General features: G+C 70.8%; 56 protein-coding genes (1 of these 56 cut by a window edge). 24 read left to right on the forward strand and 32 right to left on the reverse strand.

All coding sequences use genetic code 11. The annotated features are described in order from the left end of the window. Window positions 1-1,090, forward strand: partial view of an MFS transporter gene (locus Psi02_RS32505; RefSeq protein ID WP_203979663.1) — the 3' portion only. It extends 389 nt beyond the left edge of the window; only the last 1,090 of its 1,479 coding nucleotides appear in the window; the start codon falls outside the window, past its left edge; it ends in the stop codon at window positions 1,088-1,090. 60 nt (window positions 1,091-1,150) lie between these two features. Continuing rightward, entirely contained in the window at window positions 1,151-1,591 is a 441-nt protein-coding gene (locus Psi02_RS32510) for an ester cyclase (protein ID WP_203979664.1), read from the forward strand. A gap of 71 nt (window positions 1,592-1,662) precedes the next feature. On the opposite strand, the gene Psi02_RS32515 is transcribed toward Psi02_RS32510, so the two are convergent. The 6 genes from Psi02_RS32515 to Psi02_RS32540 form a co-directional block, all read right to left on the reverse strand. Beyond that, a complete protein-coding gene (locus Psi02_RS32515) occupies window positions 1,663-2,823 on the reverse strand; it encodes a cation:proton antiporter (RefSeq protein WP_203979665.1) in 1,161 nt (386 codons plus the stop codon). A gap of 8 nt (window positions 2,824-2,831) precedes the next feature. Further along, window positions 2,832-3,314 (reverse strand): cation:proton antiporter regulatory subunit, encoded by a 483-nt coding sequence (locus Psi02_RS32520; RefSeq protein WP_203979666.1) that lies wholly within the window; start codon window positions 3,312-3,314, stop codon window positions 2,832-2,834. Window positions 3,315-3,394: 80 nt separating this feature from the next. Then, entirely contained in the window at window positions 3,395-6,637 is a 3,243-nt protein-coding gene (locus Psi02_RS40375) for an ATP-binding protein (protein WP_239095358.1), read from the reverse strand. Continuing rightward, window positions 6,634-7,263 (reverse strand): hypothetical protein, encoded by a 630-nt coding sequence (locus Psi02_RS32530; protein ID WP_203979667.1) that lies wholly within the window; start codon window positions 7,261-7,263, stop codon window positions 6,634-6,636. The genes Psi02_RS40375 and Psi02_RS32530 overlap by 4 nt, the downstream gene beginning before the upstream one ends. Further along, window positions 7,256-8,413 carry a DUF559 domain-containing protein gene (locus Psi02_RS32535; RefSeq protein WP_203979668.1) on the reverse strand — a complete coding sequence of 386 codons (1,158 nt, stop codon included), beginning with the start codon at window positions 8,411-8,413 and terminating at the stop codon, window positions 7,256-7,258. The genes Psi02_RS32530 and Psi02_RS32535 overlap by 8 nt, the downstream gene beginning before the upstream one ends. Before the next feature lie 206 nt (window positions 8,414-8,619). Continuing rightward, on the reverse strand, window positions 8,620-9,033 hold the full coding sequence (locus tag Psi02_RS32540; protein WP_203979669.1) for a universal stress protein: 414 nt from the start codon (window positions 9,031-9,033) through the stop codon (window positions 8,620-8,622). Window positions 9,034-9,317: 284 nt separating this feature from the next. Here Psi02_RS32540 and Psi02_RS32545 point away from each other — a divergent pair, with 284 nt between their 5' ends. Both Psi02_RS32545 and Psi02_RS32550 read left to right on the forward strand, forming a co-directional pair. After that, entirely contained in the window at window positions 9,318-9,662 is a 345-nt protein-coding gene (locus Psi02_RS32545; RefSeq protein WP_203952057.1) for an STAS domain-containing protein, read from the forward strand. A gap of 104 nt (window positions 9,663-9,766) precedes the next feature. Beyond that, window positions 9,767-10,369, forward strand: a complete 603-nt coding sequence (locus Psi02_RS32550) for a TetR/AcrR family transcriptional regulator (protein ID WP_203979670.1) — start codon at window positions 9,767-9,769, stop codon at window positions 10,367-10,369. Window positions 10,370-10,408: 39 nt separating this feature from the next. Here Psi02_RS32550 and Psi02_RS32555 read toward each other — a convergent pair whose 3' ends face one another. Next, window positions 10,409-11,152 carry a DUF429 domain-containing protein gene (locus Psi02_RS32555; RefSeq protein ID WP_203979671.1) on the reverse strand — a complete coding sequence of 248 codons (744 nt, stop codon included), beginning with the start codon at window positions 11,150-11,152 and terminating at the stop codon, window positions 10,409-10,411. A 220-nt stretch (window positions 11,153-11,372) separates the two neighbouring features. Here Psi02_RS32555 and Psi02_RS40880 point away from each other — a divergent pair, with 220 nt between their 5' ends. From Psi02_RS40880 to Psi02_RS32580, 5 genes are all read left to right on the forward strand, one after another. Then, the gene (locus Psi02_RS40880; protein ID WP_203979672.1) at window positions 11,373-11,963 is read left to right on the forward strand and encodes an ArsR/SmtB family transcription factor; all 591 of its coding nucleotides are present in this window, start codon (window positions 11,373-11,375) and stop codon (window positions 11,961-11,963) included. Between the two features lie 270 nt (window positions 11,964-12,233). Continuing rightward, window positions 12,234-12,992 (forward strand): SDR family oxidoreductase, encoded by a 759-nt coding sequence (locus tag Psi02_RS32565; RefSeq protein ID WP_203979673.1) that lies wholly within the window; start codon window positions 12,234-12,236, stop codon window positions 12,990-12,992. A gap of 30 nt (window positions 12,993-13,022) precedes the next feature. Further along, complete coding sequence (locus tag Psi02_RS32570; RefSeq protein WP_203979674.1) at window positions 13,023-13,925, forward strand: SDR family NAD(P)-dependent oxidoreductase; 903 nt, start codon at window positions 13,023-13,025, stop codon at window positions 13,923-13,925. Between the two features lie 456 nt (window positions 13,926-14,381). Further along, window positions 14,382-15,506 (forward strand): Dyp-type peroxidase, encoded by a 1,125-nt coding sequence (locus tag Psi02_RS32575; RefSeq protein ID WP_239095359.1) that lies wholly within the window; start codon window positions 14,382-14,384, stop codon window positions 15,504-15,506. Then, entirely contained in the window at window positions 15,503-16,297 is a 795-nt protein-coding gene (locus tag Psi02_RS32580; RefSeq protein ID WP_203979675.1) for a family 1 encapsulin nanocompartment shell protein, read from the forward strand. Before Psi02_RS32575 ends, Psi02_RS32580 begins: the two co-directional genes overlap by 4 nt. Window positions 16,298-16,384: 87 nt before the next feature. On the opposite strand, the gene Psi02_RS32585 is transcribed toward Psi02_RS32580, so the two are convergent. After that, window positions 16,385-17,029: a TetR/AcrR family transcriptional regulator gene (locus Psi02_RS32585; protein ID WP_203979676.1), complete on the reverse strand. Its 645-nt coding sequence runs from the start codon at window positions 17,027-17,029 to the stop codon at window positions 16,385-16,387. A 131-nt stretch (window positions 17,030-17,160) separates the two neighbouring features. Between Psi02_RS32585 and Psi02_RS32590 the strand changes: the two genes are divergently transcribed. Continuing rightward, complete coding sequence (locus tag Psi02_RS32590) at window positions 17,161-18,522, forward strand: FAD-binding oxidoreductase (protein ID WP_203979677.1); 1,362 nt, start codon at window positions 17,161-17,163, stop codon at window positions 18,520-18,522. 67 nt (window positions 18,523-18,589) lie between these two features. Here the strand turns inward: Psi02_RS32590 and ptsP are convergent, their stop codons facing one another. The 8 genes from ptsP to Psi02_RS32630 form a co-directional block, all read right to left on the reverse strand. Further along, complete coding sequence (gene ptsP / locus Psi02_RS32595; protein WP_203979678.1) at window positions 18,590-20,254, reverse strand: phosphoenolpyruvate--protein phosphotransferase; 1,665 nt, start codon at window positions 20,252-20,254, stop codon at window positions 18,590-18,592. Further along, window positions 20,247-20,531 carry an HPr family phosphocarrier protein gene (locus Psi02_RS32600; protein WP_203979679.1) on the reverse strand — a complete coding sequence of 95 codons (285 nt, stop codon included), beginning with the start codon at window positions 20,529-20,531 and terminating at the stop codon, window positions 20,247-20,249. Before Psi02_RS32600 ends, ptsP begins: the two co-directional genes overlap by 8 nt. Window positions 20,532-20,546: 15 nt before the next feature. Then, window positions 20,547-21,587 carry a zinc-dependent dehydrogenase gene (locus Psi02_RS32605; RefSeq protein WP_203952069.1) on the reverse strand — a complete coding sequence of 347 codons (1,041 nt, stop codon included), beginning with the start codon at window positions 21,585-21,587 and terminating at the stop codon, window positions 20,547-20,549. Continuing rightward, the gene (locus tag Psi02_RS32610; protein ID WP_203979680.1) at window positions 21,584-22,042 is read right to left on the reverse strand and encodes a PTS mannitol transporter subunit IIA; all 459 of its coding nucleotides are present in this window, start codon (window positions 22,040-22,042) and stop codon (window positions 21,584-21,586) included. Before Psi02_RS32610 ends, Psi02_RS32605 begins: the two co-directional genes overlap by 4 nt. Beyond that, window positions 22,035-22,343, reverse strand: a complete 309-nt coding sequence (locus tag Psi02_RS32615; protein WP_203952071.1) for a PTS sugar transporter subunit IIBC family protein — start codon at window positions 22,341-22,343, stop codon at window positions 22,035-22,037. Before Psi02_RS32615 ends, Psi02_RS32610 begins: the two co-directional genes overlap by 8 nt. 2 nt (window positions 22,344-22,345) lie before the next feature. Next, window positions 22,346-23,515 carry a mannitol-specific PTS transporter subunit IIC gene (gene mtlA / locus Psi02_RS32620; protein WP_203979681.1) on the reverse strand — a complete coding sequence of 390 codons (1,170 nt, stop codon included), beginning with the start codon at window positions 23,513-23,515 and terminating at the stop codon, window positions 22,346-22,348. A gap of 73 nt (window positions 23,516-23,588) precedes the next feature. Continuing rightward, entirely contained in the window at window positions 23,589-24,530 is a 942-nt protein-coding gene (gene pfkB / locus Psi02_RS32625) for a 1-phosphofructokinase (RefSeq protein WP_203979682.1), read from the reverse strand. Continuing rightward, window positions 24,527-25,288: a DeoR/GlpR family DNA-binding transcription regulator gene (locus Psi02_RS32630; RefSeq protein ID WP_203979683.1), complete on the reverse strand. Its 762-nt coding sequence runs from the start codon at window positions 25,286-25,288 to the stop codon at window positions 24,527-24,529. Before Psi02_RS32630 ends, pfkB begins: the two co-directional genes overlap by 4 nt. A 303-nt stretch (window positions 25,289-25,591) precedes the next feature. Here Psi02_RS32630 and Psi02_RS32635 point away from each other — a divergent pair, with 303 nt between their 5' ends. Beyond that, the gene (locus Psi02_RS32635; RefSeq protein WP_203979684.1) at window positions 25,592-27,328 is read left to right on the forward strand and encodes a VanW family protein; all 1,737 of its coding nucleotides are present in this window, start codon (window positions 25,592-25,594) and stop codon (window positions 27,326-27,328) included. 9 nt (window positions 27,329-27,337) lie between these two features. On the opposite strand, the gene Psi02_RS32640 is transcribed toward Psi02_RS32635, so the two are convergent. Further along, entirely contained in the window at window positions 27,338-28,813 is a 1,476-nt protein-coding gene (locus Psi02_RS32640; protein ID WP_203979685.1) for an amidohydrolase family protein, read from the reverse strand. Window positions 28,814-29,064: 251 nt separating this feature from the next. Here Psi02_RS32640 and Psi02_RS32645 point away from each other — a divergent pair, with 251 nt between their 5' ends. From Psi02_RS32645 to Psi02_RS32685, 9 genes are all read left to right on the forward strand, one after another. Further along, a complete protein-coding gene (locus Psi02_RS32645; protein WP_203979686.1) occupies window positions 29,065-29,865 on the forward strand; it encodes an IclR family transcriptional regulator domain-containing protein in 801 nt (266 codons plus the stop codon). A gap of 233 nt (window positions 29,866-30,098) precedes the next feature. Beyond that, window positions 30,099-31,283: a CaiB/BaiF CoA transferase family protein gene (locus Psi02_RS32650; protein WP_203979687.1), complete on the forward strand. Its 1,185-nt coding sequence runs from the start codon at window positions 30,099-30,101 to the stop codon at window positions 31,281-31,283. Window positions 31,284-31,365: 82 nt separating this feature from the next. After that, on the forward strand, window positions 31,366-32,157 hold the full coding sequence (locus tag Psi02_RS32655) for a citryl-CoA lyase (RefSeq protein WP_203979688.1): 792 nt from the start codon (window positions 31,366-31,368) through the stop codon (window positions 32,155-32,157). Between the two features lie 30 nt (window positions 32,158-32,187). Continuing rightward, window positions 32,188-33,051, forward strand: a complete 864-nt coding sequence (locus Psi02_RS32660) for a DODA-type extradiol aromatic ring-opening family dioxygenase (protein ID WP_203979689.1) — start codon at window positions 32,188-32,190, stop codon at window positions 33,049-33,051. Next, on the forward strand, window positions 33,048-33,410 hold the full coding sequence (locus Psi02_RS32665; RefSeq protein ID WP_203979690.1) for a hypothetical protein: 363 nt from the start codon (window positions 33,048-33,050) through the stop codon (window positions 33,408-33,410). The genes Psi02_RS32660 and Psi02_RS32665 overlap by 4 nt, the downstream gene beginning before the upstream one ends. Continuing rightward, complete coding sequence (locus Psi02_RS32670; protein WP_239095360.1) at window positions 33,407-34,480, forward strand: quinone oxidoreductase family protein; 1,074 nt, start codon at window positions 33,407-33,409, stop codon at window positions 34,478-34,480. The genes Psi02_RS32665 and Psi02_RS32670 overlap by 4 nt, the downstream gene beginning before the upstream one ends. Window positions 34,481-34,771: 291 nt before the next feature. Beyond that, the gene (locus Psi02_RS32675) at window positions 34,772-35,143 is read left to right on the forward strand and encodes a DoxX family protein (RefSeq protein WP_203979691.1); all 372 of its coding nucleotides are present in this window, start codon (window positions 34,772-34,774) and stop codon (window positions 35,141-35,143) included. 259 nt (window positions 35,144-35,402) lie between these two features. After that, a complete protein-coding gene (locus Psi02_RS32680) occupies window positions 35,403-35,783 on the forward strand; it encodes a winged helix-turn-helix transcriptional regulator (RefSeq protein ID WP_239095361.1) in 381 nt (126 codons plus the stop codon). A gap of 264 nt (window positions 35,784-36,047) precedes the next feature. Beyond that, window positions 36,048-38,741 carry a glycosyltransferase family 4 protein gene (locus tag Psi02_RS32685; protein ID WP_203979692.1) on the forward strand — a complete coding sequence of 898 codons (2,694 nt, stop codon included), beginning with the start codon at window positions 36,048-36,050 and terminating at the stop codon, window positions 38,739-38,741. A 79-nt stretch (window positions 38,742-38,820) separates the two neighbouring features. Here the strand turns inward: Psi02_RS32685 and rpmF are convergent, their stop codons facing one another. From rpmF to rpmG, 5 genes are read right to left on the reverse strand one after another with little or no spacing between them, the layout of a single operon-like run. Then, a complete protein-coding gene (gene rpmF / locus Psi02_RS32690) occupies window positions 38,821-38,991 on the reverse strand; it encodes a 50S ribosomal protein L32 (RefSeq protein WP_203979693.1) in 171 nt (56 codons plus the stop codon). A 7-nt stretch (window positions 38,992-38,998) separates the two neighbouring features. Then, window positions 38,999-39,298 carry a 30S ribosomal protein S14 gene (rpsN, locus tag Psi02_RS32695; protein WP_203979694.1) on the reverse strand — a complete coding sequence of 100 codons (300 nt, stop codon included), beginning with the start codon at window positions 39,296-39,298 and terminating at the stop codon, window positions 38,999-39,001. Next, window positions 39,298-39,534: a 50S ribosomal protein L28 gene (gene rpmB, locus Psi02_RS32700; protein WP_203979695.1), complete on the reverse strand. Its 237-nt coding sequence runs from the start codon at window positions 39,532-39,534 to the stop codon at window positions 39,298-39,300. The genes rpsN and rpmB overlap by 1 nt, the downstream gene beginning before the upstream one ends. Next, window positions 39,534-39,779 (reverse strand): type B 50S ribosomal protein L31, encoded by a 246-nt coding sequence (locus Psi02_RS32705; RefSeq protein ID WP_203952088.1) that lies wholly within the window; start codon window positions 39,777-39,779, stop codon window positions 39,534-39,536. Before Psi02_RS32705 ends, rpmB begins: the two co-directional genes overlap by 1 nt. A 2-nt stretch (window positions 39,780-39,781) precedes the next feature. Then, window positions 39,782-39,946 (reverse strand): 50S ribosomal protein L33, encoded by a 165-nt coding sequence (gene rpmG, locus Psi02_RS32710; RefSeq protein ID WP_203952089.1) that lies wholly within the window; start codon window positions 39,944-39,946, stop codon window positions 39,782-39,784. A 62-nt stretch (window positions 39,947-40,008) separates the two neighbouring features. Between rpmG and Psi02_RS32715 the strand changes: the two genes are divergently transcribed. Next, window positions 40,009-41,160 (forward strand): CobW family GTP-binding protein, encoded by a 1,152-nt coding sequence (locus Psi02_RS32715; RefSeq protein ID WP_239095362.1) that lies wholly within the window; start codon window positions 40,009-40,011, stop codon window positions 41,158-41,160. After that, a complete protein-coding gene (gene rpsR / locus Psi02_RS32720; protein WP_203952091.1) occupies window positions 41,157-41,381 on the forward strand; it encodes a 30S ribosomal protein S18 in 225 nt (74 codons plus the stop codon). Before Psi02_RS32715 ends, rpsR begins: the two co-directional genes overlap by 4 nt. A 98-nt stretch (window positions 41,382-41,479) precedes the next feature. Here rpsR and Psi02_RS32725 read toward each other — a convergent pair whose 3' ends face one another. Beyond that, window positions 41,480-42,292 (reverse strand): N-acyl homoserine lactonase family protein, encoded by an 813-nt coding sequence (locus Psi02_RS32725; RefSeq protein WP_203979696.1) that lies wholly within the window; start codon window positions 42,290-42,292, stop codon window positions 41,480-41,482. Window positions 42,293-42,529: 237 nt separating this feature from the next. Here Psi02_RS32725 and Psi02_RS32730 point away from each other — a divergent pair, with 237 nt between their 5' ends. After that, complete coding sequence (locus tag Psi02_RS32730) at window positions 42,530-43,165, forward strand: DUF4396 domain-containing protein (protein ID WP_203979697.1); 636 nt, start codon at window positions 42,530-42,532, stop codon at window positions 43,163-43,165. Between the two features lie 3 nt (window positions 43,166-43,168). Here Psi02_RS32730 and Psi02_RS32735 read toward each other — a convergent pair whose 3' ends face one another. The 5 genes from Psi02_RS32735 to Psi02_RS32755 form a co-directional block, all read right to left on the reverse strand. After that, window positions 43,169-44,209, reverse strand: coding sequence for a hydroxyacid dehydrogenase (locus tag Psi02_RS32735; protein WP_239095363.1), 1,041 nt, complete (start codon window positions 44,207-44,209; stop codon window positions 43,169-43,171). Beyond that, window positions 44,206-44,871, reverse strand: a complete 666-nt coding sequence (locus tag Psi02_RS32740) for a ThuA domain-containing protein (RefSeq protein ID WP_203979698.1) — start codon at window positions 44,869-44,871, stop codon at window positions 44,206-44,208. Before Psi02_RS32740 ends, Psi02_RS32735 begins: the two co-directional genes overlap by 4 nt. Beyond that, window positions 44,868-46,301, reverse strand: a complete 1,434-nt coding sequence (locus Psi02_RS32745; RefSeq protein WP_203979699.1) for an aldehyde dehydrogenase family protein — start codon at window positions 46,299-46,301, stop codon at window positions 44,868-44,870. The genes Psi02_RS32740 and Psi02_RS32745 overlap by 4 nt, the downstream gene beginning before the upstream one ends. A 66-nt stretch (window positions 46,302-46,367) precedes the next feature. Beyond that, entirely contained in the window at window positions 46,368-47,276 is a 909-nt protein-coding gene (locus Psi02_RS32750) for an alpha/beta fold hydrolase (RefSeq protein WP_203979700.1), read from the reverse strand. A 51-nt stretch (window positions 47,277-47,327) separates the two neighbouring features. Beyond that, window positions 47,328-48,548 carry an ROK family transcriptional regulator gene (locus tag Psi02_RS32755; protein ID WP_203979701.1) on the reverse strand — a complete coding sequence of 407 codons (1,221 nt, stop codon included), beginning with the start codon at window positions 48,546-48,548 and terminating at the stop codon, window positions 47,328-47,330. Between the two features lie 213 nt (window positions 48,549-48,761). Between Psi02_RS32755 and Psi02_RS32760 the strand changes: the two genes are divergently transcribed. Beyond that, complete coding sequence (locus Psi02_RS32760; RefSeq protein WP_203979702.1) at window positions 48,762-49,001, forward strand: SAV_915 family protein; 240 nt, start codon at window positions 48,762-48,764, stop codon at window positions 48,999-49,001. Between the two features lie 151 nt (window positions 49,002-49,152). Here the strand turns inward: Psi02_RS32760 and Psi02_RS32765 are convergent, their stop codons facing one another. The 4 genes from Psi02_RS32765 to Psi02_RS32780 form a co-directional block, all read right to left on the reverse strand. Next, entirely contained in the window at window positions 49,153-49,716 is a 564-nt protein-coding gene (locus Psi02_RS32765) for a hypothetical protein (protein WP_203979703.1), read from the reverse strand. Further along, window positions 49,713-51,569, reverse strand: coding sequence for an APC family permease (locus Psi02_RS32770; RefSeq protein WP_203979704.1), 1,857 nt, complete (start codon window positions 51,567-51,569; stop codon window positions 49,713-49,715). The genes Psi02_RS32765 and Psi02_RS32770 overlap by 4 nt, the downstream gene beginning before the upstream one ends. A gap of 9 nt (window positions 51,570-51,578) precedes the next feature. Beyond that, window positions 51,579-52,247: a response regulator gene (locus Psi02_RS32775; RefSeq protein ID WP_203952103.1), complete on the reverse strand. Its 669-nt coding sequence runs from the start codon at window positions 52,245-52,247 to the stop codon at window positions 51,579-51,581. A 160-nt stretch (window positions 52,248-52,407) separates the two neighbouring features. Further along, complete coding sequence (locus Psi02_RS32780; protein ID WP_203979705.1) at window positions 52,408-53,295, reverse strand: potassium-transporting ATPase subunit C; 888 nt, start codon at window positions 53,293-53,295, stop codon at window positions 52,408-52,410. Window positions 53,296-53,328: the final 33 nt, after the last annotated feature.

Here is a 53,328-nt window from a genome sequence, read left to right on the forward strand (position 1 = left end):
CTTCACGGAGCCGCGGGCGATCGCGAAGGCGCTCAGCTGGACGGGGGCCATCGCCGCCGCGGGCGGCACCATCGGGGGCGTCGCCGGCGGTGTGATCACTCAGACCGCCGGCTGGCGCTGGGTCTTCTTCGTCAACGTGCCGATCGGCCTGGTGGTCGCCGTGCTGGCCGTCCGGCTGCTCGCGTCCGACCGCGGAATCGGGCTCCGCGCGGGGGCGGACGGCGCCGGGGCCCTGCTCATCACGGCCGGGCTGATGCTGGGCGTCTACACGATCGTCACCGTGGACGAGCACGGCTGGCGCTCCGCGCACACGGCGGTGCCTGGCGCGGTGGCCGTGGTCCTGCTGGCCGGATTCGCCGTACGCCAGGCGACGGCGGCCCGCCCGCTTCTGCCCCCGCGCGTCCTGCGATCGCGGGACGTCGCCGGGGCGAACCTCGTCCAGGTCCTCATGGTGGCCGCCATCACGGGATTCGGCTTCCTCAGCGTCCTCTACCTGCGACTGGTGCTGGGTTACGACGCCATGGCGACCAGCCTGGCCTCGCTTCCCCTGCCGGTGACGCTCGCGGCGGTCTCGCTCGGCGTCTCCGCCCGGCTCAACACGCGCGTCGGTCCGCGTGCCGTGCTGGCAGCGGGTCTCGTCCTCATCGTGGCGGGCCTCTGCCTGGCCGCCCGCGCTCCCGCCGCCGGGGCGTACGTCATGGCCGTGCTGCCCATGATGACCCTCGTCGGCGCCGGCGTCGGGCTGGCGATGCCCGCGGTGATGACGCTCGCCATGTCGACGGTGACGCCGGCCGACGCGGGGGTCACGTCCGGCCTGACCGCGACATCGGCGCAGGCGGGCGGCGCGCTCGGCCTCGCCGTTCTGGCCGCGCTGGCCACGGCCCGCACGGAGAGCCTGCCGGCCGGCGGCCGCACCGCCGCGGCCGCGCTCAACGAGGGATACCACCTGGCGTTCGGCACCGGCGCCCTCCTGGCCGCCGCGGCCCTCGTCATGTCCCTCATCCTCCTCGTCCCCGGGAGCAGGCCCCGGCGGCCGGCGGCGATCACGTCACCGGACGACGAGCCGAGCGGAGTCCGCAGTCGATCTTGAACAGTCCTTTGCATACGCCTGGATATCTTGGGGCTCTGCATGGCTTCGAGGGGAGCGAGCATGTCCGATGCTCGGCAACTGCCGGACCTTCTGTACGAGCTATACGAATCGATCAACAGGCACGACCTGGACGACCTGTTACGCCATTTCCGGCCGAACGCCGTCCTCGTCTCACCCGCGGGCGTCGCGGAGGGCCACGAGGAGATCGCGTGGCACTACGAACAGATATTCACCGCGTTCCCCGACCTCGCCTTCACGCCGTGGGAATCGGCCGAGCCCGGCGATCCCGCCCTGACCGAGTGGACTGTGAACGGCACGCACACGGGGCCCTTCCTGATGCCCAACGGACATGCGCTGGAAGCCACCGGCCGGCGCGTCACCGTCCGCGGGTGCTCCGCGTGCGAGATGGAAGACGACTTGATCGTCACCCACCGCGTGTACTTCGACCAGCTCGAGCTTTACTCCCAGCTCGGGTGCGACCTCACCCCCACCGCCTCCTGAACGAACCGGATCGGCGCGATCCGCCACGCAGAGGCCGCTGCCCCCGGAGCACGCTCCCGATCTCCCGGCGGTCAGGCGCGTTTGGCGATGGCGGTGATGAACGGCTGGACCAGCCGCGCCGCCAGCGGGCCGAACGCCGCGAGGATGAGCACGTACGCGGCGGCCACCGGCCCGAGGTCCGGATGGGCCCCGGACGCGACCGCCAGACCGGCGATCACGATGTTGAACTCGCCCCGGGGGATCAGCGCGATGCCGGCGCGGGCCCAGCCCGCTCGCGCGATGCCCGCCCGGCGGGCGGCGTACGCCCCGGAGAGCAACTTGGTGATCATGCTGACCACCGCGAGCAGGGCGGCGAGTCCGGCGACCGGGCCGATCTTCGCCGGGTCGGTCTGCAGACCGAAGAAGACGAAGAACACCGCCGCGAACAGGTCCCGCAGCGGCGCGAGCAACGCCTGGGCGTCCTCGGCCAGCTTTCCCGACAGGGCGATGCCGACCAGGAAAGCCCCCACCGCCGCGGACACCTGTAACTGCTGTGCGATGCCGGCGACGAGCAGGGCGAGGCCGACCACCTTCAGAAGGAGCACCTCGGAGTTCGGGCTGGCGACGAATGCCTGGATGAGCCTGCCGAAGCGCAGCGCGACCACCAGCACGACGCTGACCGTCGCCAGCGCGATCGCCACGGTGATCGCGCCGCCGACCAGGCTCAGCCCGGCCAGCACGGCCGTCAGGACCGGCAGGTAGATGGCCATGGTCAGGTCTTCGAAGACCAGCAGCGACAACACCACCGGCGTCTCGCGGTTGCCGATCCAGCCGAGGTCGGACAGGACCTTCGCCGTGATGCCGGACGACGTGGCATAGGTGACGCCGGCCATCGCCAGGGCGGCGACCGGGCCCCAGCCGAGCAGGAGCGCGAACGCCGCCCCCGGCAGGGCGTTGAGCACCACGTCCACGACTCCCGCGCGGGCGTTGCCCTTCAGGCTGGTCACGAGTTCGTCGGCGTTGTACTCCAGGCCGAGGGTGAGCAGCAGGAGGATGACGCCGAGTTCGGCGCCGACGGAGATGAACTCCTCGCTGGTCGCGAGCGGCAGGATGCCGCCCGTGCCGAACGCCAGCCCGGCGATCAGGTAGAGGGGAATGGGTGAGATGCCGACGCGCAGGGCCAACGCCCCGAGGATGCCGAGCCCGAGCACGACCGCGCCGAACTCCAGGAACAGTATTGCCGTTTCGTGCACAATCCGGCCTAACCGTTGGACAGGATGTCGGCGACGGCGGCGGTGCTCTCCGGGCTGCCCACCACGACGACCACGTCACCGTCGGCCAGCGGGAAGTCGGGTCCGGGGCTGGCGGCCACCTGCCCCGAGTGGACGATCGCCACGATGGAGGCGCCGGTCCGGGTGCGCACGCGGGCGTCCCCCATCGCGCGGCCGGCGTACGGCGAGCCGGGCAGGATCGGCAGTTGCAGGCTGACCAGCCCCTCGACCTCGCGGTGCAGGTCGTTGAGGCGCTGCACGATGCGAGGAGCGCCGAGCAGTTCGGCCAGCGCGTCGGCCTCCTCGTCGTTCAGCTTCACGGTCTCGCAGGCGCGGTCGGGATCGTCGGGGTCGTAGATCACCAGGTCACGGCGGCCGGTCCGGTGGGAGACCACGCCGATCCGGCGTCCGGACCGTGTCGTGAACTCGTGCCGCAGCCCGATCCCCGGCAGCGCCGTCTGCTCGACCTCCACCTGTACCTACCGCCTCACTTGATCTCGGACCTTTCGGACCACCGTACCTATACGGGCAAGTCAGCGGCGCACCCGCGCGTCTACGGTTTCCTGGCCCTCTGGATGACCTCCTCCGTCGTCAGCGGGCTTCTCGGATGGTGGCTCAGGCACATGGGGGCCTGGATCCTGGCGAACGCCGTCCCCTCAACGCCCGCGTAGAACTCACCGGGGCCGAGGCGCCCGACGTCCCCGATGGTGCTGTTCTTGGACCTCGCCACCTCCTTCGCCGCCTCGATCTGGGCGGGGCTGTTGAGCAGCCCGAAGAACTGGGTGGCGGAGTTGCCGGGGATCCGGTTGTGGAGCCCCCTCGGGGCCTGCGTCGCGAAGACGAGGCCGAGGCCGTACTTGCGGGCCTGGGACGCGAGCGCCAGCGTGCTGTGCGTGCACGCGGTCATCGCCCCGGACGGCGCGAACGTCTGCGCCTCGTCCATGACGAACAGGCCGCCCAGCGGCCGGTCGCCGGCCGGGTGTCTCCTGATCCAGGAGAACAGCGCGAGCTGCAGCAGGTTGACGAAGCTCTGCCGCTGCTCGTCGGACGGCAGCCCGACGAAGCTGATCACCGATATGCGGGCCCGTTTGCCGGGCGGCGGGGTCAGCAGCACGCCGGGGTCGGCCGCCGCGCCTTCGCCGCCGAACAGCGGGTCGCTGACCATCGTCGCGGTCAGGTTCTGCGCGATCTCTCCCGCGATCTTGTCGGCGTTGGCGAGCGTGCTCACCCCTTCCGGAAGCTCGGACAGCAGCGCGATCAGGCCGTGCAGGCCGGCGGTGCCGTGCCGCCCGTAGTACTCGACCGCCTCCTTCAGGACCGCCCGGCTCCGGTGGGCCTTCTGTGTGTTGCCCTCGAGCTTCGCCCGGGGCACCAGGGAGGAGACGGCCGCGCCGACGGCCTCCCTGAACTCGTCGGCGTCGTCCATCACCCCGCTGAAATCCGGGAGCGGCTGGAAGGCCAGCGGGCGTCCTGCGACCCTGCCCGGCGTCCAGACCGTGACGTCGGTGTCCGCGAGGTATCGCTCCGCCCTGTCCGCGTCGCCGTCCCGCCATCCGGCGGGCGGCTCCGGCCAGCCGTCGCCCAGGCGCGCGAGGTCGTTGTTGGGGTCGAGCACGATGGCCGACACCCCCTTGAGCGCGCACTCCTCGATCAGCCGGCGGATCAGCACGGTCTTCCCCGAGCCCGAGCCGGCGAAGATCGAGGTGTGCTTGCGCAGCGCCTCCAGGTCCACTCGCGCGGGAACCTGGCCGACGGTCGTCCCGATCACGATCGACGGGGCGTCCGCGCTCCCGTCCGAGACGGCCGACGCCCGTTTCACCCCCGGCACGGCCGGGGTCTCCGGCGCGAGATCCCCGGCTGGGACGTCCGCCCTTCCTCTTCCTGAATCACCGCTCATGGCGGCCACCGGGTCCGGCGTCGCGGTGTCCCCTCCGGCGCCGGGCATGCCGGACGGAACGGTCCACACGTCGCCGAGCGCCTCATCGAGCAGCTTGATCTCACTCGTCGGCCGCCGGGCCGCGAGCCACGCCTGGAGGTCGGGCGGATTGTCCTTCAGCAGAGCGCGAAGAGCCGCGAGGATCTTCAGGTCCTCTACCTCGACCCGCAGGGTCCTGCCGCCCGCCCGCTCGAAGGCCGCGACGGCCTCGCGCGTCTTGGCGCCGCCCGACCACTCCGTGTTGCGCAGGAGGAACAATCTGCGCTTGCGGACGTCGGGGTTCAGCCCCGCCGCGACGGAGGCGCCGCGTATCCGGGTGAGTGCGGCTATGGCGTTCGTCGCGGCTATGGCGCGGAAACTCCAGTGCTCCTCATCCTCGGTGGCCTCGTCGAGACTTCGCCGCAGTCTGGCGTGCAGCGGTGGTTTCGCACTGGGCGGCGCGTCCTGGCTGTACAGGGTCCCGGCCTTGCCCTGCTCGGCTACCCAGGCGGCCAGCCCGGCCGCCAGAAGCGCCGGCATCATCGTGTCCTCGGCCGCCGGATCGAGCGCCGCCGCGGCGTCCGCCGACACCTGTGCCGTGCCCCGCAGTTCGGCGAATCTCACGTCGAGCCTGCCGAGATCGGCCTCGGGGACGACGAAGCGCGGTTCGGGGCTCGACTCGGAGGTGCTCACATCCCCGCCGTCGAAGCTCCCCAACTCGGTGATCTCACCACTGGCCCGGCAGGATCTGATGTGGGCGTCGATCCTGATCAGAAGTTGCCGGGGAGTCAGGCCGGGAGTGGAGTCGAAGGCGGTCGGCTTGACCGGCCACGTCGGATGCGGTGGCCTGAAGCCGATCGCGCGGTACTGCGCCCCGAGCCGTCGCTCGATCAAGGTACGGCCTGTCTCGACATCAGGGATGGCCTTGAGCCGGATGGTTTCGCGGAACCGATCCTGAACCGTGTCAGTGGCGTTCTTCTTGATGTAGACCCAGGTCGGCGTAATGCATGAGACCACCGTAAGCGTCCGGCGGGTGATCTCCTTAAGAGTCATGAGGCCACCCGCGATCTGCTCGATGACCAGGGCGTCACGCTGATCATGACGGCCGCGATGATCGCTGACGGCCGTGGCGGCGGCCACCAGAGTGTCGATCTGATCGATCGCGATGACGGATGGTCCCGTTAGGGCAAGCAGACGTGACAGGCTCCTGACGACTTCCTGCGGCGACCGCTGTCCTCGTCGCATCCCCCATCTCGCGCGCTCGCCCTGCTCCTCCTCCGGTTGAGAGATGAGCCAGGCGTCGCCGACGTCACGCGCGTGCCGGTCCATCGATGCACGAAGCACGAGCGCCCTGGCGGCTTCCTTGCTTTCCCGGCCTACATGCCCGTCGAAACGCTCCAACGCCTCCATGAAGCCGTCGAGCACCTCCACGGTGAGAGGGGCGTCACCGATCACCGCGCGCCGCATCATCCGCGGCACTCCCACCTGTGAGGAGAGACGGCGCAGGAACGCCTTGAGCTGGCTCTCGCCGTCCAGCTCGCGCGACAGGCCGTCGAGCACCGATCCCACGACGTTCTCCCAGAACATCCCGGCATCAAGGAGTTCGACGAGAAAGAAGTAGCCGCCTTCTTCCTGGACCTTCTCCCGGATCCATCCCAGCAGGTGCGTCTTGCCGGCACCCCGCTGCCCCTGAACCACCAGCCCGATCGGGCTCGTGTCGGTGCTCCGCGTCGCCTCGCCGACCCCGTCGAGGACGGCCTGCACGGTCTGCAGGTTCAACGCCTCGACATGGAATGGCGAGGGATGCCAGACATCCTCGAACCCACTGACCCAGTTGAACGTGAGAGCGCTCAGGGCACCATGCTCGTCGACCGCCATCATGCTCCGATCGCAAGAAGGTGTTTGTCCTGGTCGCCGATGACCAGCGCCGCCTCTCGGTCCCGCCGGGTGAGGGCCTTCTGGTTCGACTCGGGGACGACGTCGACATCGGGCATGGCGGCCATCCGCCGAAGTGTCTCGTCGACCTTCGTCCTCGCCACGTCACGCAGGAGCACACGAAGCTCCGTGAGGCTCACCCAGCCTCCCGGCTCCATGACGAGCTCGGCGTAGGCCTCCCGGATGAGAGCCTCGACATTGGACACAGGACCGAAGACGTCTGACAGCCTGCGATCGGTCCGCTCCATGAACCCCTGGACACCGCCGATCAGCGCCCGGATGATCGGCCCAGGCGAACCCTTCAGCTGGCCGCCCGCCGCCCTTGCGCTGATCGCCTCGGCACGAAACTCCTCGGCCACGCGGGCCCAGCCGGCGTCGGTCAGCACGTGGACGTACGCGCGCCCCTGCTTCCAGCTGTCGACCAGTTTCAGCTCGTTCAGGCGCAGGCGCCTCTTCCCGTCGAGCGTGAGGCCGTAGCGCTCCGCGAGGTCCGGATTGGCGATCTCACCGGCCTCCACCATGAGTACGACGAGGGCGGCGACTTCGGGCAGGGACAGATTCGTGTCAGACATCGCGTGATCCTTCGAACGTTCCAGGGCGGCGGCTCACGACGAACCGCTCCAACTGGCGGACGACCGTTTCCAAATCGGAGGCGATCTGGGCGTTGGTGAAGCGCAGGACGGCGTAGCCGTCGAGTTGCAGTTGCACGTCGCGGCGCCGGTCGGCCTCGAACCTGACCGCCTCGCGGTGTTCGGGACCATCGATCTCGACCACACATCGCTCCTGCCGCCAGAGGAGATCCAGCCGGATCGACAGGGCGAGCGGATGCGACTGGTGGGTCTGGTTCCACGCTCGCCCGGCGGCCCAGTCGCAGGCGGCCAGTGCCCGCTCCAGGGCGTGCTCGGCGGCACTCGCCGGGTGCGGACGCCCGGCGACGGCCGGATATCGCACCGCCGGTTCCCTCAGACCCGGTTCCCGCATGCCGGACGGCGGCAGGAAGGCACCCCGGTACGCCGGCGCCGGAGCGGATCCGGCCCGCACGGGTCCTTCGGACGTGTGAGCGGTCACGGCCGGCCGTACGGGCGCGTCCGGGACGTCTCGGGCGATGGCGGCGACCTCGGGCGGCAGCCGCACCATCGCGGTCTCCAGGCGATCGACGGAGGCAAGGCGAGCGCCGGTGAGCCACATGCCCATGCCGGCACGATGGGCCAGCCATTCGCATCCCGCGAGCAGCACGTCCTCGTCCCGGGCGGAAAGGCCTTCGGGCACGTCGATCAGCAACGCCGCCCGTGGGCGGCCGAACGCCGCGGCGAGGACACGGGCGAGGCCGGCCGCCCGCACCTCAGGGGGAAACCGAGTGGGTCCCGGCGCCTCACCTCTGAGGGACGTCTGCGCGAGGTCGGCCACGAAGGGGCCGAAATGATGCGTTCCGGAGGCCATCTCCAAGGCGAGCACACGAACCGCGCCGACGCCCGCTCCCCCGGGCGCGATGCCCTCGGCGTCCGGCAGCCAGGCCGGATAGAGGGCGACGGCGGCCGTCTCGAGCTCGGACAACACCGACTCGACCATGGCGGACGCGGTGGGTGCGACGGTCGCGGCGTAGGTGAGGACGGCGGGGGCCCCGTCGGGCAGCGGTTCCAGCGACAGAGCGAGCGCCTCGCGACTCGCTCCCGTCAGCCGTATGACGCGGTTGGTCGGCAACTCCGTCCACGAACGCGCCACGCCGCTTCACCTGATTTCTGGTGATCCCCGGGTAACTCGACCTGCCGACGCTATAGGGGATCACTCACCCGCGCAGGGACTTTCCCGAAGAGCCAGACATTTTGTTATTTCGCAGGGAGTCCCCGAGCGTCCGGCCCGGGACTCCGGTCAGGTGACCGTCGGGCGTCTCATCTAGCAAGTCGCCCGACGACGCACCTGACCAGGCATCAGACGGCCAACAGCACCGACGTGGGCGTGTGCAGCGCGACCTTCTCGCTCACGCTCTCGCCGATCAGCACGCCGATCTGGGTGTGATGGGCGGGGCCGAGCACGATCAGGTCAGTGCCGAACTCCTGCGCCCGGTCGACGATGATGTCGGAGATGTCGCCGCGAAGTCCCGTCAGCAGTTCGCCCCGGGCCGCGACACCCGCCTCCTTCAGCCGGGCCAAGGCGTTGTCGATGACCGCCTGGGCCTCCTGCTCGTCCTCGACCTGGACCACCGTGTCGTACACCACCTGAGACGCGCCGACGTGAACCACGTCGACGGCCGCACCGGTGAGCTTGGCAAGGTTCTCGACCGTTTCCAGGACCCGGTCCGAGCGCGGGGAGTTGTCGACCGCCGCGAGGATGCGCTTGTACATGGCTGTTCCTGTCCTCGACGCCTTTTCAGGCGAGAGCTTCATTTAACGGATTAGAGTCTCCTCCACCACCAGAGACCGACTCATATCGGGCGGCCGCTAAGGCCGTCCTGAGGATCATCCGACCCGGCGGCCCGCCTCTTTACCCAGTTGACCGGTAGGTTCCCGGCACCTTGAGGTAGGCGCCTTCCACGGCTCGAACCGAGGGCGGACGTTACTTACCGTAGACACGCGAACGGATAGCGTCATTTCGGACAGCACGCCCCGATCCAACCGAAGGCGCGCATATGACTGCTCAGCTCGACATCACCATCAATGATCATCCGGCCGTCACCGTGGTCGCCGTAGCGGGCGAACTCGACATCGCGACCGGCGGACAGTTGCGCGGCACGCTCAGGCAACTCGTGTCCGAGGGACGCGTCAGGCTCGTGGTGGACACCTCAGGCCTGCGGTTCTGCGACTCGACCGGGCTGGAGGTCCTCCTCGATGGTCTCGACGACAGCGTGAGAGCGGGCGGGACGCTCCACCTCACCGGCGTGCACGGCACACTGGGCGTGGTCCTCGACGCCACCCGGCTCCGTGACGCCTTCCGGATCGAGGACGCACCGATCGAGTCCCTCGCCCGACGCTGAACCCGCACGCCGCTGAACCCGCTTGCCGCCGGTTGACCGGCCTGATCCCCCCGAAGATCCCTCATCGGACTGGACTGCTGAGTCCAGGCTTGTATCCTCCTGGCATGACCCGTGCTCTCACCGCCAAAGGCGCCGCGACACGGCAACGGATCGTCGCAGGAGCGGCGGAACTGGTCCGCACCAGGGGCGCCGACCAGGTCGGCCTCGACGACATCCGCGCGGCGACGGCCACCAGCAAGAGCCAGTTGTTCCATTACTTCCCCGACGGGCGCGCCGAACTGCTCCGGGCGGTCGCCGCACACGAGGCCGGTGAGGTGCTGAACGACCAGCAGCCCTTTCTCGACGAACTCGGCCCCGCTGGAACCTGGCAGGCGTGGCGCGACGTGGTCGTCCAGAAATACCAGGAGCAGGGCATCCACTGCCCGCTGAGCGCGCTGACCACTCAGCTCGGGCCGGCCGATCCGGGCATCCGCATGATCGTGGCGGACCTACTCGAGACGTGGCACACCCGGATCGCCGACGGAATTCGCCGCGCACAGGGAGAGGGGCTCGCCGAGCCGTCCCTCGAGGCGGAGAAGACCGCGTCCTCGATCCTGGCGGCGATCCAGGGCGGTGTGGTCATGATGCAGGCCACCGGGAACATCGAGTTCCTGAAGGTGCCGCTCGACGCGGCCATCGCCGATGTCGAGCCCGTGGCCGGCGTCTGATCCCCGCGTCACCTGCCGTGTCCCCGGGCGGGCGGCGTCCTAGCGCAGCGCGTCCAGAGGAGTCGTGGGGATCGCGATCCAGCCTTCCGTGACGGCATTCGCCACCTGCGCCGGCCCGGGCACGGTGACGAGTCCGCACGCGGCGGCCCGGGCCGTGAGAGCGGCGATGACCGCGTCGGCGGCGTCGTCCGATCTCCGGCAGGCGCTCTCGTGATCACCCAGGCTCAGCCACGGCGCGGCGGCCAGCAGGGCGTCGATCATCCTGCCCCGCGCCTCGGCGTTCTCCGTCCGCTTGTATCCGCGGTACGGCAGGCCCCATTCCTTGAGCGACGCGGCCGGATAGACCTCGACGACGGGGCCGCCGCCGTCGCGGGCCACCGCCGTACCCGTCTCCACCGCGAGCCTGGCCAGCAGCGCCGCGCACCGCATCGCGGGATGGGCGATGCGGTCGGCCGAGACGCTCAACGGCCGGAGGCCGGTCCGCTCGTGGACGGCCCGATCGGTCACCCGGAGCGCCAGATCCCTGCGCCAGTCACGGCCGAGGCCGCCGGGCACGACGACGTCGCCCGCGCGATGCGCGGAGACGAACGACACGAAAAGCTCCGGCCAGCCCAGCGGACAGTCGATCCCCGCCTTGCCGGCTCCTTTGATCGCCTCGATGATCAGGTCGTCGTCCGCGCCCACGGCGACGTCCTTGACGAAGGCCCGTCCCGCCGACCATTCCACCCAGGCCACGGCCGTCCGTACCGCCTCCGCCGCGAGATCCACCCCGACCGTCAGCACCCCCTCACCGTACGGCCGGGCGGACATCGGCGCCCACGGCTTGGCCGTACAGGCGGGGGATCGATGACCCGGCTTCGCCGTACGGCCGGGGGGGGATCGATGCCCACGGCTCGGTTCCTGGCCACGCTTGATCGGGCGTACGGTACGACCCGGATCGTGCGACTTACCGACAACTTCTTATGCGTTGACACTAATACTTGTCGGTGGAATGGTGGGGGGCATGTTCGAGGTGGCGGTGATCGAGGATGCGGCGGCGGCTGAGGTGTCGCTGGATCCGGTGCGGGCGCGGTTGCTGGCGGAGTTGGCGGTGGCGGGGTCGGCGACGATGCTGGCGGCGAAGGTGGGGTTGCCGCGGCAGAAGGTGAATTATCACCTGAGGGCGTTGGAGCGGCATGGTCTGGTGGAGTTGGTGGAGGAGCGCCGTAAGGGCAATATGACCGAGCGGGTGATGCGGGCGACGGCGGCGTCGTATGTGATCTCGCCGGCGGCGTTGGCGGCGGTGCAGCCGGATCCGTCGCGTTCGCCGGATCGGTTGTCGGCGCGGTGGTTGCTGGCGGTGGCGGCGCGGTTGGTGCGGGACGTGGGTGTGCTGATCACGGGCGCGGCGGCGGCGCGCAGGCGGGTGGCCACGTTCGCTCTGGACGGGGAGGTCCGCTTCGCGTCGGCGGCCGACCGGGCGGCGTTCGCGGAGGAGTTGGCGGGTGCGGTGGCGGCGCTGGTCGGCAAGTACCACGACGAGACCGCCGAGGGCGGGCGTGATCACCGGGTGATCGTCGCCGTCCACCCCAGCGTCACAGCGCACAGCGCCTGAAACCGGCCCGAGACCCGATGCCGATGCCGATGCCGATGAAGCCGAGACCACGAAGGCCCGGCGACTCCGACTGACACGCGCCTCTTCCTGAACCTTCAGACCCTCCATCTGCCCGATGAGCACCGCTCATCGGGCAGACATGTTTATGCCGGCACTCGGGCCAGGGACCGTTAACGGCGATACGAAGGTCAAGTAGCAACAGTTCCCAGCCTCTGGTATCGTCGATAACGCAAACGCGAAAGCGATGTTACGAATTTTTGGGAGACTTCGATGTCCATCACCACGGACAACGAATCCGGCCAGGCACGCGTCGCCGTCATCACCGGAGGATCGCGCGGCATCGGCAACCAGGTGGCCAGGAAGCTCGCGGCGGAAGGCCTCGCCGTCGTCGTGGTCTACGGGGGCAACAAGGCCGCGGCGGACGACACGGTGAAGGAGATCCGCGAGGCGGGCGGGCAGGCGATCACCGCCCAAGCCGACGTCGCCGATGAGAACGACATGGCCGCGGTGTTCGACCTGGCCGAGCAGACGTTCGGCGGAATCGACGTCGTCGTGAACGCCGCCGGCCGAATGGTCCTGTCCACCCTCGCCGAACTCGACCTCAAGGTGCTCGACGAGATGCACCGCACCAACATCCGCGGCACGTTCGTCGTCTCCCAGCAGGCCGTCAGGCGCCTGCGGCCCGGCGGCGCCCTCATCAACTTCTCGTCGTCGGTCGTCGGGCTGGCCTTCCCGCGTTACAGCGGATACGCCGCCAGCAAGGGAGCCGTCGAGGCCATGACGCTCATCCTCGCCCGGGAGATGCGCGGCCGCGACATCACCGTCAACGTCGTGGCCCCCGGCCCGACCGCCACCGACCTGCTGTACGACAACAACACCGAGGAGAACCTCACCCGACTGGCCGCCGCGCCTCCGCTGGAGCGCCTCGGCACGGCGGAGGACATCACCGCGGTCGTCGCCTTCCTCGCCAGCCACGAGGGCCACTGGGTGAACGGCCAGGTCATCCGTGCCAACGGCGGAGCCATCTGACGCGCGACCGAGTACCAGAGGAGAACCCCGGTGAACTCTAACAAGATCATCATTGTTACCGGCGCTTCCAGCGGCTTCGGCGCGCTGACCGCGCGTGCCCTCGCCCGTGCGGGTCACACCGTGTACGCGGGGATCAGGGAGACCGAGGGCCGCAACGCGCCCGCGGTCGCCGATCTCGTGCAGTACGCCCAGGACAACGGCGCCGACCTGCGGCCCATCGAACTCGACGTGGCCTCGCAGACGTCGGCGGACCACGCCCTCGCCGAGATCGCACAGACCCACGGGCGTCTCGACGTCGTCGTGCACAACGCCGGGCACATGGTGCTCGGGCCGGCCGAGGCGTTCACCCCCGAACAGATCGGCCAGGTCTACGACACGAACGTGCTGGGCACCCAGCGCGTCAACCGTGCGGCTCTGCCGTACATGCGGAGGCAGAACGAGGGTCTGCTCGTGTGGGTCGGCAGTTCCAGCACGCGGGGCGGCTGCCCTCCGTTCCTTGGCCCGTACTTCGCGGCGAAGGCCGCGATGGACGCCCTCGCCGTCAGCTACGCCGGCGAACTGATCCGGTTCGGCATCGAGACGGCGATCGTCGTCCCGGGGGCGTACACCAAGGGGACCAATCACTTCCTCCACGCCGGGCGGCCCGACGACGCCGACCGCGCGGCGGCGTACGACGAGAACTACGCGAGCCTGATGGACGACGTCAACGCCCGCCTGGCCAGGCTGCTCCCCCCGACGGCCGAGGTCGACGAGGTGGCGGAGACCATCGCGCGGGTCGTGGACATGCCCGCCGGGACCCGGCCGCTGCACACCCACATCGACCCGAGCCGTGACGGCAGCGAAGTGGTCTCCGCGGTCGCCGACCGTGTACGCGCGGACTTCTTCCGCCGCATCGGCCTGGACGACCTCCTCACCCCCGCCAGCAGCCTCTAACCCCCCCCCACCCCCCACATTCTTGGGCGTGATCATGCACACCTTCGGAGAATGCCCGGCTGAGCTGCGACAACCCGCTTCGTGATCATGCACGGATTCGGAAATACCTGCGGTGAGCTGCGACGATTCATGGCGTGATCATGCACACGATCGGGAAGCGCATGATCACGCCCGGCAGACGGCCAGGTCAGCGGCGCCCCATCCGAAGGTGTGCATGATCACGCTCGACGTATGGGCAGGCCGGCCAGGCTCCACCCGAATGTGTGCATGATCACGGCTAGTGAAAGGGCAGGTCGTCGATGACACGGCCGAACCTGTGCATGATCACGGGCAATGAAAGGGCAGGTCGCTGCGGGTACGGCCGAGCCTGTGCATGATCACGCGGATTCTGGTTCGGGGGGTGTGGGCCTTACCCCACCGCCACATGGGCGGACCTCGCTGACATATCCTCCCTGAGTGGTCCCCCACCAGACGGAGCAGCACCGACCGGAGAAGGGCGAGGCACAGGACGTGACGGATCGACCACCCGTACCGCAGGCGGTGCTTTCCCCGCTCACCAGCTCCGCGATCTTCCTGGTGGTGACGGTCGACCCCGGCGGCGAGCCGGTCGTCCGCGAGTTGCTGGCCGACGTGGCAGGGCTGGTGCGATCGGTGGGGTTCCGCATCCCCTCGGGCGCGCTGACCTGCGTCACCGGCATCGGATCGGCCGTGTGGGACCGGCTGTTCGCGGGCCCCCGGCCGGCCGAGTTGCATCCCTTCCGCGAGGTGACCGGTGCGCGGCACACTGCCGTCGCGACGCCGGGCGACCTGCTCTTCCACATCAGGGCCGGCCAGATGGACCTGTGCTTCGAGCTCGCCTCACAGATCATGGAACGCCTGCGCGGGGCCGTGACGGTCTGCGAGGAGGTCCAGGGGTTCAAGTACTTCGACGAGCGCGACCTGCTCGGCTTCGTCGACGGCACGGAGAACCCCGAGGGAGTCGACGCGTACGCCGCCGTGAGCGTCGGCGCCGACGATCCGGACCAGGACCCGGACTTCACGGGCGGCAGCTACGTCATCGTCCAGAAGTACCTCCACGACCTCGCCGCCTGGAACGCCCTGCCGGTCGAGGCGCAGGAGCGGGTCATCGGCAGGACCAAGCTGTCCGACATCGAGCTTCCCGACGACGTCAAGCCGAGCGACTCCCATGTGGCGCTCACCACCATCACCGACCCCGACGGCACGGAACGCCAGATCGTACGGGACAACATGCCGTTCGGCGCTCCCGGCCGCGGCGAGTTCGGCACGTACTTCATCGGCTACTCCAGCACGCCCGCGGTGACCGAGCTGATGCTGGAGCGGATGTTCGTCGGCGATCCGCCGGGCAACCACGACCGGATCCTCGACTTCTCGACCGCGGTCACCGGCGGCCTCTTCTTCGCGCCGTCGGCCGACTTCCTGGACGACCCGCCTCCGCCTCCCGGGCCCCGGCGCGAAGCCGCGCGGGTGACCGACGAGCCTCCGGCCGAGACCACGCACGCGTCCGACGGTTCCCTGGCGATCGGCGACCTCAAGAACCTGAAGAGGAGCACACCGCGATGAACAACCTCCACCGCGAACTCGCGCCCATCTCGGAAGCGGCCTGGGCCGACCTGGAGAGCGAGGTCCGCCGGACCTTCATCCGGCATCTCGCGGGACGCCGGCTGGTCGACGTGCCCGAGCCGGGCGGTGTCACCCTCTCCTCGGTCTCCACCGGCCATCTGTCACCGGTCGAGTCGCCCGCACCGGGGGTCGCGGCCCGCCTGCGCGACTCCCAGGCGCTCGTCGAGCTGCGTGTGCCGTTCACCGTGGACCGCCAGGCCGTCGACGACGTGGAGCGCGGGGCTAAGGATTCGGACTGGGACCCGGTCAAGGAGGCCGCGCGGCAGATGGCCTACGCCGAGGACCGTGCGATCTTCGAGGGGTACGCCGCCGCGGGCATCGAGGGCATCCGGCGCGGTTCGACCAATCCCGCGCTCTCGTTCCCGGCCGAGGCGCGCGACTACCCCAACACGATCAGCCAGGCGATCACCACCCTGCGCCTGGCCGGAGTCGACGGCCCCTACTCGCTCGCGCTCAGCGCGGACGCCTACACCGCGGTCAACGAGACGTCCGACCACGGCTACCCCATCCACGAGCACCTCGCACGGCTCATCGACGGGGAGATCATCTGGGCTCCCGCCATCAGCGGCGCGTTCCTGCTGACCACCCGTGGCGGTGACTACGAGCTGCGCATCGGCCAGGACCTGTCGGTCGGATACGACTCGCACGACGCGACCACCATCCGGCTGTACCTCCAGGAGAGCCTGACCTTTCTCGCCTACACCGGCGAGGCCGCCGTCGCCCTCACCTGAGCCTGCGTACGGCGCAGGCCGCCGGGGGCCGGTCCGCGGACCGCGCGGCGAGGGGCACACGCCGGAAGAAGGCGGCGCCGCCGCGCGTCATGTCAGGGCGCCGGCATCCCCGAAGAGCGAGTGACTCGCGGCCTCGAGCAGCCACCGCTCCGCCTTCTCGTACGACCATCCGTTGTCGTCCACGAGTGCGAAGAACCCGGCGTAGCCGAAGTAGAGCCACAGGATGTCGTCGGCGTCCCGGGCGTCGAGTCCCGGACGCAGCGCGCCCAGATCGGCCATGCGCCGCGCGGCGAACCCGTTCCCCGCGCGATAGCGCGCGGTGGCCGTCGCCAGGCTTTCCGCGACCCCCGGGTCGTGCGGCGCAGTGGCGATCATGACGCGCATGATGTCGCCGAACTCCTGCCGCATCTCCCGGGTGACCGTGGCGACCGTGCGCAGGATCGCGTGCGCGTCCTCGAGCCTCCCGATGCGCTCGATGTTGTCGGCCACGATCGGTGCCGTGGTCCAGACGTCCATCAGCGTCCTGAGCAGCCCCTGCTTCCCGCCGCCGACCGCGTAAACGGTGGCCGGGGCCACCCGGGCGGCGGCCGCGATGTCGTCCACCTTGGTGGCGAAGAACCCCTTCTCGCCGAAGAGTGTGCGGGCCGCGTCGATGATCGCCTGTCGCGTCGCCTCGGCATACTCGGCCCGCCGGCTGACCGGCCTCCGACCTGCGGCCATTTTGTCACTCATATGACCACCCTAGGACTATTTTCATCAGAGTCACACTCTGGTAAGTATGGCCGGGATGTTCTCAACAGAGCACAGATCCACCTCGACTGCGGCGGCCCTTCGATCGGGCCCGCCACGTGAAGGGAGTGATCGTGGGCACACATGACAGGGCCCGCGCCGCCGCGCGCGACCTGGAGACGAGACTCGGGCCCGGGCGTGTCTCGACGTCCGGCCCCGCCTACGACCAGGCCATCCGCATCTGGAACGGTGCGGTGGCTCATCGCCCCGCGGTGATCGTGCGCTGCGCGACGCCGTCCGACGTCCAAGCCGCCGTCGGCGCGGCCCGCGCGCACGGCCTGCCGCTGTCCGTCCGCGCGGGCGGGCATGACTGGGCGGGCCGGGCGTTGCGGCACGACGGGCTGGTCATCGACCTGACCGGAATGACCGCCGTCGCCGTCGACCCGGATTCCTCCGTCGCCACCGTCAACGGCGGCGCCACTGTGGCCCACGTCATCGCGGCCGCCGCACCGCACGGCCTCGTCGCGGTGACCGGCACCGTGGGGCACGTCGGAATGGCGGGCCTCACTCTCGGCGGCGGATACGGGCCGCTCGGCGGGCGATTCGGCCTGGCGCTCGACAACCTGCTCGCCGCCGAGGTGGTCCTCGCGGACGGGCGTCTCGTGGTCGCGGACGAAACCCACGAAAGCGAGCTCTTGTGGGCTCTGCGCGGCGGAGGAGGCAATTTCGGCGTCGTCACGTCGATGCGGCTCCGGCTGCACGAGATCCCTGGGCTGATCGCCGGGCTCATCGTCTACCCGTGGTCTCAGTCGGGCTCCGTGCTGCGCGGCTTCGCCGACCTGATCGCCTCCGCGCCGGACGAGCTGACCGTCCAGACCGGCGTCCTGTCGGGGCCGGACGGCTCCCCCACGCTCTTCCTGTCTCCGGCGTGGAGCGGCCCGCCGTCGGAGGGCGCCAAGCACATCGACGAGCTCACCCGGCTCGGCACGCCGCTGCTCTCCCAGGTCGCGCCGATGAGCTACGGAGACATGCTCGGCTTGTTCGATGCGCACATCGCCACAGGCAGGCACTACTCGATCCGCACCCGGTCGCTCCCGGCCTACACCCCTGAAGCGATCACCGCGATGGTGTTCGCCGGCGACACACGGACGTCCCCGCTGTCCGGCATCGCCGTCCACCACTTCCACGGCGCGGCCGCCGCGGTGCCTCCCGGCGACACGGCGTTCGGCGAACGGCGCGACCACTTCGCAGCCGAGATCGTCGCGGCCTGGGAGCCGGACGGCGACGGCAGCGCGCACCGGGCGTGGGCGGGCGCCGTCTCCTCCGCGCTCGAACCCTGTGCGCTCCCCGGCGGATACCCGAACCTGCTCGGCCCGGACGACCGGGACCAGGCCGAGCTGGCGTACGGCGACAACGCGGGGCGCCTGCGCGCGGCGAAGAGGCGGTACGACCCCGACGCCGTATTCTCCGCCATCCCCCTCCCCCACGCCGACTGAGATCGCCGAGCCGGCCGGGTTCCCCGACCGGCCGAGCCCCGGCACCCGCGGATCCGGACGCCGCCTCTCAGGCGGCCGCGGCCTCGCGCACGGCGGTCCGCGCGCCGTCCGGATCGGCGGCCGCCAGTGCGAGCCGGGCGTGCTCCCGGCACTGGTCGAGCGTGTGCCGGGCGAGGGAGTCCCGTACGGCCGGCACGCTCCTGGCCGACATCGACAGGCTCGTGACGCCGAGCCCGACCAGCACGGTGGCCAGCAACGGATCGGCCGCGGCCTCTCCGCAGACCCCGACGGGCTTGCCGGCGGCTCGCCCCGCCTCCGCGCACTGCGCGATCAACTGGAGGAGCGCCGGCTGCCACGGGTCGAGAAGATCGGCCAGCTCGCCGTGCTGCCGGTCGGACGCGAAGGTGTACTGGCTGAGGTCGTTGGTGCCGATGCTGAGGAAGTCCACCTCGTCCAGGAGCCGGTGGGCGTGCAGGGCGGCGGCGGGAACCTCCACCATGACACCCACGTCGGCGAGCCCCCGTGCGCGAGCCCGCCTGGCGAAGTCGGCCGCCTCCCCCGGCGTCGTGACCATCGGCGCCATCACCCACGGCGAGGTGCCGCTCACCCGGGCCGCCTCAGCCAGAGCGTCGAGTTGGGCGTCGAGCACCTCGGGTGACCGGCGCGACACCCGCAGCCCGCGCACGCCGAGCGCGGGGTTGAGCTCCTCGGGCAGGCCGAGGAAGGGCAGCGGTTTGTCGGTGCCGGCGTCCAGGGTGCGAACGACGACCGTGGCCTCGGGGAAGGCCCGCAGGACGGCCTCGTACGCGCCGGTCTGCTCCTGGTGGGTGGGGGCGGTCCTGCGGTCGAGGAAGAGGAACTCGCTGCGGAAGAGCCCGACACCCTCCCCCGGTGAGCCGGCCGGGATGTCCGCCACGGATCCGATGTTGAGCAGCAGCTTCACCGGGTGCCCGTCCGCGGTGCGTCCGGGGCCGGTCGCCGTGGCGAGGCGGTCGCGGTCGGCGCGGGCGGAGCGCTCGACCTCCGCCGCCGTCCGCTCGTCGATGCCGGCGTGGACCTCGCCGGTGCCGCCGTCGACGGACGACCAGGTCCCCTCGGCGATGGACAGCGCCCCGGGGCAGGCCACCACCGCGGGGATTCCGAGGGCCCGCGCGAGGATGGCGGTGTGGCTGGTCGGCCCGCCCTTCTCCGTGACGAGCGCGAGCACCACGCCCGGGTCGAGGTTCACGGTGTCGGCGGGGGCGAGGTCGTCCGCCGCCAGGACGAACGGATGGCCCGGCGACGGGAGGCCCGGCATGGGCAGGCCGAGCACGGCCGCGACGGCGCGGTTCTTGATGTCGTCGAGGTCACTCGCGCGTTCCGCGAAGTAGCCGCCCGCGGCCAGCAGCGCCTCCCTGTGCTCGGCGCACGCGGCGTCGATGGCGTGGGCGGCGTCCGACCCTGCCGCGACCCGCTGCTCGACCGACTCACGCAGCAGGGGATCGGCCGCGATCATGGCCTGCGCCTCGAGGATCTCCCGGGCCGCGGGATCGGCCACGCCCTCCGCCCGTGCGGTCAGTTCCCCGGCCGCCGACTCAAGGCCGCGCACCGCCAGAGCGGTCTCCGCGCCCGTGTCCGCGACCGGCGCGGGCGCGGGCAGCAGGGGCGGGCCCGCCATCTTGTACAGCCGGCCGGCGGCGCGGCCCGGGCTGATGCCCAGACCGCGCAGGACGTCGAGCGCCGGCTCAGGCACCGGGGACCTCTTCGGCGTCGAGGTCGCGGGAGAGCAGGTCGGCGAGCGAGTCCAGGACCTCTTCGGCACCCGGCCCGTCCGCGTCGAGCGTGACCTCGGTGCCGTGCCCGGCCCCGAGCGACAACACGGCCAGCATGCTGTTGGCGGGGACCGGCTTGCCGTCCCCGACACGGATGCGGACCGCCGTGCCCTGCCTGGCCACCGCCTGGACGAAGATCTTGGCGGGCCGCGCGTGCAGACCGGACCGTGAGGCGACGGTCACTGTCCTTTCCGGCATCAGGACTCCTCCTTCTCAGGGTTCGATCGTTACCTTGATCGCGGCACCGCGGCTCACGATGTCGATGGCGTCGAGGACCTCGGCCAGCGGGAGCCGGTGGGTGATGAGATCGGCCACCGGCACCGATCCGTCGGCGATGAGCCGCAGCGCCCGCTTGTTGTGGGCCGGGCTCGATCCGTTGGCGCCGACGATCGTGAGCTCGCGGTAGTGCACGAGGTTGGAGTCGAGGCGGATGATCGGATCGTCCTTGGGCAGGCCGCCGAAGAAGCTGATGCGTCCCTGCCTCGCCGTCATCTGCAGCGCCTGCTCCTGAGCGGCCCCCGAGGCGGCGGCGGTGATGACGACGTCGGCTCCCCTCCCCCCGGTGAGCTTCAGCACCGCGTCCACGACGTCCGTGTCGGCGCCGCAGATCGCCGCGTCCGGCCGTACGAGGTCGGCCGCCATGGCCAGCCGCTCGGCGTTGAGGTCGACGAGGAACACGCGGGACGCGCCACGCGAGCGGGCCAGCCGTACGTGGAGGCAGCCGATGGGGCCCGATCCCACGACGACCACGTCGTCGCCCTCGCCGACGCGGGCCAGTTCCTGGCCGTTGAGGACGCAGGCGAGCGGCTCGGCCACCGACGCCTCGGCGAAGCCGAGCCCGTCGGGGATCCGGTTGAGTCCGTCCACGGCCAGGATCTTGGCCGGGACGATCATGTACTGCGCGAAACCGCCGTCGTAGTGGTAGCCCATCGACTCCTGGTTCGGGCACACCGTCATGTGGCCCCGGCGGCACTCCTCGCACTCACCGCAGGGGATCGCGGCGATCACCTGGACGCGGTCCCCCGGCGTCCAGCCGGTCACGCCCTCCCCTACGTCGACGACCTCACCGGCGATCTCGTGCCCCATGACCCTCGGCGGCCTGATGTGGTGGTGGCCGAACTTGAAGATCTTGACATCGGTGCCGCAGGTCGAACAGTTGCGGACACGGATCTTGACGTCGCCGGGGCCCGCGACGGGCTCCGGCACATCCTCGATGCGGATGTCGCCGGGAGCGTGGAAACGGGCGACCTTCACTCGGATGGTTCCTCTCTGGACGGTTGCAGCAGGCGGATGACGTCGGAGACCTCGGTCGCCTCCCGCAGGGCCTGTGCCTGCTCCGGATCGAGCAGGATCTGGGCGAGTTCCGACAGCAGCCTGATGTGGCCGTCGCCGCGCGCGGCGATGCCGACGCAGACGGCGACCTGCTCGCCGTCCCAGTCGACGCCGCCGGGAAAGCGCAGCACACAGATCGCGTCGTGGTGGACGGCGTCCTTGGCCACCAGGGTGCCATGCGGGATGGCGACGCCCTCGCCGACGTAGGTGGAGATCGAGCGCTCGCGTTCGAGCATCGCGTCGATGTAGCTCGCCTCGACGGCGCCCAACTCGACGAGGACCTCACCGCAGCGGCGGATCGCCTCGTCGCGGCCGTCCGCCTCCTCGTTGAGGCGGACGGCGCGGGGGTCGAGCGGCAGCGGGGCCGTCTCAGCCATTGATGGTGCCGCCGCTCTTGATGGTGCTGACCAGCTTGGTGACCGCCGGGTCCCCGATGAAGACCTGGAAGGGGATCAGCACCACGTCGGGAGCCGTGGCCCGGGCGCGGGCGGCCAGCCCCACGTGGCAGACCACGACGTCGGCGTCGGCCGGGATCGAGTTGACCGGGGTGTGCTCCACCTGGACCTGCGCGCTCTTCAACTGCTTGCGGAGCTGGCTGGCGAGCATGACGCTGCTGCCCATGCCCGCGTCGCAGGCCACGACGATCTTGTGGACGTCCTTGCTCTCGATGCTGGACATGGTCACGTCTCCTTGGTGGCGGGCACGGACTCGCTGCCGATCGCGCCGTCGGTCTGGGTGGCTGTTCCGGTACCGGTCTCGTCCTCGGGCAGGGCGCCGGGCTCGGCCTCCGCCCGTTCGTCGCCGTTCTTCCTTCCAAAGCCCAGCAGTGCCGACGCGACCGCGAACGAGACCGCGGCGGCCACGACGATTCCGGCGATGACCCCGAAGTAGCCGCCCTTCGGAGTGACCGCGAAGTAGGCGAAGATGCTGCCCGGCGACGGCGAGGCGATGAGCCCGGCACCCGTGACCAGGAAGGTGAGGATGCCCGCTGCGCCGCCGGCGATCGTGGCGAGGATGAGACGGGGCTTCATGAGAACGTACGGGAAGTAGATCTCGTGAATGCCGCCGAGGAACTGGATGACTATCGCCGCCGGCGCGCTGGCCCGCAGCGCCCGAGGCCCGAACAGCATATACGCCAGGAGGAGGCCCAGGCCGGGGCCGGGGTTGGACTCCAGCATGAACAGGATCGACTTGCCGACGCCGGCCGACTCCGCCACGCCGAGCGGGGTGAGCACGCCGTGGTTGATCGCGTTGTTGAGGAACAGGACCTTGGCCGGCTCGATCAGGACCGACGCCAGCGGCAGCAGATCATGGTGGACCAGCCACTCCACGACGTCGCCCGCGGCGTTGGTGATCGTGCTGACGACCGGCCCGATGGCCCAGACGCCCAGGATGGCCATGATTCCGCCGACGATGCCCGCGGAGAAGTTGTCGACGAGCATCTCGAAGCCCGCCTTGATGCGGTCCGCGAACAGCCTGTCGACCTGCTTGATCACGAACGCCCCGAGGGGACCCATGATCATGGCGCCGAGGAACATCGGGATGTCCGCGCCGACCACGACGCCCATGGTCGCGACGGCGCCGACGACGGCGCCGCGCTGTCCGTGCACCATGCGGCCACCGGTGTATCCGATCAGCACGGGAAGCAGGACGGTGATGATGGGGCCGACCAGTTCGGCCAGGGTCGCGTTGGGCACCCAGCCTGTCGGGATGAACAACGCGGTGATCAGGCCCCACGCGATGAACGCGCCGATGTTGGGCATGATCATGCCGGCGAGGTGACCGCCGAATCGCTGGACGGTCGCCCGGATCCCGGTCCCCTGGACCGGCGGTGTATAGGGAGTGGCCAACTGAATGTGCTCCTTCCGGGGAGCCGGCCTGGCAGGCCGGCTGGGGTGGTGCCGGGTGGTTACGTGCCGCTTCTCATCCCCCGGACATAAGCGGCTGGGCCGGATCAGGAGTGCTGATCCGGACGGCTGAGCGATCGATGTCGGACGGGGCGGGCATCCGGCTTCCCGGCAGGCCCACGGCGGCGCTCGCCCAGGCGAGCCCTTCCGCCAGGGCCGACTCGCCGGTCGCGCCTGCGGCCAGGAAGCCGGCGAGCATGGCGTCGCCCGCCCCCACACTGCTGCGCGGCTCCTCGACGGGGCACCTGCCGTACCAGACCCGGTCGTCCTCCATGAGGAGCGCGCCGTCCGCACCGAGGCTGGTGAGCACGGAGCGCGCGCCCATCGCCCGCAGCTTCTCGGCGGCGTCGATGACGTCGCCGAGGCAGGCGATCGGCGTCCCGGTCGCCTCCGCGAGCTCCTCGCGGTTGGGCTTGACCAGGGTGGGGCCGGCGGCGACGGCCGCGACGAGGGCGGGCCCGCTCGTGTCGATCGCCGTCTCGATGCCCGCGGCGGCGAACCTGCGGCACAGCCCCGCGTACACGTCGACGGGCACCCCGGGCGGCAGGCTGCCCGAGGCGACGACCCAGTCGGCCGACTGCGCCGCGTCGAGCACCGCGCTCGCCAGGGTGTCGAGTTCGGCCGGCGTGAGCGCCGTGCCCGGCTCGTTGATCTTGGTGACCGTTCCGTCGGGCTCGGCGAGCGTGACGTTGGACCGGGTCGCTCCGCCCACAGGAACGGGGATCATGTCGATGCCCTCGGCGGACAGCAGGCCGACGAGCTGCCGCCCCTCGTCGCCCCCGAACGGGATGACCGCGCACGAACGCACCTGGTTGGCCAGCAGCGCGCGCGAGACGTTGACGCCCTTGCCGCCGGGGTCGAGATGGGCGGCGGCCGCCCGGATGACCGCTCCCCTGATGAGCGAGCCGACCTCTATCGCACGGTCCAGGCTCGGGTTCAGCGTCAGTGTGAGGATCATGCGCGGACGACCTCCGGTCCGGCGGCGGCGAGGTCCGCCGCCAGCTCGAGATCGAGGCCGGCGTCGCTGACGATCACGTCGATGTCCGACAAGGTCGCGAACCGGGCCAGGTAGTTGCTGGAGAACTTCGTGTGGTCGGCCAGGAGCACGGAACGCTGCGCCGAGGCGACCATGGCCCGCTTGATCGCGGCCTCGGACGGGTCGGGCGTCGTCAGCCCCCGGGTGACCGAGCAGCCGTTCGTCGCCATGAAGGCCACGTCGACGTGCAGCTGCGAGAGCTGCTGGAGCGCCCAGTCCTCGACGGTCGCCAGCGTCCTGCCGCGAACCCTGCCGCCCAGCAGGAACACCGTCAGGTTGGGGCGGGTCGCCAGCACGGTCGCCAGGGGCGGCGAGTTGACGATGACGGTGAGCTCACGGTCAGGGGGAAGCGCCTGGACCAGGCGGCCCGTGGTGGTGCCCGCGTCGATGACGATGGCCCCGTCCTGGGGCAGCTCGGCGAGGGCGGCCTTGGCGATGCGCTCCTTCTCCGCGGTCATGACCTCGTCACGCGTCGCCACGGCCGGCTCGAAGCCGAGCCGTTCGACGGGGATCGCGCCACCGTGCACACGTCGCAGCACGCCCGCGCGTTCGAGGACGGTCAGGTCCCTGCGGATCGTCTCGGTCGTGACGCCGAACTGCTCCGCCAGGGTCACCACGTCGACACGTCCGGCGGCACGGGCCTCACGGAGGATTTCCTGCTGCCGTTCCTCGGCGTACATCCTGTTGGTTCACCGCCGTTTCATGTTGTTTCGCCTTTGTTTATACCCGTCTCTGTTGGGCCGTCAAGAGGTCGACACATGGTGTTTGCAGGGTCGTAATACAGGGGCGTAAGTAGGAGCCCCGAACGTCTCCGCACTCGACCGGTGGGCCGCCCGCCGGGCCCGTACGATGGGCGAGCCCGTTGAGGGCGCGTCCACTTCGGCTTATGCGCCGCCCGCACGTGCCGTCGCCTCGGCGCCCCGCGGAGCGGAGGATCAGGTGAGGAGATCACATGGCGGGCCCGCGGGTGGGCGGCTGAGCCCATGGCCTCTTCGCATCTCATCGAGACCGTTCCCGAGGCGACTCCCCCGCGCCGGTGGTTACGTCGGACCCTGCTCGGCCTCTGCGTGACCGCCGCGGCGGGGACGGTCGGTTACTGCGCGGCCGCAGGCGCGCTGGCGGGCGAGGTCCTGCCGGGCACCCGTGTCGCGGGCGTCGACATCGGCGGCCTGTCCCCCGCGTCCGCGGAAGCGGTGCTGCGGCAGGGGATCGCGAAATCGGCCGACCGGCCGCTGATCGCCCACCTCGGGGCCGCCGGCTCGGAAACCGTCGACGGACGCGAGGTCCTCCCGCCGGGCGAGATCGGGCTGTCGGTGGACGTCCCGGGAACCGTGGCGGACGCCGGAGCGGGGTGGCCGACCCCGGTCGCGGTGGCCCGCGTGCTGCTCGGCGGGCGGGAGGTCTCCCCGCGCGTGGCCGTCGACGGCGCGCGTCTCACCGCGGGCGTCGCCGAACTGGCCGCGGCGATCGACGTCCCGGTGCGGGAGGGCCACGTCGGCTACCGGGACCTCGAACCCCGCGTCACGCTTCCGAAGGACGGGCGCGCGCTCGACCAGGCGGAGGCGGCGCGGGCGCTCCGCTCGGCCTACCTGCGCTCGCAGGAGCCGGTCCGGCTGCCCGTCGGCGTCGTCAGCCCCCAGGTCTCCGCCGCGGTGATGCGCCGTGTCGCGCAGACCACCGCGCGTACGGCCGTCGCGGCTCCCTTCACGCTGAGGAACGGTTCACGTGAGACTGTGCTGAGCCGGCAGGATCTCGCGGCCGGCCTGCGCTTCGTCGCGGCGGGCAGGGACGTGATGCGCCCGTCGTTCGACGCGGACGAGGCCGCCGCGGACTTGAGGTCCAGGCTCATCGGCGACGACCGCGCCCCCAGGGACGCCACCTTCGAGATCGTCGCGGCCAGGCCGCGCGTGGTCCCGTCCCGTACCGGGCAGGCGATCGACGCCGACGGCCTCGGCCGCATCGTCTCCGGCGTTCTCGCGGACGGCGGGAGCCGGACCGTCGACGTCCCGGTCACGAAGGACGCACCACGGCTGACCACCGCCCAGGCGCGCAAGCTCGGAGTCACCGAGCAGGTGAGCTCATTCACCACCGAATATCCGTGTTGCCCCCCGAGAGTCACCAACATCCACCGCATCGCCGAGATCGTGAACGGCCACCTGGTCAGGCCCGGGGAGACGTTCTCCCTCAACGGACTGGTGGGCAGGCGCGACCTGGCGCGAGGGTTCGTCGAGGCTCCGATGATCCTCGACGGCAGGTACGTGAACGACGTCGGCGGCGGCGTCTCCCAGTTCACCACCACGCTGTTCAACGCGGTCTTCTTCGGCGGTTTCCAGGACGTCCAGCACACGCCGCACTCGTTCTACATCTCCCGGTATCCGGCGGGGCGGGAGTCGACGGTCTCCTTCCCGCAACCCGACTTCCGGTGGCGCAACGACTCTCCGTACGGAGTGTTCATCACGACGTCGTACACGAGCACGTCCGTCACGGTGCGGTTCTGGAGCACCAAGCGGTTCGACGTCGAGGCGGAGAGTTCCGCGCGCTACGACGTGAAGGGCTTCCCCACGCTGGCCGACGACGGGCCCGAGTGCATCCCGATGACCGGCGTCGACGGATTCACGATCGACGTGTGGCGGATCTTCAAGAAGGACGACGAGGTGGTCCGCAGGCAGAGGTTCCGGACGACCTACACGCCGGAACCTCAGCTCACCTGCCGCCCGTGACCGGAGCGCTCAGCCCTTCCACTGGGCGCCGCGGGCGTCCCAGTCGGTGTAGGTGTAGGGGTTGTCGAACACCTTCGTCTCGGGGACGTCGGGGTTCATGCCCTTCGCCCACGCCTCCTCGCCGAGCGCGCCGACGAGGTGCTCGACGGTGCTCTCGACGCTTCGCCTCGCGGCGGCGAGGTCGATTCCGACCAGCCGGTGGTCGAGCTTGACGATCCGCCCGTTGACCACGACGGTGTGCACGTCGCCGCGCTGCGCCTGGAAGGCGACGTGCCCGTACGGGTTGAACAGCGGGAACATCACCGGCGAGTGGTCGTTCTTGATGAGGACGATGTCGGCCTTCTTGCCCACCTCCAGGCTGCCGACCGCTCCGTCGAGGCCCAGCGCCCTGCTTCCGCCGCGCGTGGCCCAGTCGACGACGTGCTCGGCGCGGAGATGGGCGTGAGTGATCGTCTCCTGCTTGCCGTGCGCCTCGAAGTGCTCCCTCGACCGGTCCGCGCCGAGCGTGGTGCGCATCGCGGAGAACAGGTCGCCGCTCCACCACACGCTGGTGTCCATCGACAGGGACACGGGGATGTCGTGCCGGCGCAACCGCCAGGTGGGCGGGTAACCCTGGCCCGCGCTCTGCTCGCTCTCCGTGGACACCGAGACCGAGCCGCCGGTGGCGGCGATCCGGTGATAGGAGTCGGGGCTGAGCGTCGCGGCGTGGACGTAGACGGTCTCCGGCGTCATGAAGCCGTTCTCGTGCATCAGGCGGATGCCGTCGTCGTTGGTCGCGCCCCAGACGCCCGCGTGGGTGGTGACGGGGATGCCGAGTTCACGGGCGACCTCGAAGGCGGCCCGCTCGGGGAACTCCGGGTCGCCGGTGACGTCGAAGGCCATCTGGAACCCGAGCATGTCCCCGCGCCCGTGGATCCGGCGGCCGACGAAGTCACGGAACTCGGGCGTGGTGGACCACGCCCACGGGCCCTGCTGGATGTTGCCGTAGGCGAGGACGAAACGGCCGGGAACCGCCTCGAGCGCGTCGACCGCGGCGTCCGCGTGGTCGACGGTCTGCAGGCCGTGGGACCAGTCGACGGTGGTGGTCACGCCCGCGTCCAGGGCCTCGATGGCCGCCAGCAGGTTCCCCGCGTGGACGTCCTCGGGGCGGAAGACCTTGCCCCACTCGAGGTAGTACCAGACGAAATACTGGGTGAGCGTCCAGTCGGCGCCGTAGCCGCGCATCGCCGTCTGCCACATGTGGCGGTGCGTGTCGATCATGCCGGGCATGACGATCCCGCCGGCGGCGTCGATCTCGAGGGTCCCCTCGGGGACCTCCAGGCCGTGCCCGACGGCCGCGATGCGCTCGCCCACCACCAGCACGTCGGCGTCGCGCAGAATGTCGTGCCGGTCGCCCATCGTCAGGACGGTGCCCTTCCGGAACACCACCGGCCGTCCCGGTCCGAGGTCACCGCGGCTCGTGTCGTGGGTGGTCGTCGTGCTCATCGTGCCCCACTTCTTCCCTGGGCCTTCATCCGCCGCCGCGGGGGATCGCGGCACACGGGCATCCACGGACGAATGTCCGTAGAGCGGTCAACGCAATGTGGATGTAACAATAGGTGAGCCACCGCCTCTGTCAAGGGTGCCGGGGGTCCGCAATCGCGGACCCGTCCCGTCCCTCCGATCCGACATACGGACATCACGCCGCACCACGATTAGAGTCGGATGGCCGGCGAACCGACACGAAAGAAGCCCACATGGCGCGCAAGGACACCGGACCGGACTTCATCGAGGCGCTCGCGCGCGGCCTCGATGTGATCAAGGCGTTCCAGCCGGGGCGGCCCGTCATGTCCCTCACCGAGGTGGCGACCGCCGCGGAACTGGCCCGCCCGACGGCGCGCCGGATCCTCCTGACTCTCGAAGAGCTCGGTTACGCCAGGAGTGAGCAGGGCGGCTTCGCCCTCACGCCGCGCGTCCTGGAGCTCGGAGTCTCCTACGTGCACTCCACCGGACTGTGGGAGATCGCCCGCCCGCACATGGAACAACTCGTGACGAGGACGCGGGAGTCGTCGTCCATAGCCCAGCTGGACGGCTCCGACATCGTCTATGTCGCACGCGTGGCCGTCCCGAAGATCGTCACCTTGTCGGTGAGCGTCGGGACACGCTTCCCCGCCCTGCAGACGTCGCTCGGGAAGGTCCTTCTGGCGGGCCTCACCCCCGCCGAGGTCGACAAGGTGCTCGCCGAGCCCGGCCGGTCGGGGATCACCGCGCGCCGTCAGCCCTCGCCCGCCGAGCGGGAGGCCGAGCTCCGGGACGTGCGGGCCAAGGGCTGGGCGCTGACCGACCAGGAACTGGCGCTGGGCATCCGGTCCGTGGCCGTGCCCCTGCGCGACGGGGCCGGCCGGGTCGTCGCGGCGCTCAACGTCAACGCCAACGCCGCCGAGACGCCGGTCGAGAAGCTCACCGAGGAGCACCTGCCGCTCCTGCTCAGGACGGCCGGCGCGATCAGCGCCGACTGGGCCCTCTACGAGTCGATCCCGCAGGTGACCGCGTCCTGACAGCGCGCGGTCCCGACACCGTGCTCCGGCCACCGGCGGAGGGGACGCTGCGCGGTCCGGCGCGGGCGGAGCGCGGCCGTGCCTCATCTGCGAAGTGCCAGCAAACGGGCCTTCCGGCAGCTTGACAGGACGGATGGCGGCGCACAGACTTCCACGACGGACAGTCGTCCGCTCAACGGACGAGCGAGCCGATCGGCCAACGATCAATCGTTCAGAGGGGAACCCGCTTCTTCATGACCGCCTCCAGCGCCGCGATCCCGCCCGCCGCGTCCGGACCGTTGTCGGGCCTGCTCGTGGCCGACTTCTCGCGCGTCCTCGCGGGGCCGTACGCCACGATGCTGCTGGCCGACCTCGGAGCGGAGGTCGTCAAGGTGGAGAGCCCCGCGGGAGACGACACGCGCACGTGGATGCCCCCGGTCCGTGACGACGTGTCCACGTACTACCTGGGCGTGAACCGCAACAAACGTTCGATCGCGCTCGACCTGAAGGACCCCGGAGATCTCGCGGCGGCCCGGGAGCTCGCCCGGCGGGCCGACATCATGGTCGAGAACTTCAAGCCCGGCGGCCTGCGCAGGTTCGGGCTGGACTACGAGTCCGTGAGCGGGTCCAACCCCGGCGTCGTCTACGCCTCGATCAGCGGGTTCGGCTCGGGCGGCGGCGCGGCCCTGCCCGGCTACGACCTCATCGTGCAGGCCATGTCCGGGCTCATGAGCCTCACGGGCGACCCGGACGGGTCGCCGTTCCGGGCCGGGATCTCCGTCTTCGACGTGATGGCCGGCCTGCACGCGAGCATCGGCATCCTCGCGGCGCTGCACCACAGGGCGGCCACCGGCGAGGGCCAGCACGTCGAGGTCAATCTGCTGAGCACCGCGCTGTCCGGGATGGTCAACCACTCCAGCGCGTACGTCGCCGCCGGTGTCGTGCCGCTGCGCATGGGCAACGCCCACCCCAGCCTGTTCCCGTACGAGCCGCTGCCCGCGGCCGACGGCGAACTCATCATCGCGGCGGGCAACGACGGCCAGTTCCGGAAGCTCTGCGAGGTCCTCGGAGTCCCCGAACTTCCCGACGACCCGCGGTTCGCGCGGACCCGGGACCGCACGGCCAACCGGGAGACTCTGCGCCCGCTCCTGTTGGAGCGGCTCGGCCGCCGGTCGAAGATGGAGTGGTTCCACGAGCTCACGGCGGCCGGCGTGCCCTGCGGCCCGATCAACACGATCGACGAGGGCGTCGCCTTCGCCGAAGGGCTGGGCCTCGATCCGGTCGTGACACCCGGCGACGGCGACCAGGCCGTCCCCTCGGTGCGCAACCCCATCACCTTCTCCCTGACCGAGCCCTCCTACCGCCTGCCCCCTCCGGCGCTCGACGAGCACGGCGCCGAGATCCGCAAGTGGCTGGGCGAGCCGGAACATGCTCCCTGACGTGCCCCGCGACACGTACGGCAGGTGCGGTACGGCGGCAGCGGTGACAACGACGATGACGGCGACAGCGAGGAACACACATATGGACGGCGCGACGTTTCCCACCTCGATCGGGACCTCCGATCCGACCAGCATCCGGTTGCTCGGGCAGGACCTGGCGGCCGACCTCATGGGGAAGGTCGGTTTCGGGGAGCTCGCGTTCTGGCTGGTGGCCGGGCGCCGCCCCTCCCCGCAGGAGACCCGGGTCTTCGAGACCGTCCTGGTGGCGCTCGCCGACCACGGGTTCACTCCGACGGCGATCGCCGCCCGGCTGACCTATCTCAGCGCGCCCGAGTCCGTGCAGGGTGCGCTCGCCGCCGGCCTGCTCGGCGGCGGCTCGCGGTTCCTGGGCGTGACCGAGGACAGCGGGCGGTTCCTCGCCGGCGTCCTCGCCGCGCACGAGGGCCCCGTACCCACCGACGACGAGGGCTGGGACGCGCTCGCGCTGGCGGCCGTCACCGAGGCGCGCGAGGCACGCCGCCTGGTTCCCGGGCTCGGCCACCCCGTCCACAAAGTGCAGGACCCCCGGACGCCCGTCCTGCTCGCCATCGCCGACGAGGAGGGCCTGCGGGGACCGCACCTGCGGCTGTTCGAGGCGATCGGCCGGGTCCATCCGCGGGTCCTGGGCAGGACGCTGCCACTGAACGGCGCCGGAGTGTGCGGGGCCGCGCTGGCCGACCTGGGCCTGCCGGTCGACCTGCTGCGCGGATTCGCCCTGCTGGCACGGGCCGCGGGACTCCTCGGCCATCTCGCCGAGGAGTCCCGGCGGCCGATCGGCATGGACGTTTACATGACCGTCGACCGGAACGCGACGTACGTGCCGGACGAGGACTGATCGGTTTCCCATCCCGCCCCGGGAGGTCTCATGGCAGAACTGGTCGCGGTGATCGCGTCCACGCATCACCCCTTCTACTACCGGGCGAGCACGGCCCCGCCGGAGGAACGCCCGCCGTTCGCCGACGCCTGGGTCGCCAAGATCGCGGCCTTCCGCGAGACGCTGACCCGGGCGAACCCCGACGTGCTGGTGATGGTCGGCTCCGACCACTTCCACCAGCTGTGGCTGGACAACATGCCGCAGTTCCTCGTCGGGAAGGCACCGTTCTACGACGCCAACTTCTACAACGAGGAGCGCGAGTTCGGCCTGCCGCGCATGTTGCTGCGGGGCCAGGAGGACCTGTCCGCCCACGTGCTCCGCGAGGGACTCGACGCCGGCTTCGACCTCGCCTTCAGCAACGAGCTGCGCATCGACCACAGCGTGACGTGCCCGATCATCACGCTCAGGCCCGAGGCCGACCTGCCCATCGTGCCGATCTACACGAACATCTTCGCGCCGCCGCTCCCCCGGCCCAAGCGCTTCGTCGAGCTCGGCCGGACGATCCGGCAGCTCGTCGAGTCGTGGCCCAGCGACAAGAGGGTCGCCGTCATCGGCACCGGCCACCTCTCCCTGGAACTCGGCGGGCCGCGCCAGTTCGGCCCGCACGGGCCGGATCCGGAGTTCGACAGGAAGGCCGTCGAATGGATCGCCTCCGGCGACATCGAAGGCTGCCTTTCCGAGGTCACGCTCGACAGCCTGTGGGAGCCGGGCAACGCCACACACGGCTTCATGGACTTCATGCTCATGATGGGCGTCGCCGGAGAGGGCGCGAAGGCCGACTACGTGGACACGCTCGATCTGTTCCACACCATGGAGGCGTACTTCACCTGGTATCCCAATGGGGTGACGGCATGAGCAAGTACCTGATCGACAAGTTCCTGTTCACCGTCGACCGCGATCCCGACCTCGTCGAGCGCTACCGGGAGGACCCTCGCGGCACCGTCGACTGGTGGGAGGCGGAGCGGGCCAACTCGATCCTCGGCTGCCACTCCGGCGAGGCGAGCACCTGGCTGCGGTTCGAGGACACCGAGCGCGAGGCGCTGGCGAGCCACGACTACGTGCGGCTGTTCGAGCTGGGCGCCCACCCGTTCCTCACGCTCACGCTGTTCATCGCCATGTTCGAGCGTGACTACGACGAGCCGCTCGCCTTCCAGAAGGAGTACGGCATGCGGCTCCAGCACTTCAGCCTGCCGTACCCCGACATCGCAACGTGAGCGACGCCAGCGACATGGACGACGTGGGCGGCGTCAGCGACATGGACGACGTGATGCGCGCGGCGGTCATCCGAGCGTGCGGGGACGCGCCGGCAGCGGGAGCGCGCGACCGGCCTCGGCGGGAGAAGGGCCGGGTCGTCGTCAGCGTGCTGGCGGCGCCGATCACGCCGCTCGACCTCCTGTGCGCCTCGGGCACGTCGTACTTCGGCATCCCGGAGTTGCCGTACGTGCCGGGCGTGCAGGGCGTCGGGTTCGTCACGGAGGACACCGAATGGGGACCCGCGGGGACTCGTGTCTGGTTCCCCACCCCGGCCGGGATGCGGCCCGGTGACGGAAGCCTGGCGCAGTACTGCTCCGTCCCCGAGGAGGACCTCGTGCCGCTCCCCGACGGCGTCGGGGAGGCCCAGGCCGCGGCGCTCGGTCTGTCCGCGGTCGCGGCCTGGATGGCGCTGACCTGGCGGGCCGCCCTCCGGCCGGGCGAGCAGGTGCTCGTCCTCGGGGCGGGCGGCGTCGTCGGGCAGGTGGCGGTGCAGGCCGCCCGGCTGCTCGGCGCGCACCGGGTGGTCGCCGCCTGCCGGTCCGACGCGGCACAGGAGACGGCCCGCGCCGCCGGAGCGGACGCCGTCGTTCCCATCACGGCCGGCGACGACGCCGCGACCCTGGCGGAACGGATGGCGGCGGCCTGCGACGGAGGGGCGGACGTCGTCATCGACCCGCTGTTCGGAGTGCCCGCCGAAGCGGCTGTGCGCGTGCTCGCGCAGGGCGGCCGTCTGGTCAATCTCGGCGGGTCCGCCGGGGAGACCGCGACCCTCGGCTCCTCGGCGCTGCGCAGCCGTTCGGCCGCGGTCCTCGGATACACGAACAACGACCTCACCAAGGACCAGCGGCGGACCGCCTTCTCGCAGGTCATGGAGCACGCCGTCGCCGGTCGGCTGAAGGTCGCGTTCGACACGGCCCCGCTCGACCACATCGGGACGGCCTGGGCGAGTCAGGCGGCCGCCACCGCACCCCGCCGGATCGTCGTCACCCCCTGGGCCCGGTCCACGCCGGACGGCTCCGGGCTCAACTGAGCCCGGACTCCCGCACGCGCCCTGCTCGTGCGAGCAGGGCGCGTGAAGAGCGCATGCGAGGCGAGCGCGTGCGGGGCACGTGCATGCGGGGCACGTGCATGCGGGGCGCGTGCGCACATCGATGTCTCATGGGCACATCAATGTGCCTTTTGTGAGCCACGTGACGTTGGTGCATCATGAGCATGCGCACAAACAGTAACCAATGGCGCTGAACTGCGATTATGCGGTTTCTCGCGTGCGTTTCACACCCGCCGGCCGCCTCACGCGGCGGGCTTCCCCCACGGAGTCTCCATGAACATCGTCTTGTGGGTGCTGCAGAGCATCCTCGCCCTTCTCTATCTTTTCGCGGGAATCAAGAAGACCTTCCAGTCGCGTGCCGCGCTGGCCCCGCAGATGGGCTGGGTGGAAGACCTTTCCGACGGCCAGGTCAAGCTCATCGGCGTCCTCGAGCTGCTGGGCGCGATCGGGCTGATCCTCCCGGCCGCCCTCGACATCGCGCCGGTCCTCACGCCGCTCGCGGCGACGGGCCTGGCCCTCGTCCAGGTCGGCGCCATCCCGGTGCACGTGCGCCGGGGCGAGACGAAGCTCGTGCCGTTCAACGTGGTCCTGCTCGTCCTCGCCGCGATCATCGCCTGGGGGCGCTTCGGTCCCTGGGCCTTCTGAGATCCGGCATCACGAGAGTCGCCCGATCGGGCGCGAAGAGCGGGGGCGGTCGCGAGCGGAGCGCGCGGCCGTCCCGGCGTTGCCACGCAGGGGGCGCAAAGGGGGCCGGACAAGGGGCCATACGGGGGTCGTACAGGGGGGAACGGCACCCGGAGCTCGTCAGGGCGACATTTATTCATATCCCATATTACTATGATATTTGAGCATTAAAGGATGGGCCGAATTCCTCTCGGCAGGCCCCGACCGACCTGGAGACGCGATGGACGACGGGAAGGGGACACCCAACCCCTGCGACCGCGTCTCACGTGAAGGGCCGATGGTCAGGGAGGTCCTCGACCGGGTGGGCGACAAGTGGAGCCTGCTCATCATCGGCACGCTGCAGCACGGACCGCGGCGGTTCGGCGAGCTCCGGGAGGCCGTCGGCGGCATCTCGCAGCGCATGCTGACCCTCAACCTGCGCCATCTCGAGCGCGACGGACTGGTGACCCGCTCGGTCTACGCCGAGGTGCCACCGCGGGTGGAGTACGAGCTCACCCGCCTGGGCCGGACCCTGCTCGAACCGGTCTTCGCCCTCGCCGCCTGGGCCAGCGCGAACTACACGGAGATCGAGGCCAACCGCAGGGCGTTCGACTCCCGCTGACACGCGGGTCACCCGGAAACCGGGCCACGAGGCGCCGCCCGGAACGAACCCGGATGAAAAAAGTTCGCATACACGGTCATTTGTTATTTTCTTGATATCCATCAGATATCTGATCGAATTCAACGACCACAACAGACAATTCTTATCCGACAGCTATGCTTTGCACATAAATCCCGTTTGATTGAACCACCGCTGTTGCCCAGGGGACGGCGCCGCCGGTGAACGCCGGCGTGCGCCCGCAATCACCAGTGGAGACGTTCAACAGTGCATATAGCGATATTCGTCGAGAACCGTAATGCAATCGCCCTCACTGGCCGGCTCATCGCGGCCGAGCGCCCGGAAGCACCGGACTTCTCGGTCCTGACCGCGGACGTCGAAGGCGACGTGGCCGCCTGGGTCGCCGCCGAAGGTCAGGCCCGCCTCCCGCACACGACCGTCCGTAATCTCTTCGAGGTGGGCGAACCGGTCGGCGACCGGGAATTCGCCGACGAACTCGAGCGGCGCATCGTGGAATTCGCCGAGAAGGAGAACGTCGACCGGCTCGTCCTGTTCAACGACCAGTCACGCCGGGGGCGGCTGGTCGCCCGTGCGCTCAACCGGCGGCTGCCCGTCGTGCTCGTCCAGGACGGGCATCTCGACTTCCACTACAAGCGCCACGCCGGATCTCAGCGCGACCAGAACTGGTATTACGGCGCCTCAGGCCCCTCCGCCGTCTGCGTCTGGGGCCCGGCGACGAGCAACCACCTGAGGTTCCGGTCGAGCTCCGAAGCAGGCGACGTTGTGATCACGGGGGCGCTCGGCCACAGCGACGACCTCGACCTGGTCAACGCCGCCCGCGCGCAGTCCTTCCGCCCCTCCCGGACGGCCGGAGAGCCGCTCCGGATCGTCGTCCTGGACCAGTCGCTGTCCGACCAGGGCAAGCTGACCGCCAGGGACCACCGCGAGGTGCTGACCGAGATGCTCGCCGCGCTGGCGCCGTACGGGACGATCGACGTGAAACCCCACCCGTCGTCCCGGGACTCCCACCTCGAATGGCTGCAGACCCTGCCGGACGTGACCGTGCGCGGCGCGGACGTGCTCGTCGACGCGGCCGGACTCCGGCCGTACGACCTGGCCGTCACGTTCTTCTCCACGACCTACCTCCAGACGCTGCGCGCCGGCACCCCGCTGGTGCTCTACAACCCCGAGCGGCTGAACATCGTCTTCCCGGTGATCCAGCACGCCATGCTGCGCAACGTGGGCTCCATCGGCGCGCTGACGGACGTCGCCCTGCAACTCAAGACGTCGGCCACGTTCGCCGGCAACGCGCACGGCGAGCCGCTCGACCACTTCCTCAGCTTCGGCGACGGCGTGGCCGACAACATCCTCGACGTGATCACGGGGGCGCGCGTCCCGCGAGAGCCTTCACCCGCCCCGGTGGAACGTGCCACCTCCTCGCCGGTGTCCGCACCCGCCACGCTCGCGGAACGCGCCCTGGCCGACGTTCGCGACCGGGTCACCCGGCCGCACTCGCTCGCCGTGCTCGGCGACGACTTCTCCTACGCCACGGGCGTCGCCGTCCCGGTGCTCACCTACACCCAGTCGCTGCTCGCCCGCAGTCCCGTGGCCGTCCACTACTTCGACATCCAGGCGTTCTCCACCGTGGGGGACGTGCTGGCCGCGTTGCGCGACATGGAGGTGGTGCTGGTCAACAGCCTCGCCTTCTTCTGGCGGTCCCCCATCGCCAACGCGGTCGTGCGCGCCCTCGTCGAGTCGGGGGTCCGCGTCGCGGTGTACGTCCACGAGACGCAGTGGGTCATGGACTACGAGGCGCGCATCCGCGGCGACCGGCACACGGACATGCTGGAGCTGCTGCCCCTCGTGCAGCTGCTGTGCGTCTCCAAGGCGCAGGCGGACCTGTTCCGCATCCTGGGCGCGAGGGACCCGATGATCGTCTACAACACCGTGCCCCGCGATCCCGAGCGGCGGCGGGCCAGGGAGGGGGTATCCAGCGAGTCGCGGATCGTCATGGTGGGCAGCGTCCAGGACCGCAAGGGCGTCGACCTGTTCTCCCGGGTGGCCGAGCGGGCCCGCGCCCTCGGCCTGCCCTGGCGTTTCACCTGGATCGGGCAGCGGACCCGGCGGCTCGGTGAGAGCACGCTCGTCTCCGACGCCGTCGAGTGGCTCGGCCCGCTGCCGCGCCGCCGCGTGCGGCGTGAGCTGGCCGAGTCCGACGTCTTCTTCCTCTCGAGCGTCGACGACCCGATGCCGCTGTCGGTGATCGAGGCGGTGCAGCAACGGCTGCGCGTGGTGACGTACGAGCGGGTCGGCTCCCACGAGGTCCTCGCCGGGGTGTCCGGTTACCGGTCCTTCGGCGAGTACACCCCCGACGCCGCGTTCGCCGCGCTCCAGGCGGTGTTGTGCGAACCGATCTCGGAGGACGGCTTCCGCGAGGTGGAGGACCTGTTCGACATCCCGGCCTTCACCGAGCGCATGTCGACCGCGCTCAGCCTGCCGCGTTCGGCGGATGCCGGGCGGTCGAACGGCGGCCTGTACGACGAGCGCCTCGCGGCGCGGGCCGAACAGCGGCTCGACTTCCGGGTGGCCGAGTTCAAGGAGCTCTACGACTCCGGGCGGCACGACGACGCCCTGCGCGTCGGGAACACCGTGCTGCTCGACCGCAGCCCGATGGACGTGCTGCTCGGCATGGCGGACATCCTCGCGCAGGAGGGCGAACTCACCGAGGCGCGAAGGCTCCTGACGGTGGCCGCGCTCAACGCCGGCGACCGGGCCAAGGCCTGGCTCACCATCGGCCGTCTCGCCCGCGGGCTCGGTCCCGGCGGCAAGGCGCTGTCCACCATCGCGGCCTATGAGGCGTTGCGGATCAACCCGTCCGCCCGGACCGCGTGGGCGCTGTCGCGTTCCGCGCTGGGCGCCCGGATCAGGCGGCGGCCCGACCGGGGCCGGCGCAAGCCGTAGGCGCCCGCGGGGCCCGGGGCGCGGGTCGGCCACCGCGCACCGGGCCCCTCACTTCGTCACCGACTACTCACGTCAGCACCTACGACGGGGGCTCGACGAGCCCCGCGTGATAGGCCTTCACGAGTCGCCTGGGGACGAGGATCCGCCTCCCGTCGAGGACGATGGGCACCAGGTCGAGTGCCTGCGCCTTCCATTGGGAACGGCGGCTGCGGGTGTTGCTGCGGGAGGTCTTCCGCTTGGGGACGGCCATGTCTCTCCTACCAGCTCGACTTGGTGACACCGGGGAGCTCTCCCCGGTGGGCCATCTCACGGAAGCGGATCCGCGAGAGCCCGAACGTGCGCAGGTATCCCCGGGGCCGGCCGTCGACCGAGTCCCGGTTGCGCACGCGGGTGGCGCTGGCGTCACGCGGCTGCCTGCCCAGCTCCCGTACGGCTCTCGCGCGCTCCTCGGCCGTACCCGTCCTGACGACCTTCTTGAGCTCGGCACGACGGCCGGCGTAGCGGGCGGCGACAGCCTTCCTGCGCTCGTTGGCCGCGATCTTGCTCTTCTTGGCCATTAGATCTTCTCTCCCCTGGCCCGGATCCGCGCGACGGCCCGCTCGATGCCGATCTTGTCGATGGTCTTGATCGCCTTGGCGCTCAGCGTGAGCCGTACGAACCGGCCCTCGCTCGGCAGCCAGTAGCGCTTGCGCTGGACATTGGGCTCCCACCGGCGCCGGGTGCGCCGGTGGGAGTGGGAGACGTTGTTACCGAAGACCGGTGCGGCCCCGGTGAGCTGGCAGCGAGCCGACATCACCGGCTCCCGTAGCGCTGCCGGAAGCGCTCGACGCGGCCCTGGGTGTCGAGCACGCGCCCGCGACCGGTGTAGAACGGGTGGCTCGCGGAGGACACGTCGACGTCGACCACGGGGTAGACGTTGCCGTCCTCCCATTCGACGGTCTTGTCACTGGTGACGGTCGACCTCGTCAGGAAGGCGAAGTCCGCGCTCGGGTCGCGGAAGACGACCGGACGGTACTCGGGGTGGATGCCCTTCCTCATGGTTATCGGTCCTCTCTGAACAGCACGTGCTGCCGGGCGATGGGGTCGTACTTGCGCAGCGTCATCCGGTCGGGATCGTTGCGCCGGTTCTTGCGGGTCACGTAGGTGTAGCCGGTTCCCGCGGTCGAACGCAGCTTGATCACGGGACGCACCTCGTTTCTGGCCACTCCAGCTCCTTTCGAGTCGTAGAATGAAAATGATAACCGTTTTATTCCTGAAGGGAGACCTCGTGTCCGTCCCTGTTGTCCTCGTCGCGGGCCTGCACGACTCGGCCAGGACCGCCGCCGTCGATCGGCTGCTCCGCGCCCACCCCGGCTCCGTCGCGGTCCACCACGACCTCCGCGACGTGACTCGCGGCCGAGTGGAGCGCGTCGTCCGCGACGCCTCCCGGATACGTGACAGGACCGACGTCCGGCTGGCCCACGGCTGCGTCACCTGCACGGTCCGCGAGGATCTCGTCCCCGAGCTCGTACGGCAGGCCGCCTCGGCCTCGCTGCTGATCGCGGACCTGTGGGACTCGGTCGAGCCCCGATCCGTCGCCGAAGCGCTCGACTGCGAGGAGGCGCGCGACCTCCTCCGGGTCACCGCCGTGCTGACCGCGCTGGACGCCGTGCACATGCCCGTCGACATCGCCCGAGCCGATCGCCTCTCCGAGGTCGGCCGGCAGGCGGCGCAGGGCGACCAGCGCTACCTGGCCGAGGTGCTCGCACGGCAGATCGAGTACGCCACGGGCCTGATGGTCCACGGCGGCGACGGTGACGAGGGGGACGTGGAGCTGACGCGCGCGGTGCTGGGCCACCTCACCCCGCTGACCCCGGTCGCCCTGGTGGACGGACCGCTTCCCGAGGTGACGGGCGCCGCCCTGCGGGCCGAGGAACTGGCGGCGCGCGTCGACCCGCCGACCGCGCAACTGCCGTGCGACGCGGTGACGGACGAGATCACCACGGTCGTGTGGCACCGCCTGCGCCCGCTCCATCCGGACCGCCTGTTCGAGGCCGTCGACGAGCTGGTCACGGAATCGGTCCGCAGCCGCGGCCGGTTCTGGCTGGCCACACGGCCCGAGCGGTTGCTGGCCTGGGACGCGGTGGCCGGCGTGGTCTCCGTCGAGGACGCGGGCCCGTGGCTGGCGGCGCTGCCCGACGCGGCGTGGGAGCTGATCTCACCCGCACGCCGGATGGCCGCCGCCCTCGACTGGGCGCCGACGGTGGGCGACCGCGTCCAGCACCTGGTCTTCACCGGTCCCGAGCTCGACCGCGAGCGCATTCACACGCTGCTCGACTCCTGCCTGCTCACCCCTGAGGAGTCCCTCGCCGGGCCCGCTGCCTGGGCCGCCTACGACGACCCGTTCGCCGCCGTCCTCGACCTGGAGGAGATCGCATGAAGCCCCGCCGCGTTCCGCGGAAGAAGTCCAATCCCCTGCTCGGCGTCGGCTACATCGATTACAAGGACACCGACCTGTTGCGGAAGTTCATCTCCGACCGCGGGAAGATCCGCAGCCGCCGGGTCACGGGGGTGACCGTCCAGCAGCAGAGGCAGGTCGCACGGGCCATCAAGAACGCTCGCGAGATGGCCCTGCTCCCCTACTCCTCCCGCGCCCGCTGACCCCTCGGCGTTCCGGCGCCGAGGCCTTTACAACGTAGATTCATACGCGGACCCGCCGGGACGCTGTTCCGGCGGGATCCGCGTGTGGCGTCGTGCCGTCAGCGGGAAGCGGGGAAGCGCCGCGCGAACTCGGCGGTGTACGCGGGCCACGCCACCGGGTCGTGCCCCGGTATCAGCGGATACCCCTTCGCCTCGGCGATCTTCTTCAGTTTCCTGATCTGCTCGACGGTGGCCTCCGGCTCGCAGTCGATGAACCCGCCCACCGCGAGTTCCCCGTCGATGTTCTCGGTGAGGTCGGCCGCGTCGAAGGCGAAGACGAAGCCGCCGCCGCCCACGGACTCGTCCAGGTCGACGACGAAGCTCTGGTGTCCGGGGGTGTGGCCCGGTGTCGGCACGGCGGTCACCCCCGGCGCGATCTCCGCCTCCCCGTCGGCGACGCGCCAGTCGATGCGCGGGTCGTCGAAGTCGATCCGGAAGATGGCGTGCGCCTCCGCCGCGTCGGACAGGCCGTACCGCAACTCGGTCCGCTGGGCGTGCACGGGCACGCGGCCGGCGAAGTGCTTGAGCCCTCCCGCGTGGTCGAGGTGCAGATGGCTGACGGCCACCGCGTGGATCTCCTCCATCGGGATGCCCGCCTCGGCGAGCGTCTCCTCCAGCGGTTCACCCGGGCCGGGGAGCAGGGGGAGGTACTCCGGCCGCTGGTAGAACCGCCGGGCGAGAGCCGTGTCGCGGATCAGCGCGGTGTTGAACCCGGTGTCGAGCAGCACCCAGCCGCCGTCGACCTGGAGCAGCACCCCGGGCACGGGCTCGCGCAGCCGCGTCCCCGAGGTGTCGCCGTGTACCGAGACCGTCTTGGGCAGGTCCTCCCAGCCGAGTGTGAGCAGGACGATCCGCCGGACTCCGCTTCCCATGGCCTCAGCCCACCCGTCCGGCGGACGGCGCCGCCAGGTTGGGGGCGGTCGGCGCGACCCGCGCGCTCGTGTGGTGCGGGGTGTTCTGCGGGGCCTGATCCTCGGGCGTCATGTGCGCAGGGTACCCCCGGCTTCCGTGGAGCCGCGGACCGCGGGCACCTGCCCGGGCAGGGCGCGACCGCCATGTACCCCCAGGGGGTATATTGAGCACGTCGACGGAGTCAGAGGGAGATCACCATGTCCGGATCCGCACCCGAGCCGGCCCCCGCTCACGACCCCGCGCCCGGCGGTTCCCGGACCGTCCACGGCGAGCACCGCCACGTGGGGCACCCGCACGGCGAGCACACGGAGCACAGGCAGATCGAGCACGGGCACATCGAGCACGAGAACACGGAACACAGGAACGCCGAGCACAGGCACGCCGAGCACAGGCACGGGCCGGCCACCTGGCGGACGGCCGCCTCGGCCACCCTCCATTGCCTCACCGGATGCGCCATCGGCGAGGTGCTCGGGATGGTTATCGGCACGGCGCTGTCCTGGAGCAACGCGGCGACGCTGATCCTTTCGGTCGCCCTGGCGTTCCTCTTCGGCTACGCCCTGACCCTGCGAGGCCTGCTCCGCGCCGACGTGGGCTGGCGGCAGGCGGTACGGCTGGCGATCGCGGCGGACACGCTCTCCATCCTGATCATGGAGATCGTGGACAACGGCTTCATCGTGGTCGTCCCCGGCGCCATGGACGCGGGCCTGGCCACGGGGCTGTTCTGGGGCGCGCTCGCGGCCTCGCTGGCGCTGGCCTTCGTCGTCACCACGCCGGTCAACAAGTGGATCATCGGCAAGGGCCGGGGCCACGCCGTCGTACACGCCTACCACTGATGTTCAAGCTGTGACCGGCAGAGCAGCCAGATCGACGGGGTGGCACAGCGGCTCGCCGTCGATGACCCGGAACACCTCGTCCAGGGCTTGCGATCCCAGTCGAGCCAGTTCGTTGCCCAGCGATCCGGCGACGTGGGGCGTCAGGACCACGTTCGGGAGCTCCCACAGCGGCGAGTCCGGCGGGGTGATCTCGGGCTCCGTCACATCGAGCACAGCGGAGATGCGGCCGCGCCGCAACTCGGCGACGAGGGCGTCGTGGTCGACCAGCGACCCCCGCGCGGTGTTGATCAGCGTCGCGCCCGCCCGCATGGCCGCGAGGCGCGACGCGTTCACCATCCCCCGCGTCTCCTCGATCGCGGGCGCGTGCAGGGACACGACGTCGCAGGACGCGAAGAGGTCGTCGAGGCCGGCCTTCCGCACACCGAGCGCGGCGGCTCCGGCCTCGTCGAGGTAGGGGTCGCTGACCAGCACCCCGAGATCGAACGGCCGGAGCAGTTCGGCGACCCTGCGGCCGATCTTCGACGCCCCCACCAGGCCGACGGTCTTGCCGTGGTTGCCGATGTCGGGATACTCGCCGATGAGGTCGATCGCCTCGCGCCGTGCGCGGTACTCCCGGGCCATGGCGGGGACCGCCTTGTTGGCGAGCAGGATCATCGCCACGGTGTACTCGGCGACCGGGACCGCGTTCGCGTCAGCCGCCGAGCTCACCAGGACGCCCCGCTCGAAGACCGCGGCACAGATGTGGCTCTTCACCGTGCCCGCCGCGTGGACGACGGCTTGCAGGCGCGGCGCGTGGTCGAGCACCCTGTCGTCGATCACCGGGCTGCCCCAGCCGGTGAGCAGGACGTGTGCCCGCGCGAGCCGGTCGCGGGCCTCGGCCGAGTCGAACCCGGTGAGGGGCGGCCCCCAGTCAGGGCCGACCAGAGCGCGGAGCCGCTCCGCGCTCCGGCCCTGGAAGAGCCTGTCGGGCAGGCCGGGCGGCATCGCCAGCACGACGGCGCCGGGATCCGCGCCACCCGCCGAGCCGCCCAGCGGGGCGCTCACCGTGCCGCCCAGACGAGGCCGCGCTCGGTGAGCGTCCGGACGACCGGCTGCTCCAGGTCGGCCACCCGGTGACCGATCGCCGAGAAGAAGATCTTTCCGGCGCCCCATCTGCGGGTCCACACCACGGGCATGTCGACGGGCCCTCCCCCGTGCTCGCCGTCCTCGGGCGTGAAGGTGGTTCGGGCCAGGACGGTGTTCAGCGAGTCGGTGAGCATCCAGTACTGCTCGGTCCTCACGGTGAAGTCCGCGAGACCCGCGACGATCGGGTGGCCGGCCTGACCGGGGACGATCGTGACCTCGTAGTCGAGGAAGTCCTCGGGGTGCCAGAGGAACAGCCCGCCCACCATCCTCAGGTAGTCGTGGCTGTCGCCGAAGGTCCCGACCACGCCTCCGTGCCAGCCGGCGAAGCCGGTGCCGGCGTGCACGGCCGAGACCAGGCCTCCGCTCTGCTCCCTGGTCAGCTTGCCGATCGACCAGCACTGGACGACCAGGTCCGTCGCGGCCATGAGCTCCGGATCGGTGTAGACGTCCAGATCCTCGCTGACGGTCACGTCGAACCCGGCCTCGGTGAGCGACGGGATGAACAGCTCCGTGGCCTCGACGGGCACGTGGCCCTCCCAGCCGCCCCGGACGACCAGGGCCCGGCGGCTCCCGTCGCTCATTGCCGGCCCGCCGGGTCGGCGGTCCAGGCGGGAACGTCGAGCGGCGTGCGCTGGACGCCGATCCACTGGCGCCGGGTGAAGCCCGGCATCTGGTTCTCCGCACCGTGCCGCGCGTGCGCGTCGTTGACGTGCACCTCGCCGGCCTGCAACCGCTCGGCCACCTGCATGCCTCGCATGAGGTCGGCGGTGAACACCGAGTTCATCAGCATCGGATACCCGTTCGTCAGGGCGACGGCCTCCTCCTCGGTGTCCACGACCGTGATCGGGACGACCGGGCCGAAGATCTCCTCGGTGAAGGCCGGCATGTCCGGCGTCACGCCGGTCAGCACGGTCGGCCGGTAGAACAGGCCGTCGTAGGTGCCGCCGGCGACCAGCTTGGCGCCCATCGCGATGGACGGCTCGACGATCGTCTGGTGCACCCGGTCGCGCTGCGCGGTGCTGATGAGCGGGCCGAGATCGGCCTCGCCGGACAGCGGGTCGCCCACGCGCAGGGCCTCGACCCGGCGAGTAACGGCCGCGATGTACTCCTCGGCCACGTCGCGGACCACGATGTGCCTGCTCGAGCTGATGCAGGTCTGACCCTGGAACTCGAGGGAGGCGACCATCGCGAGCGAGGCGGCCAGGTCCACGTCCGCGTCGGCGAGCACGAGGAAGGCGTTGTCGCCCCCGAGCTCGAGGCGGATGGGCCGCAGGGTCGCGGCGGCCGACGCGGCGATGTCCAGGCCGACCTTGCGGGAGCCGGTGAAGTCGATCAGGTCCAGGCCGTCATGGGTGGCCAGCGGCCATCCCGCCCCGGGCCCGTCGCCGGTGACGACGTTGAGCACGCCGGGCGGCAGACCGGCGGCCTCTGCCGCCTCAGCGAGCACCTGCCCGCCGATGATCGGGGTGAGCTCCGCGGGCTTGAGCACGACCGTGTTGCCGAACGCCAGGCCGGGCGCCACCGCGCGCATGGCGAGGTTCATCGGGTAGTTCCACGGCGTGATGATCCCGAGCACGCCGAGGGGCACCACCCGCGACAGGGACAGCTTGCCCGCCTTGTAGGGCGGCAGGATCTCCCCGGCGTTCTCCGTCGCCTGCACCGCCGAGATGCCGAGCTGGCGGATCGTCGTGGAGACCTCGTCCTCACCCTTGGCCCGCACCCCTCCGGTCTCCCGCATGCTCAGGGTGACGAGCTCGTCGTAACGGCCCTGAAGGTGCTCGGCCATCCGGCGCAGGTAGCCGGCGCGCTCGGGGGCGGACAGGGCCGCCCATCCCGGCTGCGCGGCGCGGGCCGCGGCCACCGCCTGGTCGACGTCTGTCGCGTCGCCCAGGGCGTAGCGCCCGATTCGAGCACCGGTCGCCTTCTCCTCCACGTCGGCGAACCGGCCCGACGTGGAGGGACGCCAGGCGCCGTCGATGTAGAGATGGCCGTCGGCATGACGAGATGGCATTCGAACTCCGATGGAATCTTCCGGTGCGCGGCACCCCGGTCACGGATACTTAGTCCACGACTTAAGCTAAGTTCCACTGGTTCGAAGGTCAACCGGAGATTTCACCTGATCCGCCCCGGAACCGGACGTCCCGGCCGCGTCAAGGAACGTCGCGATGATCCGGGTGAAGCCACCGGGGTCGTCGAGCCATGGAAAGTGACCGGCGCCCGGCAGGACGGCCAGTTCAGCCCGGTGGAACATCCCGGCGACGACGGCGGCGACGCGGGGAAGCGGGGTGCCGTCCAGTTCGCCCACGAGGACCAGGACCCGCGCGTCCAGCGCGGCCGCGGCGGCGCACGCGGCACCGGGGTCGAAGGCGCCGGCGGACGCGTACAGCTCCCCCGCCTCCAGGTTGCTCTGTTCGAGGTCGGACGCGGCGTGCGCCTGAGCGGCCGCGTCCCATCGGCCGTAGAAGAACGGGGCGACGGCGTCCCAGTCGGCGTCGGTGGCCGAGCCGGCCCAGACGGCTTCGTAGGCGTCGTACGCGGCGCCGTACCAGGGCTCGGCCACGCGCAGGGCGGCCGCCTCCCGCCGGTGCTCTTCGGTGAAGTCCACGCCCAGGGCGCGGGCGCGGGCCGTGACCAGGGTGAGCGTCCGGACGCGCCGCGGATGCGCGGCCGCGTACAGCAGGGCGAGATCGCCGCCGGCGGAGTGCGCGAGGACGTCGAGGCGATCCAGCCCGAGGTGATCGCGCAACGCCTCGACATCGGCGACCTGCCGGTCGCAGCGGTACGTCGCCGGGTCCGCGGGGACGGCGGAGTCGCCGGTGCCGCGCAGGTCGAGCATGACCAGCCGGCGGTGCCCCGGCAGCCCGCCGAGATCGCCCAGGTAGGCGGAGGCACGCATCGGCCCACCGGGCAGGCAGACGAGCGGCTCTCCCTCCCCCGTGACGTGGTAGGCGAGCTCGGTCCCGTCGGGGGCGGTGAAAGTAGGCATGGCCCTCATCCTCACGACCGCGTGGCGATCATGGCAAGAGGGGCGGGGCCGTCAGGCGGGGAGCGACCCGCCACTCGCCAGCACCTGGACCACCGGCAACGTCGCGGCCCCCAGCGCCACGGCCTCCTGGCCGAGCTGGCCGAGCTCGATGCGGACCTGGCCGTACATGTAGGACACCGCGTGGCGCCGCACGGTCTCCCGGACGGCGGGCAGGATCGCGGAGCCCATGGTCTCCCCCGCCCACCCGGACAGGACGACCCGGTCGGGGCTGAGCAGGTTGATCAGGTTCGCGATGCCGATGCCGAGATACTCCGCGGTCTTGCCGAGGACCTGGGACGCGCCGCCGCCGTCCTCCGCGCGCGCCACGAGCTCCGCGAGGCGCGCCTCGGTGCCCTTCGACTCGAACGGCCGGGCGTCCGGGAGCGCCAGGTAGTCGTCGAGGACCGCCTCCGCCCCCACGTAGGCCTCCAGGCAGCCGCGAGACCCGCATCTGCACGGCCTGCCGTCCACGTTGATGACGGTGTGGCCCCATTCGCTGGTCGTGCTGGTCATGCTGGTCATGTCGCGGAACGACTCCGACGACGTCGCGACGGCGGCCCCCACGCCGACGCCGAGGAGCGCGACGATCGCCCGCCGTGCCCCGCGGCCGGCTCCGCGCCACATCTCGGCCTGCCCGAGCGTGCGGGCGCAGTTGTCGAGGTAGACCGGCACGGGAAGATCCCTGCGCAACATGTCGGCCAGCGGCACCGCCGACCAGCCGAGGGTCGGGGCGTACACCAGCTCCCGCCCGCCGATCTGCTGCACCGCTCCGGGGACGCCGACGCCGACCCCGAGCAGGCTGCCCGTCTCGACACCGACCTGGGAGACGACCTCCTCGACCCCGGCGAGCACGAGGCCGATGACCGACTCGGGCTCCAGCCTGGTGGAGGCCACCGAGTAGGTGGCGGTCGCCAAGGTCGCGAGCGTGTAGTCGAACAGCCCGATCTGGACGTGGGTCTCACCGATGTCCACCCCGACGACGTGGCCGAACTCGCCGCGTACCTGGATGAGGGTGCGCGGACGGCCGCCGTCCGAGCCCACCAGCCCGGCCTCGGCGACCACGCCGTCGTTGATCAGGTCGGAGACGACGTTGCTCACCGTCGCCGAGCTCAGCCCGGACACCTTCGTCAGATCCTGGCGGCTCGTCGGCCCCTGGACGTACAGGCGCGAGAGCACCGCGGACCGGTTGTGGCGACGCAGGTCGCGTGTCGTCTGCTGCACCGCGCGGGTCACACGGTGAATTCTGCCAGAGCACCCGGCCGTGTCCGAGATCCCCGCCCGGCCCGTGGATCCGGCCCTCCCCCCTGCGCGTCAACGAGACGTCAGCGTTCGCGCGGATCACGTCGGAATTCCGTAGCGAACGAGCTTCAGACGGAAATCCGGGTCTAGCGTCCTCTTTGTACGAGTTCTCCCTGGAGGCGACCCATGCTGGAAGATCCTTTATATGTGCCCGTCAACCACGGCACGCTCTCCCTTTCCCTTCGCCTGTTCCGTACGGCATCGGGCAAGAAGACCTCAGTGGCCTTCACCTCGCCGCTACGGCTGGCCAAGGTGCTCGGCACTGACCAGGAATGGATCCGCCTCAGCGAACCCGCCCTTCGGTGCATGATCAACGATCTCGACGTCATCGGGATCGTCATCGACCCCGCCGGGACCATGTCCCGGCCCGTCGCCCGTACCGCCTGATGTGCGTCCTCGAACAGGACCTGGCCGACCAGGATGAGGATTCCGCGTCGATCGCGACGCTCCTGACCGCTCGCCTCGGTGAGCCCTCGGTGAGCGAACCCGAGCCGCAGGGCTGAGCCGCGGCGCTAGCAGTACAGCCCTGCACAGGACATCACCGCCTCTTGGCGGTGATGTCCTTCCATTCTTGCTCCCAACCGGCCACGGCGCGCCGCGCCGTCCACGCCCGCCGTCCGACGCGCAGGAGCCGACCGGCCGACCATGCGGCACTCGCCGCGGCGAGTCCCCCGAGCACCGATCCAAGGATGATCGTGCCGTTTCCCGGGGGACCCCAGTCCAGCCGTTCCCCCGCGTCGGTCCACACGCGGACGGGACTCCTCAGGTCCGGAAGCGGGCCCACATGCGTCCTGCCGGTGTGAACGGCCCCGTCCCGGCCCGTCCACGACAGTTCCACCTCCGCTCCCGGTGCGGGCAGTGACCGCCCGCCGCCGCCCGGAAGCCCGACCACCCGCACAATGTGGGCGGTGACCTGCCGGTGGCTCGCGGGATACGCGTCGGCCGCACGCGTCATGACGAAGCAGGCGACGACACCGGTCACACAGCCGACGAGCACGATCACCATGGCCGCCACGCTCCACCGGGCGCCCACGTCCGTGACCGCTCCCGGAGATCCGCCGGCGGAGTCGCCGAAGTCAGGCCCAGAGATGCGGGGACTCATCTGACCGTCTTCTCCCGCCGGCCGCCTTCCGCGTCCTCGCCCGGACCGCCGATCCGGAACCGCATGCGGCAGACCACGACATCGGTACGGCGGCGCAGCGCGCGGGCCAAGATCACTCCGCGCTGGTTCTGCAGCAGCCGCTGCCAGACGTGCTCGGGCTCGACCTCGGCGATCAGCACGAACACGTGGGGTTCGGGGACGCTCGCGAGGTAGCCGACGAGTGGCTCGTCCAGCCGCCAGTGGGCGTCGAAGAGCCGCACCAGCTCGACGTCGGGCGCCCAGCGCGCCCAGTCCTCGCCGAATCGGCGGCTCCCCTCCTCGTTCTCGGGATGGGAGATGTTGACCGCCACCACGCGGTCGCCGAGGGAGAGCGCGGCGGACAGCGCGTCGCGCGTGAGCCGGTTGACCTGCTGAACGGGGACCACCACGAGCGACCGGCGCGGCCGGGGCGGGGCAGGGGTCCTGCCGAGCTCGAGGCGCGTCCCGATCCGGGCGTACGACCGGTTGATCCGCCGCATGACCAGCACGATCACCGGAAGCGCCACCACGATCAGCCAGCCGCCCTCGGCGAACTTCGAGATCGTCACCACGATCGCGGCGACGGCTGTCAGCAGCGCGCCGAACCCGTTCAGCGCCGCGTGCCGCCGCCACCCGGCGGGCCGGTCGGTCACCCAGTGCCTGACCATGCCGGCCTGGGACAACGTGAAGCTGACGAAGACCCCGATGGCGAACAGGGGAACCAGCAGGTTCATCTCGCCGCGGGCCATGACCAGCAGCGCGGCCGAGGTCACCGCGAGGAAGGCGATGCCGTACCGGTGGACGTTCCTGTCGGCGCGCAGTGCGAACAGGTGCGGCAGGTTGTTGTCCTGGGCCAGCAGCCGGGCCAGCACGGGCAGGCCGCCGAAGGAGGTGTTGGCCGCCAGCGCCAGCAGGATCACGGTGACGAACTGCACCAGGTAGAACAGCGGCCCGTCGCCCACGGACGCCTGGGTGACCTGCGCGAGCACGGTGACCCCGTCGACGGGACGGATGGCGAACTTGCCGATCAGGACGGCGATGCCGATCAACATGAGCGCGAGCAGCGCGCCCAGGGCGACCTCCGCGTTCTGCGCCCTCCTGACACGCGGCGTCCTGAACGACGGGACCGCGTTGGCGATCGCCTCGACGCCGGTCAGCGCCGCGCAGCCGTTCGCGAACGCCTTGAGCAGCAGCAGGACGCCCACCGCCTCCAGGTTGTGCGCCTGCGCGGCGTGCTCGACGGCCGTCGCCGGTTCGCCGCGGACCAGACCGGCGACGATCACCAGCAGGATCGCCCCGACGAAGACGGCCGTGGGCGCCATGAAGGCGCGGGCGCTGTGCGCGATGCCCCGCAGATTGATCGCGGTGACCATGGCGAGGACCGCCAGGCACAACCAGACGGTGTACGGCAGAAGCCCGGGGAACGCGGAGGTGAGCGCCGCCACGCCCGCGGCCACGGAGACCGCGACATTGAGCACGTAGTCCACGATGAGACTCGCGCCGGCGACGAGGCCCGCCGGACGGCCGAGGTGGGTCCTGGCCACGCCGTAGGCGCCGCCGCCCTGGGGAAAGGCCGCGATGACCTGCCGGTAGGACAGGGTCAGCACGGCCAGGAGCAGAGCGATCCCCAGCGTGATCGGGAGGGTGAAACCCAGTCCCGCACCACCCGCGACGGCGAGCACCACGACGATCGCCTCGGGGCCGTACGCCACCGACGCCATCGCGTCCAGCGAGAGCGCGGCCAGGCCCCCGGCCACTGTCAGCCGGTGCCTCTCACCGGTATCGGCAGGCTCCTCTCCGGCGGTCGCCGGCGCCGGGGTCGCAACTGCGGACATCGTGTCCTCTCAGGGTTTGAAGCGGTAGCCCATGCCCGGTTCCGTGATGAGGTGGGCAGGATGCGCCGGATCCCGTTCGAGCTTCCTGCGCAGCTGGGCCATGTACTGGCGGAGGTAGTTGGTCTCCTTGACGAACCCCGCACCCCAGACCCGGGTCAGCAGCTGCCGCTGGCTGACCAGCTTGCCGGGGTTGCGCACGAGGATCTCCAGGAGATGCCACTCCGTGGGCGTGAGCCGTACGGAGCCGGAGACCGTCTTGTCGACGAGGTCGATCGCGTGATCACCGATCTGGATCACGGCCGGTCCCGGCTCCTGGGCCACGACACGGCGGCTGACCGCCCGGACACGGGCGAGCAGCTCGTCGATTCCGAAGGGCTTGGTGACGTAGTCGTCGGCGCCGGCGTCGAGGGCGTCGACCTTGTCCTGGTGCCCGGTGCGCCCGGAGAGCACGATGATCGGGACGCTGGTCCACCCACGGAGGCCGTGGATGATGTCCACACCGTCGATGTCGGGCAGCCCGAGGTCGAGGACGACCAGGTCGGGATGCCAGTCGGCGGCCTCGCGGAGCGCCGACGCGCCGTCGGACGCGACGGCGACCTCGTAGTGGCGGGCGACCAGGTTGATCCGCAGCGCCCGGATGATCTGGGGCTCGTCGTCGACGACGAGAACGCGCGTCACGAGGGCCTCCGCGCCTTCCCGCGCGGCGCCGGGCGCCGTACGGAGCACCGGGCGGGCCGCCGCCGGGCGTCGCCGCCCGGCACGCGCCCGCCGCGGAGGCCCGCCCCGGCCCCGGAAACGAGTCCGGAGCCGGTGCGGGAGCGTCCCCCTGGCACCGCGGTCACTGTCCCGTGCCGGAGGCCAGGTCGTCGAGGGCCAGGTTGAGCTCCAGGACGTTGACGGCGGGCTCGCCCATGAAGCCGAGAGCCCTGCCGGTGGTGTTGTCGGCGATGAGCGACCGCACCTTCGTCACGTCGAGTCCGCGCTCCTTGGCCACCCGAGGCGCCTGAAGGTCCGCGTAGGCCACCGAGATGTGCGGGTCGAGCCCGCTGCCGCTCGCGGTGACCGCGTCCGCGGGGACCGTGGGCGTGGGCGCGTCGCCCCGGATGGGCACGGTCCTGCCGGCCGAGTAGTCCTCGGCGGGCTTGCCGCACTCCACCTTCACGCCCTGGTAGTCGGCGATGAAGGGCGTCGCGGGGCAGGCCTGGTTGACGCTGACCGCCCGGGTGGGCGTTCCGGCGGCGGGGAAGACCTTCAGCACCGCGCCGACCCCGTCGGCGGTGCAGTACGGCCGGGCGCCGCTGACGCCGTCCAGCTCGCCGATCGCCTTGGAGCGGGCGCAGACCGTGGTGAGCAGCGACTGGCTGCCCGCCTTCGCGTCGTCGTCGGCCCCGTTCGGGTCGGGCAGGGTGTCGACGACGTCCTCGGGACCGAGGTTGCTCGCGGCGGTCGAGAGCATGTCGTACCCGTCGCCCGCGGCGGACGGACGGCTCTGGAAGTACTTCCCGATCGGGTTGCCGTCCTTGTCGGTGAAGAGCTGGCCGATGATGGCGCTGCCGACGTCGGCGCCCTTCTTCTCGATGATCTGGCCGTTGGCGTTGGAGTTGAACAGCGCCTGGGCGACACCGGTGACGACCAGTGGGTAGATCCCGCCGAGCAGCAGGGTCAGCACGATGACTGCCCTGAGCGCGGCGAGGTGCTGGCGGATCCAGCTAGGCAGACGGTCCATTACGACATCCCCGGAAGGAACTGGATGAGCAGA

The organism is Planotetraspora silvatica (assembly GCF_016863315.1).
In the GTDB taxonomy this organism is placed as follows: Bacteria; Actinomycetota; Actinomycetes; order Streptosporangiales; family Streptosporangiaceae; genus Planotetraspora; species Planotetraspora silvatica.

Bases quoted from the DNA above. Each gene is read 5' to 3' on its own strand.
- Psi02_RS32550 (WP_203979670.1), top strand. From the start codon at position 9,767: ATGACCCGTGCTCTCACCGCCAAAGGCGCCGCGACACGGCAACGGATC.
- Psi02_RS32645 (WP_203979686.1), top strand. From the start codon at position 29,065: ATGGCGCGCAAGGACACCGGACCGGACTTCATCGAGGCGCTCGCGCGC.
- rpsN (WP_203979694.1), bottom strand. From the start codon at position 39,298: ATGGCCAAGAAGAGCAAGATCGCGGCCAACGAGCGCAGGAAGGCTGTC.
- Psi02_RS32510 (WP_203979664.1), top strand. From the start codon at position 1,151: ATGTCCGATGCTCGGCAACTGCCGGACCTTCTGTACGAGCTATACGAA.
- Psi02_RS32640 (WP_203979685.1), bottom strand. From the start codon at position 28,813: ATGAGCACGACGACCACCCACGACACGAGCCGCGGTGACCTCGGACCG.
- Psi02_RS32680 (WP_239095361.1), top strand. From the start codon at position 35,403: ATGGACGACGGGAAGGGGACACCCAACCCCTGCGACCGCGTCTCACGT.
- Psi02_RS32725 (WP_203979696.1), bottom strand. From the start codon at position 42,292: ATGGGAAGCGGAGTCCGGCGGATCGTCCTGCTCACACTCGGCTGGGAG.
- Psi02_RS32665 (WP_203979690.1), top strand. From the start codon at position 33,048: ATGAGCAAGTACCTGATCGACAAGTTCCTGTTCACCGTCGACCGCGAT.
- Psi02_RS32660 (WP_203979689.1), top strand. From the start codon at position 32,188: ATGGCAGAACTGGTCGCGGTGATCGCGTCCACGCATCACCCCTTCTAC.
- Psi02_RS32600 (WP_203979679.1), bottom strand. From the start codon at position 20,531: ATGCCGGAAAGGACAGTGACCGTCGCCTCACGGTCCGGTCTGCACGCG.
- Psi02_RS32770 (WP_203979704.1), bottom strand. From the start codon at position 51,569: ATGTCCGCAGTTGCGACCCCGGCGCCGGCGACCGCCGGAGAGGAGCCT.
- Psi02_RS32565 (WP_203979673.1), top strand. From the start codon at position 12,234: ATGTCCATCACCACGGACAACGAATCCGGCCAGGCACGCGTCGCCGTC.
- Psi02_RS32650 (WP_203979687.1), top strand. From the start codon at position 30,099: ATGACCGCCTCCAGCGCCGCGATCCCGCCCGCCGCGTCCGGACCGTTG.
- Psi02_RS32705 (WP_203952088.1), bottom strand. From the start codon at position 39,779: ATGAGGAAGGGCATCCACCCCGAGTACCGTCCGGTCGTCTTCCGCGAC.
- pfkB (WP_203979682.1), bottom strand. From the start codon at position 24,530: ATGATCCTCACACTGACGCTGAACCCGAGCCTGGACCGTGCGATAGAG.
- Psi02_RS32545 (WP_203952057.1), top strand. From the start codon at position 9,318: ATGACTGCTCAGCTCGACATCACCATCAATGATCATCCGGCCGTCACC.
- Psi02_RS32580 (WP_203979675.1), top strand. From the start codon at position 15,503: ATGAACAACCTCCACCGCGAACTCGCGCCCATCTCGGAAGCGGCCTGG.
- rpsR (WP_203952091.1), top strand. From the start codon at position 41,157: ATGAAGCCCCGCCGCGTTCCGCGGAAGAAGTCCAATCCCCTGCTCGGC.
- Psi02_RS32610 (WP_203979680.1), bottom strand. From the start codon at position 22,042: ATGGCTGAGACGGCCCCGCTGCCGCTCGACCCCCGCGCCGTCCGCCTC.
- Psi02_RS32630 (WP_203979683.1), bottom strand. From the start codon at position 25,288: ATGTACGCCGAGGAACGGCAGCAGGAAATCCTCCGTGAGGCCCGTGCC.
- Psi02_RS32615 (WP_203952071.1), bottom strand. From the start codon at position 22,343: ATGTCCAGCATCGAGAGCAAGGACGTCCACAAGATCGTCGTGGCCTGC.
- rpmF (WP_203979693.1), bottom strand. From the start codon at position 38,991: ATGGCCGTCCCCAAGCGGAAGACCTCCCGCAGCAACACCCGCAGCCGC.
- Psi02_RS32655 (WP_203979688.1), top strand. From the start codon at position 31,366: ATGGACGGCGCGACGTTTCCCACCTCGATCGGGACCTCCGATCCGACC.
- Psi02_RS32765 (WP_203979703.1), bottom strand. From the start codon at position 49,716: ATGAGTCCCCGCATCTCTGGGCCTGACTTCGGCGACTCCGCCGGCGGA.
- Psi02_RS32635 (WP_203979684.1), top strand. From the start codon at position 25,592: ATGGCCTCTTCGCATCTCATCGAGACCGTTCCCGAGGCGACTCCCCCG.
- Psi02_RS32540 (WP_203979669.1), bottom strand. From the start codon at position 9,033: ATGTACAAGCGCATCCTCGCGGCGGTCGACAACTCCCCGCGCTCGGAC.
- Psi02_RS32530 (WP_203979667.1), bottom strand. From the start codon at position 7,263: ATGTCTGACACGAATCTGTCCCTGCCCGAAGTCGCCGCCCTCGTCGTA.
- Psi02_RS40880 (WP_203979672.1), top strand. From the start codon at position 11,373: ATGTTCGAGGTGGCGGTGATCGAGGATGCGGCGGCGGCTGAGGTGTCG.
- Psi02_RS32730 (WP_203979697.1), top strand. From the start codon at position 42,530: ATGTCCGGATCCGCACCCGAGCCGGCCCCCGCTCACGACCCCGCGCCC.
- Psi02_RS32585 (WP_203979676.1), bottom strand. From the start codon at position 17,029: ATGAGTGACAAAATGGCCGCAGGTCGGAGGCCGGTCAGCCGGCGGGCC.
- Psi02_RS32780 (WP_203979705.1), bottom strand. From the start codon at position 53,295: ATGGACCGTCTGCCTAGCTGGATCCGCCAGCACCTCGCCGCGCTCAGG.
- Psi02_RS32745 (WP_203979699.1), bottom strand. From the start codon at position 46,301: ATGCCATCTCGTCATGCCGACGGCCATCTCTACATCGACGGCGCCTGG.
- Psi02_RS32740 (WP_203979698.1), bottom strand. From the start codon at position 44,871: ATGAGCGACGGGAGCCGCCGGGCCCTGGTCGTCCGGGGCGGCTGGGAG.
- rpmB (WP_203979695.1), bottom strand. From the start codon at position 39,534: ATGTCGGCTCGCTGCCAGCTCACCGGGGCCGCACCGGTCTTCGGTAAC.
- Psi02_RS32750 (WP_203979700.1), bottom strand. From the start codon at position 47,276: ATGCCTACTTTCACCGCCCCCGACGGGACCGAGCTCGCCTACCACGTC.
- Psi02_RS40375 (WP_239095358.1), bottom strand. From the start codon at position 6,637: ATGATGGCGGTCGACGAGCATGGTGCCCTGAGCGCTCTCACGTTCAAC.
- Psi02_RS32675 (WP_203979691.1), top strand. From the start codon at position 34,772: ATGAACATCGTCTTGTGGGTGCTGCAGAGCATCCTCGCCCTTCTCTAT.